The organism is Bacillus canaveralius (assembly GCF_002860125.1).
In the GTDB taxonomy this organism is placed as follows: domain Bacteria; phylum Bacillota; class Bacilli; order Bacillales; family Cytobacillaceae; genus Bacillus_BJ; species Bacillus_BJ canaveralius.
Window position 1 is genome coordinate 1 of sequence record NZ_PGVA01000009.1, and the last position, 57,671, is coordinate 57,671.

General features: G+C 44.7%; 49 protein-coding genes, 1 tRNA gene and 2 other annotated features (1 of these 52 running past the window's edge). Of the genes, 5 read left to right on the forward strand and 45 right to left on the reverse strand.

Features of this window, described 5'->3' with window-relative positions:
* The 9 genes from pilM to CU635_RS05025 all read right to left on the reverse strand — a co-directional run.
* A partial coding sequence (pilM, locus tag CU635_RS04985) for a type IV pilus biogenesis protein PilM (RefSeq protein WP_180960019.1) occupies window positions 1-627 on the reverse strand: 627 nt, incomplete at its 3' end.
* Window positions 628-639: 12 nt separating this feature from the next.
* On the reverse strand, window positions 640-1,383 hold the full coding sequence (locus CU635_RS04990; RefSeq protein ID WP_101576134.1) for a prepilin peptidase: 744 nt from the start codon (window positions 1,381-1,383) through the stop codon (window positions 640-642).
* Between the two features lie 4 nt (window positions 1,384-1,387).
* Window positions 1,388-1,795, reverse strand: coding sequence for a type II secretion system protein (locus CU635_RS04995; RefSeq protein ID WP_101576083.1), 408 nt, complete (start codon window positions 1,793-1,795; stop codon window positions 1,388-1,390).
* Between the two features lie 66 nt (window positions 1,796-1,861).
* Complete coding sequence (gene iscB, locus CU635_RS05000) at window positions 1,862-3,109, reverse strand: RNA-guided endonuclease IscB (protein ID WP_101576084.1); 1,248 nt, start codon at window positions 3,107-3,109, stop codon at window positions 1,862-1,864.
* 351 nt (window positions 3,110-3,460) lie between these two features.
* Complete coding sequence (locus CU635_RS05005) at window positions 3,461-4,666, reverse strand: type II secretion system F family protein (RefSeq protein WP_101576085.1); 1,206 nt, start codon at window positions 4,664-4,666, stop codon at window positions 3,461-3,463.
* Window position 4,667: 1 nt separating this feature from the next.
* A complete protein-coding gene (locus CU635_RS05010; protein ID WP_101576086.1) occupies window positions 4,668-5,708 on the reverse strand; it encodes a type IV pilus twitching motility protein PilT in 1,041 nt (346 codons plus the stop codon).
* Between the two features lie 13 nt (window positions 5,709-5,721).
* Entirely contained in the window at window positions 5,722-7,389 is a 1,668-nt protein-coding gene (locus tag CU635_RS05015) for a GspE/PulE family protein (RefSeq protein WP_180956589.1), read from the reverse strand.
* 54 nt (window positions 7,390-7,443) lie between these two features.
* On the reverse strand, window positions 7,444-8,811 hold the full coding sequence (locus CU635_RS05020) for a G5 domain-containing protein (RefSeq protein ID WP_101576087.1): 1,368 nt from the start codon (window positions 8,809-8,811) through the stop codon (window positions 7,444-7,446).
* Entirely contained in the window at window positions 8,808-9,413 is a 606-nt protein-coding gene (locus CU635_RS05025) for a hypothetical protein (RefSeq protein ID WP_101576088.1), read from the reverse strand. Before CU635_RS05025 ends, CU635_RS05020 begins: the two co-directional genes overlap by 4 nt.
* 154 nt (window positions 9,414-9,567) lie before the next feature.
* Here CU635_RS05025 and CU635_RS05030 point away from each other — a divergent pair, with 154 nt between their 5' ends.
* The 3 genes from CU635_RS05030 to CU635_RS05040 are packed head-to-tail and all read left to right on the forward strand — an operon-like array spanning window position 9,568 to window position 12,603.
* Window positions 9,568-10,059, forward strand: coding sequence for a PulJ/GspJ family protein (locus tag CU635_RS05030; protein WP_101576089.1), 492 nt, complete (start codon window positions 9,568-9,570; stop codon window positions 10,057-10,059).
* On the forward strand, window positions 10,043-10,624 hold the full coding sequence (locus CU635_RS05035; protein ID WP_101576090.1) for a PilW family protein: 582 nt from the start codon (window positions 10,043-10,045) through the stop codon (window positions 10,622-10,624). The genes CU635_RS05030 and CU635_RS05035 overlap by 17 nt, the downstream gene beginning before the upstream one ends.
* An 11-nt stretch (window positions 10,625-10,635) precedes the next feature.
* Window positions 10,636-12,603, forward strand: a complete 1,968-nt coding sequence (locus CU635_RS05040; protein ID WP_101576091.1) for a hypothetical protein — start codon at window positions 10,636-10,638, stop codon at window positions 12,601-12,603.
* Between the two features lie 39 nt (window positions 12,604-12,642).
* Here the strand turns inward: CU635_RS05040 and CU635_RS05045 are convergent, their stop codons facing one another.
* The 4 genes from CU635_RS05045 to CU635_RS05060 all read right to left on the reverse strand — a co-directional run bounded on the left by CU635_RS05045 (window position 12,643) and on the right by CU635_RS05060 (window position 21,516).
* Window positions 12,643-15,483 (reverse strand): vWA domain-containing protein, encoded by a 2,841-nt coding sequence (locus tag CU635_RS05045; RefSeq protein ID WP_101576092.1) that lies wholly within the window; start codon window positions 15,481-15,483, stop codon window positions 12,643-12,645.
* Window positions 15,484-15,675: 192 nt separating this feature from the next.
* The gene (locus CU635_RS05050; RefSeq protein ID WP_101576093.1) at window positions 15,676-17,394 is read right to left on the reverse strand and encodes a sensor domain-containing diguanylate cyclase; all 1,719 of its coding nucleotides are present in this window, start codon (window positions 17,392-17,394) and stop codon (window positions 15,676-15,678) included.
* Window positions 17,395-17,484: 90 nt separating this feature from the next.
* A complete protein-coding gene (locus CU635_RS05055) occupies window positions 17,485-18,792 on the reverse strand; it encodes a bifunctional folylpolyglutamate synthase/dihydrofolate synthase (protein WP_101576094.1) in 1,308 nt (435 codons plus the stop codon).
* An 81-nt stretch (window positions 18,793-18,873) separates the two neighbouring features.
* Window positions 18,874-21,516, reverse strand: a complete 2,643-nt coding sequence (locus CU635_RS05060; protein ID WP_101576095.1) for a valine--tRNA ligase — start codon at window positions 21,514-21,516, stop codon at window positions 18,874-18,876.
* Between the two features lie 61 nt (window positions 21,517-21,577).
* Window positions 21,578-21,810 (reverse strand) — a binding site (T-box leader).
* 176 nt (window positions 21,811-21,986) lie between these two features.
* Between CU635_RS05060 and CU635_RS05065 the strand changes: the two genes are divergently transcribed.
* The gene (locus CU635_RS05065; protein WP_101576096.1) at window positions 21,987-22,178 is read left to right on the forward strand and encodes a hypothetical protein; all 192 of its coding nucleotides are present in this window, start codon (window positions 21,987-21,989) and stop codon (window positions 22,176-22,178) included.
* A 9-nt stretch (window positions 22,179-22,187) separates the two neighbouring features.
* Here the strand turns inward: CU635_RS05065 and ysxE are convergent, their stop codons facing one another.
* The 8 genes from ysxE to hemA all read right to left on the reverse strand — a co-directional run bounded on the left by ysxE (window position 22,188) and on the right by hemA (window position 31,199).
* Window positions 22,188-23,249 carry a spore coat protein YsxE gene (gene ysxE, locus CU635_RS05070; RefSeq protein ID WP_101576097.1) on the reverse strand — a complete coding sequence of 354 codons (1,062 nt, stop codon included), beginning with the start codon at window positions 23,247-23,249 and terminating at the stop codon, window positions 22,188-22,190.
* Window positions 23,250-23,446: 197 nt separating this feature from the next.
* Window positions 23,447-24,766: a stage VI sporulation protein D gene (gene spoVID, locus CU635_RS05075; RefSeq protein ID WP_101576098.1), complete on the reverse strand. Its 1,320-nt coding sequence runs from the start codon at window positions 24,764-24,766 to the stop codon at window positions 23,447-23,449.
* A gap of 204 nt (window positions 24,767-24,970) precedes the next feature.
* Window positions 24,971-26,260 (reverse strand): glutamate-1-semialdehyde 2,1-aminomutase, encoded by a 1,290-nt coding sequence (hemL, locus tag CU635_RS05080; protein ID WP_101576099.1) that lies wholly within the window; start codon window positions 26,258-26,260, stop codon window positions 24,971-24,973.
* Between the two features lie 33 nt (window positions 26,261-26,293).
* The gene (gene hemB, locus CU635_RS05085; RefSeq protein ID WP_101576100.1) at window positions 26,294-27,271 is read right to left on the reverse strand and encodes a porphobilinogen synthase; all 978 of its coding nucleotides are present in this window, start codon (window positions 27,269-27,271) and stop codon (window positions 26,294-26,296) included.
* Entirely contained in the window at window positions 27,255-28,055 is an 801-nt protein-coding gene (locus tag CU635_RS05090; protein WP_101576101.1) for a uroporphyrinogen-III synthase, read from the reverse strand. Before CU635_RS05090 ends, hemB begins: the two co-directional genes overlap by 17 nt.
* The gene (gene hemC, locus CU635_RS05095; RefSeq protein ID WP_101576102.1) at window positions 28,052-28,987 is read right to left on the reverse strand and encodes a hydroxymethylbilane synthase; all 936 of its coding nucleotides are present in this window, start codon (window positions 28,985-28,987) and stop codon (window positions 28,052-28,054) included. The genes CU635_RS05090 and hemC overlap by 4 nt, the downstream gene beginning before the upstream one ends.
* Window positions 28,988-29,003: 16 nt before the next feature.
* Window positions 29,004-29,837 carry a cytochrome C assembly family protein gene (locus CU635_RS05100; protein ID WP_101576103.1) on the reverse strand — a complete coding sequence of 278 codons (834 nt, stop codon included), beginning with the start codon at window positions 29,835-29,837 and terminating at the stop codon, window positions 29,004-29,006.
* Window positions 29,838-29,852: 15 nt separating this feature from the next.
* Window positions 29,853-31,199, reverse strand: a complete 1,347-nt coding sequence (gene hemA, locus CU635_RS05105) for a glutamyl-tRNA reductase (RefSeq protein ID WP_101576104.1) — start codon at window positions 31,197-31,199, stop codon at window positions 29,853-29,855.
* 256 nt (window positions 31,200-31,455) lie between these two features.
* Here hemA and CU635_RS05110 point away from each other — a divergent pair, with 256 nt between their 5' ends.
* On the forward strand, window positions 31,456-31,941 hold the full coding sequence (locus CU635_RS05110) for a LiaI-LiaF-like domain-containing protein (protein WP_101576105.1): 486 nt from the start codon (window positions 31,456-31,458) through the stop codon (window positions 31,939-31,941).
* An 89-nt stretch (window positions 31,942-32,030) separates the two neighbouring features.
* Here CU635_RS05110 and CU635_RS05115 read toward each other — a convergent pair whose 3' ends face one another.
* From CU635_RS05115 to rph, 24 genes are all read right to left on the reverse strand, one after another.
* Complete coding sequence (locus CU635_RS05115; protein ID WP_180956591.1) at window positions 32,031-32,753, reverse strand: amino acid ABC transporter ATP-binding protein; 723 nt, start codon at window positions 32,751-32,753, stop codon at window positions 32,031-32,033.
* Between the two features lie 35 nt (window positions 32,754-32,788).
* Window positions 32,789-33,469, reverse strand: a complete 681-nt coding sequence (locus CU635_RS05120; RefSeq protein ID WP_180956590.1) for an amino acid ABC transporter permease — start codon at window positions 33,467-33,469, stop codon at window positions 32,789-32,791.
* 54 nt (window positions 33,470-33,523) lie between these two features.
* Entirely contained in the window at window positions 33,524-34,306 is a 783-nt protein-coding gene (locus CU635_RS05125) for a transporter substrate-binding domain-containing protein (RefSeq protein WP_245917325.1), read from the reverse strand.
* 532 nt (window positions 34,307-34,838) lie between these two features.
* Window positions 34,839-35,420 carry a ribosome biogenesis GTP-binding protein YihA/YsxC gene (yihA, locus tag CU635_RS05130; protein WP_101576108.1) on the reverse strand — a complete coding sequence of 194 codons (582 nt, stop codon included), beginning with the start codon at window positions 35,418-35,420 and terminating at the stop codon, window positions 34,839-34,841.
* Window positions 35,417-37,744: an endopeptidase La gene (lon, locus tag CU635_RS05135; protein ID WP_101576109.1), complete on the reverse strand. Its 2,328-nt coding sequence runs from the start codon at window positions 37,742-37,744 to the stop codon at window positions 35,417-35,419. The genes yihA and lon overlap by 4 nt, the downstream gene beginning before the upstream one ends.
* Window positions 37,745-38,062: 318 nt before the next feature.
* Entirely contained in the window at window positions 38,063-39,730 is a 1,668-nt protein-coding gene (gene lonB, locus CU635_RS05140; RefSeq protein WP_101576110.1) for an ATP-dependent protease LonB, read from the reverse strand.
* A 150-nt stretch (window positions 39,731-39,880) separates the two neighbouring features.
* On the reverse strand, window positions 39,881-41,146 hold the full coding sequence (gene clpX, locus CU635_RS05145) for an ATP-dependent protease ATP-binding subunit ClpX (RefSeq protein ID WP_101576111.1): 1,266 nt from the start codon (window positions 41,144-41,146) through the stop codon (window positions 39,881-39,883).
* A 580-nt stretch (window positions 41,147-41,726) separates the two neighbouring features.
* Entirely contained in the window at window positions 41,727-43,019 is a 1,293-nt protein-coding gene (gene tig, locus CU635_RS05150; RefSeq protein WP_101576112.1) for a trigger factor, read from the reverse strand.
* A 163-nt stretch (window positions 43,020-43,182) separates the two neighbouring features.
* Window positions 43,183-44,211 (reverse strand): tetratricopeptide repeat protein, encoded by a 1,029-nt coding sequence (locus CU635_RS05155; RefSeq protein ID WP_101576113.1) that lies wholly within the window; start codon window positions 44,209-44,211, stop codon window positions 43,183-43,185.
* Window positions 44,212-44,308: 97 nt separating this feature from the next.
* A complete protein-coding gene (gene leuD, locus CU635_RS05160) occupies window positions 44,309-44,884 on the reverse strand; it encodes a 3-isopropylmalate dehydratase small subunit (RefSeq protein WP_101576114.1) in 576 nt (191 codons plus the stop codon).
* Between the two features lie 14 nt (window positions 44,885-44,898).
* On the reverse strand, window positions 44,899-46,311 hold the full coding sequence (gene leuC, locus CU635_RS05165) for a 3-isopropylmalate dehydratase large subunit (RefSeq protein ID WP_101576115.1): 1,413 nt from the start codon (window positions 46,309-46,311) through the stop codon (window positions 44,899-44,901).
* 50 nt (window positions 46,312-46,361) lie between these two features.
* On the reverse strand, window positions 46,362-47,474 hold the full coding sequence (leuB, locus tag CU635_RS05170; RefSeq protein ID WP_101576116.1) for a 3-isopropylmalate dehydrogenase: 1,113 nt from the start codon (window positions 47,472-47,474) through the stop codon (window positions 46,362-46,364).
* Between the two features lie 23 nt (window positions 47,475-47,497).
* The gene (locus tag CU635_RS05175; protein WP_101576117.1) at window positions 47,498-49,045 is read right to left on the reverse strand and encodes a 2-isopropylmalate synthase; all 1,548 of its coding nucleotides are present in this window, start codon (window positions 49,043-49,045) and stop codon (window positions 47,498-47,500) included.
* Window positions 49,032-50,054 carry a ketol-acid reductoisomerase gene (gene ilvC, locus CU635_RS05180; RefSeq protein ID WP_101576118.1) on the reverse strand — a complete coding sequence of 341 codons (1,023 nt, stop codon included), beginning with the start codon at window positions 50,052-50,054 and terminating at the stop codon, window positions 49,032-49,034. The genes CU635_RS05175 and ilvC overlap by 14 nt, the downstream gene beginning before the upstream one ends.
* 38 nt (window positions 50,055-50,092) lie before the next feature.
* The gene (gene ilvN, locus CU635_RS05185; protein ID WP_101576119.1) at window positions 50,093-50,611 is read right to left on the reverse strand and encodes an acetolactate synthase small subunit; all 519 of its coding nucleotides are present in this window, start codon (window positions 50,609-50,611) and stop codon (window positions 50,093-50,095) included.
* A complete protein-coding gene (ilvB, locus tag CU635_RS05190; RefSeq protein WP_101576120.1) occupies window positions 50,608-52,323 on the reverse strand; it encodes an acetolactate synthase large subunit in 1,716 nt (571 codons plus the stop codon). Before ilvB ends, ilvN begins: the two co-directional genes overlap by 4 nt.
* A gap of 111 nt (window positions 52,324-52,434) precedes the next feature.
* Window positions 52,435-52,701 (reverse strand) — a binding site (T-box leader).
* Window positions 52,702-52,706: 5 nt separating this feature from the next.
* On the reverse strand, window positions 52,707-53,612 hold the full coding sequence (ilvE, locus tag CU635_RS05195; RefSeq protein ID WP_101576121.1) for a branched-chain-amino-acid transaminase: 906 nt from the start codon (window positions 53,610-53,612) through the stop codon (window positions 52,707-52,709).
* A gap of 491 nt (window positions 53,613-54,103) precedes the next feature.
* Window positions 54,104-55,243 carry a zinc-dependent alcohol dehydrogenase gene (locus CU635_RS05205; RefSeq protein WP_101576123.1) on the reverse strand — a complete coding sequence of 380 codons (1,140 nt, stop codon included), beginning with the start codon at window positions 55,241-55,243 and terminating at the stop codon, window positions 54,104-54,106.
* An 18-nt stretch (window positions 55,244-55,261) separates the two neighbouring features.
* Complete coding sequence (locus CU635_RS05210) at window positions 55,262-55,621, reverse strand: spore coat protein (RefSeq protein WP_101576124.1); 360 nt, start codon at window positions 55,619-55,621, stop codon at window positions 55,262-55,264.
* Window positions 55,622-55,638: 17 nt separating this feature from the next.
* On the reverse strand, window positions 55,639-55,845 hold the full coding sequence (locus tag CU635_RS05215) for a spore coat protein (RefSeq protein ID WP_101576125.1): 207 nt from the start codon (window positions 55,843-55,845) through the stop codon (window positions 55,639-55,641).
* A gap of 205 nt (window positions 55,846-56,050) precedes the next feature.
* A tRNA-Arg gene (locus tag CU635_RS05220) sits at window positions 56,051-56,124 on the reverse strand.
* Between the two features lie 127 nt (window positions 56,125-56,251).
* Window positions 56,252-56,776, reverse strand: coding sequence for a metallophosphoesterase (locus CU635_RS05225; protein WP_101576126.1), 525 nt, complete (start codon window positions 56,774-56,776; stop codon window positions 56,252-56,254).
* Window positions 56,773-57,384, reverse strand: coding sequence for an XTP/dITP diphosphatase (locus CU635_RS05230; RefSeq protein WP_101576127.1), 612 nt, complete (start codon window positions 57,382-57,384; stop codon window positions 56,773-56,775). Before CU635_RS05230 ends, CU635_RS05225 begins: the two co-directional genes overlap by 4 nt.
* A 3-nt stretch (window positions 57,385-57,387) precedes the next feature.
* Window positions 57,388-57,671 carry the 3' end of a ribonuclease PH gene (gene rph, locus CU635_RS05235; RefSeq protein WP_101576128.1) on the reverse strand. Its footprint extends 484 nt past the window's final position, so 284 of the gene's 768 nt are visible here — the last part of the coding sequence; its start codon lies off the right edge, out of view — the gene reads right to left on this strand; its stop codon occupies window positions 57,388-57,390.

Here is a 57,671-nt window from a genome sequence, read left to right on the forward strand (position 1 = left end):
ATGAATCCGCTTACACGTTTTAGGTGGAAATAAATTCCGCCAACAAATGCTTGACTCAAACATCAGGATGTCATTGTTTGCGATGAAATCGAACTGGTGATACAGCCGGTAAAGAGCAAGGCAGGAAATATCAGCGGCATTAGGCTTCAGCCTTGCACGTTCAAGCAGGTCAACATATTCTTTTACGATTTCTTCAGGGGCCGCAAACAGCAGCAGCTCCTTTTTCTCGCTGTCTTTACCGGAAAGCGGGTAGAAATCAAATACCGCTTCCTCAAATGGGAGGTGAATGCTTGTCCCGAGTTCCATATACAAATAGCCTCTTATTTCATCATCTTTAATATCCGGCGGAATCGACGTTTTTCTAATGACAACAAATGGATCAGGAACGAGAAAACGGACCTGCTTCCTTGAAATTTTCCAATTGGCAACACACTCTTCCATTATCGTTTCAAGCGTTTCAGGATCAATAATCTTCCCGTCCTTGACAATTCCGGGCGGCAAAAACCGCGCTCCCGTTCTCGCTGGAACAGGCGGATTTGCTTGTTTTAATTCGACGAAACGGATGATATGGTCTTTTATCGTCAGGTTGACTGTCCGTGCTTTGCCAAAATGAAAATTCAGTGCCATTGTAAAAACTCCCTAAATAAAAGAATGAATATACCAGTACAGCAATTCTTCACCAAATAAATAAGCTGTCAGGGCGCCAAGCCCGATAAACGGGCCAAACGGGATCGGCTTCTCCTTTTCCAGCTTTCCGGCCATCATTCCGATCAGGCCGAAAACCGCACCAAATAATGTCGCCAAAAAGAACGCCAGGAGCACAACCTTTGTGCCTGTTGCAAAGCCGAGCACCGCAAACAGCTTAACGTCCCCGAAGCCCATTCCACCTTTGCTGACAACCGTAATCAGCAGCAACAAGCCAAAGCCAACTGCCGCTCCCAGAAACGAATCCCACCATGGATCGAGCGGCAAAAAGACCCGTTCCAATAAAAAAATCACTGCAAATACGAGCAGGACTTTATCGGGAATAATCATATACTTTATATCCGTAATAAACACGATCACAACGAGGGAAATGAGTGACCATGCAACAAAAAGCTCGGCCGTCCAGCCCGTCAGCAGCGGCGCTGACACAAACAAAAGCCCTGTTACCAGTTCAACAAATGGATACAGGGGAGAAACAGGAGCTCTGCAGCTCCTGCATTTCCCTCCCTGCAGCAAATATGAGATGACCGGTATCAGTTCGAACCATGACAGCGTCTGCCCGCAATAAGGGCAATGCGACCGCGGCTTTACGATTGACTTATTTAACGGCACCCGCAAGCCGACGACATTGAAGAAGGAGCCAAGGAGGATGCCAAGAGTAAAAACATATAATTGCATCATTTTAGTATTCTAATAATTCCTTTTCTGTCGCCGTAGCGTTTTTATCTCCAACTAACCTGACTGAATTATGATTTTTTAGCTCATAAGAATATTTTCCCGAGGACTGATCTTTTTTCACAGTAACCGTATAAGTATCATTTTTCACATTATCCAAATAATTGTCCAATTCCGTTTTTGTTAATGTCGTTGTTGCTGCAGAAGGATTATTGGAAGTAACATATAATTTCGCTGCATTTACAATCGAAATTCCTTCAGCAACTTTGGCATCATTTTCTGCTTTATTAATAATCCCGCCAATACTTGGCACAGCAATTCCGGCAACAATTCCGAGGATTACGATCACAGCCAAAAGTTCGACTAAAGTGAACCCTTTTTCACTTTTTGCACTTGCTTTGATTCTTTGCCACATCTCCATCTTCCTCTCTTTAGTTTATCACAGTTCGGCAAGGAGACCCCGTCTATAAAGCGGTAGTGTTTAGGCGGGGAGGAATTGCCCTTCTCTCCTTTGAATAAGCCATGTACTCGCTCTTTCAAGCGGTTTGAGTTTCTTATAGCATGCACTCCGGTGGATAACCGTCCCGTCTAACTGACGAAGGTCAAAGTAGCCTGATGTACGTCTTCCAAAAATGAAACAGGCGGAACCTACGAATTCTACTTTGTCAAAAAGCTGGAACCCTTTGACCCATCGCTCTGCCTTGTTTGATTTCCGCTTACCGCCTTTTAAGATGGTCGCTTTGTGAAGCTGGCGGTTATTCTTCCGAACTTGTTTAATGAAGTATGTGTGGTGCGACGGTATGGCAAGCGGGTTCCCGCTGATACATCGTGCGTCCACTAGATGCGATTTCCCCAGTCCACTTCTAATCCGGGTGTTCTTCGTGATGTAGCCATATGTAATATTCGCACCCTCGAATACTTTCTTTAAACCGTTAAAGATGAACCAACGCATCACAGTCATTTGAGAGGTATCCCGAAGGGTGGCACTCTTACGAGTGAATAAGTGCTCCAATCCATTCTGATGAATATAATGATGGCATGTTTCGCATAGGGTGATGAGGTTGTCCGGACTGTCCCCGCCTGTTTTCCGGCTTTCAATATGATGCACATTCAGGATTTTGTCCCTGGATTTCCCCTTGCAGTGCTGGCATGTGTGCTTGTCACGGAACAATACATATTCCCGGACGTTCCAAAAGCCGAGCTGTTCCCCTTGCTGATACTCTTCTCCTTGGATGCCGGGATTCTTGATTTTTTGGCTGTCAAACTGTGCCACTTCAACTGTTATACTCTTGACAGGCAGGATTCTTCGAACCTTTTCGATGATCCGGATATGGGAATCCACCTTGTGCTGAATGGATGGAGCCAGCCAACCGTCAGGTTTCTTTCGGTTCAAAAATTTAGCCTTCCGATACCGGGTCTTGCGGTTCCGTCTTGCCCTGCGGAACTCCCGCCGGGTGGAGAGCAGGTCTTGGATGTCGGTTCGCAGCTGAACTTCCGCTTCAAATAACACTCCCTTTTCAGTTGTTGCCGATAACCCGATGTGTTTGGTTCCTGCATCAACGCCCAAAGAGACAGGTTGTCTGTATCCACTGGAACCATAGAGTAATTGAATCGTGAAAGGAGTCAGCTTCACGACTTTGGCTTTCTTTTCTGTTAACAATATTCTTGCTTTTCTTGGCTTGCACGGCATCAAAGGCTTGCCGTGCCTGTTAATCACGTACACTAGCATGGTTAGCGTACCTCCTACAATCAATGTATGGAGTCAGTTATCCTTCGCCAATGTTGGAAAGGCTTGTCATGCTTGCAACACCGCCCACAACCCTTTAGGGCTTTTAATCACAAGCGACAGGGCTTACAGCTAGGATTCGCACCATAAGGTGTCATGACCTCTCCAACGTAGTCACACAAATTTTATGACTTAGGCTAGTCAACATGGCCTGCATAGTTTTGCAAGCCCCTTCCAATTCGTGAGAATTGGTGGGGGTTATTGATTTGCCCCGATTCTTTTGACCTTGCTAACTCAAGTATACTAGAAAAATAGAACAATTAAAGTAATAAATGTTAATATTCTGTCAAAATTTCATTCAACCTGCTGGAATATCTCAAACATCGGTACGATGATCGCAATGACGATAGTGCCAACGAGGGCTGCGAGGATGACGATCATCAACGGTTCGATCAGTGATTTGAGCCGGTCAGTGCTGCTTTCGACTTCCTTTTCATAGAAATCGGCAACCTTGGCAAGCATCGAATCAAGCGCCCCCGTCTCTTCACCGATTGCGATCATTTGCGATACGAGAGGAGGGAACACCCAGTGGGCGCGCATCGGCTCTGTCAGCGACTTTCCCTGTTCAAGGCTGTTGCGCGATTTCCGAATTACTCTTGCGATCACTTCATTTCCGACTATATTCTCGACCATTGACAGCGCCTGCAGGATTGGCACCGAGCTCGCAAATAACGAACTTAACGTCCTCGTCATCCTTGCGAGGGCTGCCTTTTGCAAAATTTTGCCGAACAGCGGCATCTTCAGCACAAAAAAGTCCAAATAGTATTTCGCCTCTTTATTGTTCCTCATCATCACAACAGTCGTAAAAGCGACAATGAACAAGAGAATGACAAGCCACCAAAATCGCTGTATCCATTCACTAGAGTTTAAAACAAACTGCGTAATAGCCGGCAATTCACCGCCAAAATCGGCAAACATGTCAACAAAGGTCGGGACAACGCTGACAAGCAAAAAAATCACAACCGCAATCGCAATAATTCCAACTGTTATCGGATAGGCAAGCGCCGAAATGATTTTTTGCTTTGTAAAGTGCTGTTTCTCAAAGTGAACCGCAAGCCTTTCAAGCGTATCATCAAGATTTCCGCCTGCTTCTCCGGCTTTAATCATGTTGACAAACATACTTGTAAATATTCTTTTATGCCTGCCGACCGCTTCTGACAACGGGTTACCTTCGCGCAAATCCTGTTCTGCGGCGATTAATGCTTTTTTCAGCGCTTTGCTTTCCGTTTGCTGTGAAAGGATTGCCGTTGCCTCAACGACAGGCACCCCCGCTCTTAGTAGCGTTGAAAACTGCCGCAGGTAAATAACAAAGTCCTGGAGCTTGACGGGATTGCTGATCGTCAGTTCCTTCGTCCAGACCGTCTCCGGAATTTCCGCAATTTCGAGGGTCCTGATCCCGTTTTCCTTAAGCTGGAGAAGGGCTTCCCTTCGCGATCCGGCTGTGACAACGCCAGACTTTTTCCCTTTGCGGTCGCGGCCGCTGTATTTAAAACGAGGCATGTTAGTTCACCTTTTCCTGAATATAAGGGATTGTCGCTTCTCTCGAAACCCGGCCTGACTGAACAAGCTCATGAATACTTGATTCAAGTGTGTTCATGCCATGAGCCTTTGAAGTTTGCATGACATTATTGATTTGGTGGATTTTTTCATTGCGGATCAGATTGCTGATCGCCGGATTATTGATTAAAATTTCAGTCGCAGCCTTCCTGCCTTGTTTATCCGCAGTCGGAAACAGCCGCTGCGATATGATCGAGACAAGCACAGTAGCAAGCTGGATGCGGATTTGCGGCTGCTGGGCCGGCGGAAAAACATCGATAATCCGGTTTATTGTTGCTGAGGCACTTGAAGTATGGAGCGTACCCAAAACTAAATGGCCGGTTTCTGCAGCGGTTATCGCCGTTTGGATCGTTTCAAGGTCGCGCATCTCTCCGACAAGAATAACGTCAGGATCCTGGCGGAGTGCTGCCCGCAGACCATTGGCAAAGTTGTTCGTATCAAAGCCGACCTCGCGCTGATCGATAATGCATCCACCATGCTTGTGCAAATATTCGATCGGGTCCTCAAGCGTGATGACATGCTTGCGCATTGTTTGATTCATGTAATGGATCATTGCTGCAAGCGTCGTCGACTTTCCGCTTCCGGTCGGCCCCGTGACAAGGACCAATCCATGCGGTTTTCCAGCGATTCCTTTCAGTACCCCGGGCAATTCCAGCTCATCCAAGGAAGGAATCGCTGTTGGGACAATCCGAACCGCCATCGCTACGCACGATCTTTGCAAATAGGCATTGACCCTGAATCTGGACACTCCGGGAATACCGTATGAAAAATCCAGCTCACCTTTTTCTTTAAACTGATTCCACATATTTTCAGGAATCAATTCTTTGGCCATCCCTTCCGTATCTGCGGGCATGAGGGAGTCCTTCCCATACCGCTTCAATTCTCCATTGATTCTCATTACCGGAGGGACGCCAACCGTAATATGAATATCCGAGGCTTTTAATTCAAAGCCGGCTCTAAGCAAAGTATCGACTCTATTTTTCATCGCATTCGCACTCCTAATCAGGAATTGCCATTCGCAAAACTTCCTCTGTTGTTGTGATGCCCTGCTTGACTTTTAAAAGGCCGTCATCGATTAAAAAAATCGTTTTTGCTTTGATGGCCAGTTCACGCATTTTTGAAAACGATTCACCGTTCATAACAACCTTTCGCATCTCATCATTGACAACTAGTACTTCATGAATGGCGATTCTTCCTTTATATCCGCTCATATTGCAGGAAGAGCAGCCCTTTCCTCTCCATACCTGATCAATGCTGAGGCCGCGTTTTGCAAAGATCTCCACTTCGCGCTGGCTTGGCTCGTGCACTTCAGCACAGTCCCTGCAAACCTTCCTGATCAAACGCTGCGCAACGATGCCGCTGATTGAGGATGCAACAAGAAAGGGCTCAACGCCCATATCGAGAAGCCTTGTGATCGAACCAATTGAATCATTTGTATGCAATGTGCTGAGTACAAGGTGGCCGGTTAAGGAAGCCCTGACCGCCACTTCGGCCGTTTCTTTATCACGAATTTCCCCAACCATAATAATGTTCGGGTCCTGGCGCAAGATAGCGCGCAGCCCTTTCGCAAACGTCATGCCAATATTCGGGTTTACCTGGATTTGATTAATGCCCTCGAGCTGGTACTCAACCGGATCTTCAACCGTGATAATGTTAACTTCTTCGTGATTGAGGCGATTTAAGGCGGCATAAAGGGTCGACGATTTCCCGGACCCAGTTGGGCCGGTAATGAGAATAATCCCGGTCGGTTTTTCAATCATCCCGGTAAATCTCGCCAGGTTGATTTTATTAAAGCCAAGCTTCTCGATATCATTTAAGGTACTGCCCAAATCGAGGAGGCGCAGGACAATTTTTTCGCCATACACGGTTGGCAGGGTTGAAATCCGCACATCAACCGGATGGAAATCGAGGTTGATTTTCATTCGCCCGTCCTGGGGAATGCGGTGCTCTGTAATATCCAATTTGGACAGGATTTTAATCCTTGCTGTCAGAACGCTTTGCATATGCTTTGGCAAGACCCGCTCCGTCCTTAGCACTCCATCAACCCTGTAACGAACAGCTACTTTTGTTTCCTGCGGATCGATATGGATATCGCTGGCTTTAAGCGTTGCTGCGTTGGCCAATATTTGGTTGACGAGCCGGGCAACCGGGGAGTCCTGATCTACCAATTTCTCCTCTTCAACATTCGCCTCGGTGGATGAATTGTTGAGCAGCTCCTCAAAGCCTTCATCCATGTCATAGTACTTATTGATCGAACGGAGAATATCATCCTTTGATGCAATTGCCGTATCAATCTGGAAGCCGGTTGACAGCCGCAAGTCATCAATCGTATAAAAATCCATCGGGTCTGCCATCGCAATAAAAAGCTTTTCCCCGTCTTTTTTCAACGGAATAATTAAGTTGCGAATCGCCATTTCTTTCGGAACAATGCTAAATAGCTTTGGATCAAACGGATAACGATATAAACTGACATGGGGAATGCCGAGTTGAAATTCAAGCACTTCGATCAACTGCTGTTCGGTAATATACCCGCGCTCCAGCAAGGCATCGCCAAGCTTTTGACCCATGCTTTTTTCACCGAGTGCGGTTTGTAGCTGAGCTTCGGAAAGCAGGCCCGATTCTACCAGCAAGTCACCGAGCCGTTTTCGTGTCTGCTTAATCGTCATTCTTCCTTCACCTCCCTTATTCTTTACGATGCTGCCTGCCACATATGAACTTGTTTATTTTGTCGGTTGGGTCGGCTGTCCCGATAAATCGCTTTCCGTTCCGCTGTTTTGCGGCGCTGCGGGCTTAACAGCTTGTCCGCTTCCATCCCCTGCTGCAGAAGACTCGGCCGCGCCTTGACCACTGTTAGCGGGAACACCAGGCGCTTCTCCCAAATTACTTTCCGGCAAGCTTTCCGTATCGCCCGCTAGCGACTCCTCAGATTCCGCAACAATTAAACTTCGCAGCATCACTTTGTGAACCGGCGCATAAAAGTCTTCCGCTACCAGCTCTTCCTTGACGATTTTTCCATTTGGGCCAGAAACGGTCCGATACACCTTGACAACGGTTCCATCCTTTCCTTCAATGAGCGTTTCCGTTTCTCCAAACGAAAGCTGGGCGCTGTATTGAACAATCGTTTTCGGCTTAAAAGTTTGCTTGTCTTCTATTTTCACCGTGTAATCATCTGAAAATTGGGACCCTTTTAATGACACGTATAAAGATGTTCCGATCATTTTAAACTGTAACTGGTAAACAAGGTCATTTGGGTTGTTAAAAACGAAATCCATATTCCTTTCCAAATCGATTTTCGCTTCATAGCCTGCCTCTGCATGTGCCGGAAGCTCCCTGCCGATATGGCGCTCACTAATTAAAAAATTCGTCGGCAGAACGGTTTTGTATATCGCAGTCGCGACCAGGCTTAATGCCTCTGCATTCCATTCTGAGGAGTTGCTTCCGTTCACCGTTTTTAAAATCGAAACGGATGAGTTTGCCGCAATTTCAATCGTCGAAAATTGTTCCGTCCACAACCGCATTTGTTCGAGCTGCGACTCGCCTGAGATCATTGCTTCTGAAATGACTTCACTTGTTCCAGTTTCGGGCAAATAGCTGTTAAGCTTAAAACTGTGGCCGCCTCCTTCAAGCATGGCAGCAAGTAATAGTAAATCGGCTTCTAGCCTGGATATATCAAGCGTCCCGGTATCCATTTCGTTAACACCAAGCGTTAACAATAATTCTGCTAACGATCCTTCATCTATTTGCACAATGAGATTGCTTCTTTTTCCCGATTGTGCCAGATTAACAGATTCCTCAAGCTCGAAATCGAACATCTTTAAATCTGCCTCAGCCGCTTTTTCCCGATAATGAAGGCTAATTTTTGTGTTTTCTTCCCACTGTGTCTGCGCTAACGACAGTTTCTTGATTGCTTCCTGGCTTGTGACTCCTGAAAGTTGAACTCCGGCAATCTCCGTATGTGCTCCGAATCGCTCAGGCCCGGAGAACACCATATCGACAGCGTTCGCTCCATAATGGGAAAAGCTGAAAATATAAGCGGTACAAAAAAGAAGGGTAAAAAACAACTTGGCTGTTGCTGAGTTCCGCTTCATTGGCTTTCCCCTTTGATCAAGTCGTTTTCTTTTTTATCAAAAAGCAACTCTTCCATTTCCGCCATATAGGAAACGGCTGGAATTTCTTTGCTAACATCTATTGCATCCAGTTTCGCTTCTCTGACGTTAAGAAATTCATGATCGCCTTCCAGTTCTTCTCTGCTCGCACCCGCCTCTTTAAAAGCAGGAATGCTGCTCCAATCCGCAATTTTATCATGATCCTCTTTTACCCTCTGTTCCAGGGGTTCAGTGCCTGGTAAAGCTGGGATGCCTGGATCATTCGTTTCTTGCTTGTATTGTTCTCTTGTATGTACGCGTTCGGAAAAAGGTTGTTTCCCTTTGTCATGAGCGGCGGCGCTCTTAAAAATCAATGATTGCAACTTGTTGGCCCCTATATAAGCGAATATCCCGATCATGCTTGCTAAACCGAGTGCTGTTTGCCACAGTTCAAATGCGTTGTTCAAAAATAAACCAAGCAGAGCCAGCAAAAACGCTGCTAAGATCACCGTCATTTTACCCTTGTGTGATAATCCGAGCGGCAAAAAATAAATGATTGGCATCAAGATAATCAGAGATACGAGCGCTAATAGAAAATTGGTCATCGATTCACCCCTTTTTATGCGTACAAGGACTCTATTAAATTTTTCCTATAATTCACTTAATTCTTGTTAAAACTGCTTAAATCGACTATTTCAGACAAATATATCCTTTAAATATTGTATAATAATAAAAGATATTTTGAAAGAAGGGGAATGGATGAACTTTAAAAAAATCGTGATAGATTCAAAAGGTTTCACCTTAATAGAAGTTCTTGCATCCTTAACGATTCTTGGCATTATTTTAATAGGTTCCATGCAGTTTTTTAGCCAGGCATACGGCTATACGACTTTAAACCAAAAAAAGACCGCTGCGATCAATGTAGCGCGCAATGCACTGATGTTTATCGAAAACGAGAACTTTATTGAAATAAGAAAAAGCTTTGAAGACAACCGCGACGAAACGTTTACTATTCTCATTTGCGACGATACATATGAAAAATTTACAGAGGCACAAAGTCCCAGACCCGGGTGTAAACCAATCATGGTCAACAATATCGAATATGATGTAACCGTTTCTCATTCAGACGAACAAAAGAGCGATTATGAAAGGCGTTTTATTCCGATTACCGTCCGCGTTGAATGGGCTGCAGGAGGCAACGCGAAGGAAACTGAAATTGAAGGAGTTATCAAAAGTGAAGATATCCGATGAAAGAGGGTTCACTTTATACGAATTGCTTGCCGTATTAGCGATTTCTTTCATTATTTTGCCTGTCATTTATGGAGTCTTTTCATCGGGAATTAAGCTGTACAACAAGATTCAAGTTGAAAGCCAGCTACGGGATGATGCCGATTACACGGCAACGATGGTGATGAATAGCTTTTATTCGTTTCCGTTTGATTATGTGAAAGACTGCGGCGACAACTGTATTGAGCTTGTTGATGGGACATATACAGAGATCGCAAAAGCCGGAAGCAGGGAAAATGTATTTCACTCGGTCGATCAACAGGCAAAATACAATGACAGTTTACCAGCTCCAGAGAATCCGATAATGATAAAACTTATTGAAAAGGCTGGCAGGCAAATAATTGAGGTAAACGGAAGCCCGATTGAATCGACCGCAGATTTCAGTAAATCCTCGATCTCTTTTTCATGCAAAGAATATATCGACTCAGCCGAAACTGCATGCGAAAAAGGAGTTATTAGCCTCGATTTGATCTTGGATCATGACAGACTCAGCAAACCACTAAATTTACAAAGTGAGTTTGGATTTTAAGGGGGAAAAACATGGCAAAGAACGAAGCCGGTAATACACTGATCACAGTCTTGCTTGTTTCCCTCGTTTTTACGATTCTAGGATTATCGATTGTTGCCGCTTCGATTGGCGGGTCAAAGCGGGTTGAAACGCGGGAAAGCGACCTGAATTTAACGTATGGTTCTGTCAAGGTCATCGAAAAGATGGTGGCCGATGTAGCCGCTTCGACAGATATGATAGAGTTGGACAGAGATCATATTGGAGATATCGATAACGAACTGCAGAAAGAATTGCTAAAGCTCATAAAAAAGTACGAAGATGAACCATTTATTGACTGTTTAACGATCATTGATGTCAGCCGGTCACCTGCAAATAATCTTAATCCTTCCTGTCCAGCCATGGCAGCACTCGATAGTCATTTTGCAATTGAAACAGATAAAGACTTTACGAGGGCATATGAAATGATCCTAACTACGAAAAATCCCGCAGAAACCGAAGGAGAAGTGGCAAGAACGCTAAGAAAACGAATTATTCTTTCACCGCTGCCAAGCTTTCTGAAATACGCCGTCGGTTCTGATGCAGACGGGAAAGACAAGGGATTGTTTTTGAACGGCTCTGCCAATATAGTTGGAAATGTCTATGCAAACGAGCTATTGATTGATAAAGAAGCGAACTACCAAAATCGGGATCAAACATGGTCGAGGCAATCAACGCCGCTAACATCTATAAATGGAGATTTTTACAGCAGTACGGCAAATCTTTTGCCACTCATCAAACCAGAAAATTTCTACAAAAAAGCGGAGCCCGAGCTCAAGCATGACAGCCAGTTTGTCAATATTCATTTTGACCATACCTTCACCGACAGGACAAATGAGATGCTGAAAAACAGTTCGCTGCAGGCGAGGCGTACCGCTGAGGGCTCAGCCTTTACAGACGATTTACGGGCTGTTATCAAAAATTTTCAGATATTGACTACAAATATAGCTGACGACGGCAAGGTCGAAAAGGTTGAGAAACAATCCAATCCGCTTTCATTGCTGGGAGAGTCGATTGAACCTCTTGAAGAAAGCTATCGCATCGAAGCGCGGGAGAAACCGCTGGTATTTAAAGAAGACATAAAGATGAGCGGAGATGTCGTTGTTATCAGCGCAAACGCTCCGGTCACATTCGAAGGAAAACTCGTCGTTTCCGGTGATCTTTACTTAGTCAGCTACAAAGATCTTATCCTGCTCGATGATGTCTATGTTGCAGGCGATATTCACATCATTAATCTTGACGGCAGGCTCGCAGCCGAGAAAATGATCGTTTCGTCCGATTCAATCACGATTGAATCATCTGCGGAAAACAGCAAGGATATAGATGCTAAAGGAGTAACATTGAACGGGGACATGATTTCCGGAAAAGATCTTTGTGTAAAGGCGGTCGATACGGCGATCCAATTTAACAACAATATCGTTGTCAATAACGCAATAAGGATCAGCGGAGATGAAACTGATAAAGGCGGGGAAGATGACGAAGTAGTGTTTGATTCGGTTATTTATGGCGGCGACACGGCCCATTTATCGAACGTCAATATTTTAGGTGCTGAAGATAATAAAAAACATCTCATCCTTTTCGTGAAAAACGAGCTGTTGATTACAAGGATGAATGAGTTTAATAATTTTAAAAATACCCGCGAAAGCGCGCCTCCTTATTTGCCCGGTGAAGACAAGGATATCCAGCCTCTTAAAGCCTTTTTTTACACTGACAACAAGGCAGAGCTTTATGGGGTGGGATCTCTTTTCTATATCAATGGCGGCATTTTCGCCAGAGAAAAGCTCGAAATAAATGCTGTCCGTGGAAAAGTGAAATCGATTGAACGGTTAAGATTCACCGACCAGGACGGTCACTTGTCGAGATTTATCGTCGACTATAATCAGGATGTTCTATTAGAACGGATTGATGCATTGCCGATTGTCGAGAAGCTGCAAATTTTCTCCGACGAGCTGATAATTGACTAATTTAACAGCAAAAAGCTGACTCTCATTGAGCCAGCTTTTTTACCAGCGTCCCGCTCCCGCCGGGCCGCCATTTCCGTAGTCGCCAGCGGCCGTCACTTCAAATAATGCTGAAGCATCGGGCTTTTTACCGGTCCGCTGTGCTTCTGCCCGCGCCATTACGTTTGAGTAACCGATCTCTTTGCCGACTAAATACCATGTCCCATTTTCAAGAACCGCCGTCACTTTATTACCCATTTCGGATGTTACGAGCTCAATGCTTTTCGCGGTCGCATTGTCTGGATTAAAGATAAGCAAATCGGTCACAGCGATTTTTTCATTTAAGCCGATTTTAAAGACCGCTTTCCTGAACTTCAGCTCTTCAAGGGCAATATACGGGTCCTTGACTGTAATCGGCACCATCAAAGTAATACCGGAACCGTCCTTCGTACGAATCACAAGCATAGTCCTGCCTTCCGATCGTCCAATAAGGCGGTGATCCCCGGAAAAGTCTGCAATCGAACGATCCGCTATCTCGGTCTTCAGCTCCTGATTGTATGCGTCTGCTGGCTCAATATTGATGTTGAAGGCGATTGTTTTACCCGTTTCAATTTCGATAGGATTTGGATCGACATTGATCGCATTAATCCGTTTTTGAATAGTGATTGTTTTTATCACTTGATAACCTGGTATCGCCAGGCCGCCTTCTGCCTTTACTTTTACCGAGTTCAGTCCAGGAGCTGTAATCGGTATTGTATCCTGTGGAGAAAATTCAGTCCAGGCTGTACTGCTGTTCTTATTTTCAATGGAATAATAATACTTGGAGCCTTTGCCGGCAACTAAATGCACTAAATTCATATTCAGATTTTCATAGCTGGTCATTCCGTCTTCATAGATTCTGCCTGAATCGATTCCTGTCAATCGATAGTCCGGGGTCAAATACATATTCACCTTTTCGTTGTCAAAATAAGTTATTTCAACGATCCTGTTTGTTTCACCGGGCTTAAAAATCATGTCCTTGATTGGTTTATTTTTTAATCCGTAGTCGTTCGGAAACTCGGTTATACCAAGTCTTCTCCCATTTTGCGACAGGTCTGTCTTTGTAACAATCCCCGCCACATCGCCATCATAAGCATTGGCAGGGAACTCATGAAGCCTGACCTTCATATTAATTATCTGATTGGAGGCGGTAATTGTAGTCCTCTGCTCCCCAAATCGGCTATCGGTATACTGCAGGTGGGCAAGCGGCATCTTTACATTGCTGACAGCCCAGTCTGCCTTTAGATCCAGTACTGCCAGCAATTTCCCTGGTCTAAAAGAGCCGTTGCTGTAGCTGATATTGTCTGGAAGGCTGATTCGGGCCGCCAGTCTCCCCTCAAATGTAGAGATCTCGACTCCTTCTGACGGAATCACTGATATGCCATCAGGGAGCGGCTGAATCAATTTGATATTGTTTAACGATCCGCTAACAGTACGATCTACCAAACCGGTCGGCTCCAAAGAATACTCAACCTTAAACTCGTTCATTTTGTCTGTTGATCCCGATACCTTGACTAGATGATCCGGAGGATTGACCGCGCCGGTTATATCCATCATTCCTTTGAAACTAGGGGGTGCATCAGCTTTGACTTCTATCGAAACTGCAGGATGCGGAACGACAACGACTTCCCCTGAAAGATTGGTATATTTAAGTTTTATATTATCGAACGTATAGGTTCCTATTTCCGAAAAGCCCAGTGGCAATGAAAGGTCGATCGGCTGGGGCGTGCCCTGATTGACCGGGTAATTAAAATTGAATCTCAAGCTTGCCAGATTTCCTTCAACCCGGGCATTGGAACCTTCCGGGACGCTGACTTTGCCGGTAAACTTGCCAATGTCAACAAGCACCTCCCCGCTGATTGCAGGAGTGTCAATATCCGCCGATATATCCTGAAATACAGGTGCGATCGTTTCCTGCGAAGCTTGTCTTGCTGTCACTCCTGTAATTGACGAAAGCTTGCGTAAATAGCCAATATCCACCTCTGAATGATTTCCAAAGCCGATTGAAAAAAGTTTAATATTTTGTTTAGCCAGGTTTTGCGCCGCATTGAGGCCATGCCTTCTTATCGCGTTGACAGCTTTACCCTTCCCCGGCCTCAAATCATAGTCAATTCCCTTCGCTTCAAAAAAAGCTTTATAACCAGTGTATGGTTTCTGGCCGTACAGTTCATAGTTTATGGTTACTTCCTCAGTAATCCTGTTGTCGGTTTCCCAGCAAAACCAGTCAAAAATGTAACACTTTTTTTCATTATACGTCACCGTTTCCCGCGAACTCGAAACAGTCGGTTCCCCGTCTGTCATAAAAATAATGTACTTATTGTTGCTGCTGCCACTGAGCATTTCCATGGCACTTTCAAATGACTGGGTGTAGTTCGTTCCGCCATCTGCCGTTAAACTTTGCGCCGTCTCATTGATAAGTTCAAGGCTTTCATGCGGATTATTTGGAGAAAAATAAACAATTTTGCCCAATTCAACAGCACTGCTGAAAGGAATGAATCCAAAACGGTCATTCGGTCCCGCTTGCTCTTTAAAAAAGCGGACTGCTTCATCCATTGCATTTTTTGCACTTTGGAACTTGGCGGGATTGCGGCCGGCTTCATTCATTGAACCGGATTTATCAAAAATAAACACGACATCAATCGGATCCCGGTTCGCGTTTGTTGTACTGCCTTTAGGGATTAAGTGCACATCCAGGCTGCCGTTTGCATTGCTGGATTGCGGTTTAACAATTTCAGCCTGTGAAGAAATAACTTGATAGTCAATAGACGGACTGTTGTCAACGTTTGCAGCTGCAGGGTTTGAAAGATTTGAAATAAATATTAAGATCATTGCCATAACAATCGTGAAAATGTTAGCGTTCCTCATTTAATTCTCCTCTTCCAATTCCGTCTTTTTTCCTATCGATCTTTTCTATTATTATACCAATTTACCTATCTGTGCCAATAAAAAGTCATATACTTTTTGTAATAATTTCTGTACAGGAATCTACTTGTTTGTGATTTTATAAACAAAAAAGACACCACAGTCCGGACAGCTGTGGCGTTCTCGACAAAGTTTTCATTTCACATATTCTGCGACGCGGTTACGGCCAGCTCTTTTCGCTCCGACGTATAAAGCTCTGTCGGCATGGCGGATGAGGGAAAGGGGGTCTTCCGCTTCCTGAGGCGCGGTGGCAACGCCAATCGAAGCAGTGATTCTCACCATCATTTTTTTGCGGTCACTGTCAATATTCTGCTTTACAATAAACGGCCGATTGGCAATCATTTGCCTGACCAGTTCAGCAAGTTCAAGAACTTCCTCTTTTTCTTTGTCCGGCAATAAAATGACAAATTCCTCACCACCGTATCGGGCAACAGTTCCTTGCTGCCCTACTAAACTAGTTAACCTTGCGGCAAGCTCAATCAAAATTTCATTACCGCTCTGGTGCCCGTATGTATCATTGACCATTTTAAAATGATCAATATCGAGAATGATCAAGGAGAGGATATTCCGTTTGAACTCATGCAGCTTTTCAAATTCGTCCCGGAGAAGTTGATCAAAATATCGGTAGTTATATAGCTTCGTGAGGGCGCAGCGCTCACTTTGCTCCTTTGTTTCTTCAAAATGCTTGGCGTTTTCGACGGCAATCCCAAGATGGGAACATAAAATATCGGTAATCATCAGCTGGGCTTTTTCAAAAGCCCGCTTTCGCTGTGACGCAAGAACTAAAATTCCGGTTACCTTGTTGTTCCGAACGATCGGAACGCTCAGTACACTCTCGGCCTGCTGTGGCAAATAACCTTGCGAGTACTTTTTCCATTCTTTTCTTGAGTTGAACAAAGCGGTTTTTCTTGTTGACCAAACATGTCCGCTAATTCCTTCGTTTTTCTTTAATGGTCTGATATTTTTGGATTCCATGTTCCCATTTTCAAATCTTCTTATCAGTCGCAGTTCATCTTCATCGACTACTTCAAGGATATAAGCATAATCGACGGGCAGCATCCCGGTCAGTCTCTTTATGAATAAATCGAGAACTTCTTCGACATGGAGCTGTTCGGCAAGCTGATGGCCGATCTCGGTTGCTTTTTGCAAGTAATCGTTAATTTTTTCACTTGAATAATAGAGATTTAAAATAATCGATAAACTGGCAAAAGGAACACCGACAAACAACAATGCAAGCATACCCATTTGCTGATAGAGAACATAAAGGAGCAAGCCGATCGGAAAAGTGATTAACGAAGTTACCGCTTCCCAGATGAAGTCCTTTCCAAAGAACGAATGGTCCCGTCCATAAAGCAAATACAAAATAAACGTTAACACAACCTGGTTCAAGGTAAAATAACTACCCGCATAGATGACGGTCAGCAACAGCGACTTCGGCTCGTTTACAAGGTCAGCTCCTTGCAAGCCGCCAATTTCGTAGTATATAAGGCCGGCTAAAAAAGAGACGAGGAAAAACATCAGTGAGTTCAGTGGCAAGCGGAAGAGCTCGTCCTTCCTGATCCGGATCCGCATCAATAAAACGACCACTGCCGCTTGCATCATCGCCATTTCTGCAAACAGTCCGAACGTCAAAAAAACGGCAAGCGATACCCATTGAATCAAAAAGATCGGCGTATTGTTTATAATCATCGGCATGGCCGCAACTGCCGCCGTTAACAGTAAAAATCCTGCCAATTCCCATTGCAGGCCTGAAATGCGCGGAGGATAAAATTGATGTGTAAACCAGATGCCAAACGGAACTATAAACAACCAGGAGAGCCAAATTGCCCGTTTTTGCGTCAATGTCAATTGCATTATTTTATCCTCCCTTCATTTAGCTCAGGAAAAAAGTCACATTTTTATAAATATTTTATCAAATTTTGAATATTATATCATACTTCTTTCTCATTTTTTTAAAAGTTTTTTTAAATATGGCTTTATTTGCGATAAAAAATAAAGAGATCCGGTCAGTATTAGCATCTCCCCATCTTTCAGGGAAGGAATCGTTTTTTCTAAAAATGCTTGCCAATCACGAGCGATTTCCCTTTTCGGGGACAGGCTGCTATTATACAAATCTTCAGCAGTTGCCGCCCTGGGAAAATTAAAGCTGGTAAAAACGATCCGGTCAGCAGCCGTGTCAATATGATCAAGCATTCTGTCCAGTTTTTTATCTTTCAGGGCTGCAAACAAGATTATTTTGTTTCGGCTGCTATAGCGGCTTTTCAATTCTCGTACAAGAGCGGCCACTCCTTCCTCATTATGGGCCCCATCCATGACGATTAACGGATTTTCTGAAATGATTTCAAAGCGGCCCGGCCAGCTTGCTTTTTTCAATCCGGCCCGGACGGCGGATTCATCAATTTCAAATGAAAAAGAATGATTCAGAATTTGAGCAGACATAATCGCCAGTGCCGCGTTTTCAGTTTGATGCTTGCCGATCATGTGGATCTCAACATTCTCGAGATTCTTAAATAATGTATGAACCGTAAACTGTTCGCCTTTTGCGATTGACGTGTGGAAGGTTATCGCAAATTCGGCTCCGAGCTGATAAAGCGGTGCTTTCATTTGCTTCGCAGCCTGTTTGATCACTTTTAGCGGGCCATCCTGGGAAACAGCGGTAATCACTGCAGTGCCTTTTTTGATAATTCCGGCTTTTTCTGCGGCAATTTGTTCACGTGTATCGCCAAGGATGCTTGTATGGTCAAGGCCGATGCTTGTAATAACGGAAAGCATCGGGTGGATTATATTGGTCGAATCGAACCTGCCGCCGAGACCGACTTCATAAATGACAACATCAACCACGTTAATTTTCGCAAAAAAATACATCGACATTGCCGTGATTACTTCAAATTCTGTCGGTCCGCCCAAGTCGGATTGTTCAAGCTCTTCCGCTAAAGGAAAAATCGCATTGGCCGCATCGAGCAAATCCTCGTTGCTGATTGGCGTGCCATTGACACTGATCCGCTCATTAAAATGCTCAAAGTATGGTGAAGTGAAGGCACCTACTTTAAAGCCGGCTTCCTGTAAAATCGAGCGGAGATAAGCGACTGTAGAACCTTTTCCGTTCGTTCCGCCGATGTGGATCGTTTTCAGCCTTCTTTCGGGATGATCGAGCTTCTCCATCATCCACTCCATTCTTGTTAGTCCCGGCTTAATACCGAGCCTGAGACGGCCGTGAATCCAGATTAACGCTTCGTCATATGTATGAAACATATTTAGCACCTCTTGTAGTAAAAGCGTAAAGACGAATCCTCCTGCAGATTCGCCTTCAGCTCTATATTTTCCTGGAAAAAGTTATTCTCCTGATAATTCTTTAATACGGGATTGGACTGCTTCCCTTTTTTCGAGATAATCTTTTTCTTTCGCGCGTTCTTCGTCAATTACTTTTTGCGGAGCCTTTTTGACGAATCCGTCATTGCCAAGCTTCTTTTGAACCCGTTCAACTTCCTGGGTCAGTCGGGAGAGTTCTTTTTCAAGGCGCGCGATTTCTTCGTCAATGTTGATGAGCCCTTCAAGCGGAAGAATGATTTCCAGGCCGGAAACAACAGCTGTCATCGCCTTGTCCGGTGTTTCAATCTCCAGGCCCGCCAGCAGCTCTTCCGGATTGCAGAATCGTTCAATATAGGCGCGGTTTCTTTCGATAATTTCCAGAGTTTCCTCATTCTTCGCCTTTAATATCATCTTAACCTTTTTGCTCATCGGTGTGTTGACCTCAGCGCGAATGTTTCGGACCGCACGGATGACTTCAACAAGCAGCTTCATTTCTGCGGCAGCGTGCTGGTCAGTGAATTCTTCCCTTGCCCGAGGCCATTCGGCTGTTGTAATTGATTCGCCGCGATGCGGAAGGTTTTGCCAGATTTCCTCTGTAATGAACGGCATAAATGGATGGAGCAGTCGCATCGTTTGATCCAGTACAAACGCGAGGATCGATCGTGTTGTTTTCTTCGCTGCCTCGTCTTCCCCGTACAATGGAAGCTTTGCCATTTCGATATACCAATCACAGAAATCATCCCAAATAAAGTTATAAAGCACACGTCCGACTTCGCCAAATTCATAGCGGTCAGACAAGCGGGTTACCGTTTCAATCGTTTCATTTAACCTTGTGAGGATCCATTTATCCGCGACCGACTTTTCACCGCTCAAATCAATTTCGAGAGCAGTAAGGCCGTTCATGTTCATTAAAGCAAAGCGGGAAGCGTTCCAGATTTTGTTGGCAAAGTTCCAGGTCGCTTCAACCTTCTCAATACTGAAACGCAAGTCCTGGCCCGGTGAACTTCCTGTGGCCAGGAAGTAGCGGAGCGAATCGGCCCCATATTGGTCAATGACATCCATCGGGTCAACACCGTTACCGAGCGATTTACTCATTTTCCGGCCCTCGGCATCGCGCACCAGTCCATGGATCAGTACATCTTTAAATGGGCGCTCACCTGTAAATTCCAGGGCCTGAAAAATCATCCGTGACACCCAGAAGAAAATAATATCGTAGCCGGTCACTAATGCTGCAGTTGGATAGTAACGCTTGAAATCGGCGGCATCTGCATCAGGCCAGCCCATCGTCGAAAACGGCCATAATGCCGAGCTGAACCATGTATCAAGGACGTCCTGATCCTGCTCCCAATTTTCAATATCTGCAGGCGGCTCATGATCAACGTGGACTTCGCCTGTTTCTTTATGGTACCAGGCCGGAATCCGGTGTCCCCACCAGAGCTGGCGTGAAATACACCAATCACGGATGTTCTCCATCCAGTGCAGGTATGTCTTTTCAAACCGGTCCGGAACAATATGAACTTTATTCTCCTTGCTTTGCAGGGCAACCGCTGCATCTGCAAGAGGCTGCATTTTAACAAACCACTGTGTGGACAAATACGGCTCGACAACAGCGCCGCTCCGTTCTGAATGGCCGACAGAATGCAAATGTTCTTCAATTTTAAAGAGAACGCCCTGCTCCTGAAGGTCCTTCACGATTTGCTTCCGGCATTCAAAACGGTCCATCCCTTCATATTTGCCGGCTCGTTCATTCATCGTGCCGTCCTCGTTCATGACAAGCACCCGTTCAAGTCCGTGACGATTGCCGATTTCAAAGTCATTGGGGTCATGGGCAGGAGTAATTTTAACCGCACCCGAACCAAATTCCATATCAACATAATCATCGCCGACAATCGGGATCTCCCGGCCGACAATCGGCAGCATGACGGTTTTTCCAATTAAGTGCTGATAGCGCTCATCTTCCGGGTGGACTGCAACAGCTGTATCGCCGAGCATCGTTTCCGGACGGGTGGTCGCAATTTCGATATGACCGGATCCGTCAGCAAGCGGGTATTGCATATGATAAAACGCACCTTGAACATCTTTGTAAATAACCTCTATATCGGATAGGGCTGTTTTGGTCGACGGGTCCCAGTTAATGATATATTCGCCCCGGTAAATCAATCCTTTCTTATATAGAGATACAAATACTTCCCGAACCGCTTTTGATAAGCCTTCATCCAATGTGAACCGCTCGCGGCTGTAATCCAGCCCGAGACCGAGCTTGGACCATTGCTGGCGGATATGCTCGGCATACTCCTCTTTCCAGCGCCATGTCTCCGCAACGAAAGTTTCACGTCCCAAATCATAGCGGCTCTTTCCTTCGTTTCGCAGCTTTTCCTCAACTTTCGCCTGGGTCGCAATCCCTGCGTGGTCCATTCCAGGCAGCCATAGGACATCATAGCCCTGCATTCGTTTCATTCTCGTTAAGATATCTTGAAGCGTTGTATCCCAGGCATGGCCCAAGTGCAGCTTCCCTGTTACATTTGGCGGGGGTATAACAATTGTGTAGGGCTGTTTTGCCTCATCATCCTTTGCTTCGAAATACTTACCCTTAAGCCACCATTCATAACGGCCCTGTTCAGTCGACTTTGGATCGTATTTTGTCGGCATCGTTAATTCCTGATCCATAAATCTCATCCTTTCTGCAAGTGCAATTTTTTCAAAGAAAACAAAAAAACTCCATTCGTCTTAAAAGGACGAATGGAGTAACTTTCGCGGTACCACCTTTTTTCCAAACAGCAAAAAGCTGGTTGGCTCTCACTGAATAACGGATTCGCTCCGTCTGCCGCTACTCGAATTTCATTTTTTCACGGAAGAAGCTCAAGGGCGACGTTCTGATGTGCAAGCTGGGAGCCTCCCAGCGAATGGCTCTCCTCTCTTAAAGCTGCAATTCATCATACTCTTCCCTGTCTTTGCTTATCTTTTATACAATTTATAATAGTTATAGTACGAAAAAAGGGGGATTACGTCAATATTATTGACCATCTTTTTTAGTCCATATACTCTTTAGCAAAAAAATTAAATCGCTGGCACTTTATGATGAGTGTTCACATAAAATAATTGTACTAAAAATGTGCGAAATAAAGGGGTGAAATTGATTGAGAAGGAAGTATAGCCCTTATACATTACCGCCCTGGCTAAGAAACTTCAGAAATATTTGTGCGCAGTTTATCATTCCGTTATCCGTCTTTCAGGGGATTCGGACGTTCCTTATTCCAACGACCTTTGATGTCTTGTTATTGGCTGTTCTTATTTTATTGGCCCTCGCTTTTCATTATGATTTAATCTAAACGGAGCCCTTAGGAATTGTTTTCCTGGGCTCCTTCTTTCTCCTGGCTTCCTTCTTTTTCCTGCTTTTTTTGCCTCTCTATTTCATCGATTTTCATGACGAGAAATTCTGTATTTTTCAAGTGCCAAAAATGGCGCTGCAATTGTTGCACAAGCTTTCGTTCTTGTTTTCGCGTCGTTTTTTGAAAGTAATCTACAGCTGTCCGAATGATTTGTCCAGGATAGGCCAGATAGCTCAAAAAAAGCATCATCTCATCCTCTTTGAAAGGGAAATATTTAAAATAGCTGTATACCCAGTCAATGCAATCATTGCATTGTCGCGGGTACGTTTTTAAAGTGCGCGATAGAAACGGCAGCAAATCATGGGCCGGCGACGCGGGGCGCGACTGTTCAAAATTAATAAAATAGCCATAGCCACGGTTATCAAATAAAAAGTGTTCAATTGAAACTTTACCGTGAACGAGAACGATCCTTGCTTTTTCAGCGTCCTTCGTTTTCTCATGCCATTCTTCAAGCTTTCGCTGCGAAAAAAGTAAAGCCTGGCTAATTTCATGATAATACAAGCAGAACATCAACTCGAACGGGGACATATACAGTTTTTTTTCGCATTGATCAATAAATTCGAACAGAAATCCTTTATCTTTTTCCCATTGCTGCACAGTCGTTTCGTAGTGTTCGTTCCGCTCGTCGCTTGTTATTTTGATATCCTTTGCAGATAAAGTGTGCAGCCTGGCCAACTCCCGAAACAGCTGCTGATGCTTCTGGAACTGATTTTCCCTTTCTTCGTTCGGAAGCCAGGGCATTAAATAATAGAGCATATTTTTATGCAAAACCGCGTAACGGCCATCTGTTGCAGGGTAGATCGGCACAATCCGGTTGTAGCCTTTTTGGTACAAAAAATGTATATGCCTGACGAAATCAGTCCTGTTCGAGAGAGCAATTTTCTTCAAGGCAAAAGTGCCTTTGTCTGAATAAATTTTTTGAATGCTGCCGAAATCTTCAACAAAATACGGTTTGACCGCATAGCTATTTAAAATTGGCGAAATAGATCTCAACCGGTCATCATCGCTCATTATGATCACTCTCTTTCGAACCGTCAACGCCAAATTGAATGAAACATTTAGAAAAACTCAAGCCTTGGATGACAGCTCGAGGCACAACGAGAAGGATACAATTAAAAGGAAAAAGGAAAGCGGCGGCAAAAAGCTTTTTTACCGTCCGCTCCAGCCGTATAAAATTGCGACAGACATGCAGTGCCTGCTTGCTTTGTTTAACGCTTGCCTGCCATTGCAACGGGAATGTATAAAACCTGGCCTTCGTAAACATCCTGAGTTGCTTCTAAATGGTTAACCCTCTGCAGCGTGGCGGTTGACACATCATAACGCTCGGCAAGTGTGTCGATTGTATCACCATGCTGTACGATACATATCTTCAATTTGGTGTGCTCTTCTTCTTCTTTTCTTGCAAAAAACTCGGTTAAAGACATGCTTTTCTTTTTTGAACCCTTTTTCTTTTTCACTTGGATTTCCTCTGAAGATTCGTCCTCTGATTCTTCAGCCTGTTCTTCCTGTTTCGGCGGAGTTTCTTGGGCCTCTTCCGGCTCCTCCTCCACTTGCTCTTCGGTACTGGTGTATTCGGAAAGCTCTTCTGTTGATGGAGCTACATATTCACTCCGCTGCGCAGAAAAAGATATTTCCGGAGTTTTTTCGACTGGAAGGCTCTGCTCGACTTTTTCAACCGTTGGCTGCTCCGCTTCATGGACAGTGCCTGTCTCTGGCTGCTTTCTTGCTTCAGCCTCAAAAGGCTCATATAAATCTGCCTCTTCTTTCGCGACACCGTTTTTTGCATTCTCTGCTGGATCGGAAACTAACCGTAAGACTGGTTGCCGCGTTTCTTCAGTGGGTTCGGACTGTAACATTGGTTGCCGCGTTTCTTCAGCGGGTTCGGACTGCAAGACTGGTTCAAGGTTTTCTTCACCATGTTCGGACTGCTGCGTCGCTTCAAGTTGCTCTTGTTCGACTCCTGGCTGCAATTTCGCTTCCTGCCCTGCTAACGCAGGCTGACTCTGTTCCCCGTAAGCATCCGTGAAAAAAGGAGAAGATACTGGTCTCAACACTTCATACTCCGTGTCGATTTCTTCCTCAACCGGGCTTGTTTGCTGCTCACCGTAGAGCCCGGAAATGGTTAAATCGGCTGTCAGCTTCATGCAGCTTCTTTCCGGGAATAAATAATCAAATGAATCCACTTGAATATCAATATCAAACACACTTTGAATCCGGTTATTGGGAATAGTAATGTCTACCGGAAAACGGTGAATAAATTCACAAATCCCTTCGTCCCGCTCTTCGACACCGTGGACAAATTTAGCTCCAGTTATCTCTTTGCCATTGTCTGCCGCCGCTTCTTCATGCTTTTTATATTCTCCTGACAATTCCAATGAACCTCGAATCGTCACATATTGTTCGTTTTCCTGGATCGTAATATTCGGATCAAGCGAAACCGAAACAAGCTCTGCGACTTCCTGTCCTTTTTGGAACCATAACGACTCTTCCAAAGAAAATCGCAAAAACGACTGATTCCCTTGAGACAAAGCAATTCCTCCTTTCGTCCTCCTTCGAAATATCAACAATGTCATTATCACCTTATGAATCGAACAAATTTTTTATGATAAGATTTGGCGGGTTCAACATACAAAAACGCCCGGATTGCTGTCCAATCCAAGGCGTTTTTATTAGTTTCCTGATTCTGTTTCGCATCCTGTAAAACATCCGCAGTTTAGTTCACCGTGCTGACTTTACCCCTTCAGCTTGGAAAAAGCCTGCTCTGCAGCACTGATTGTTTTCGCTATATCTTCATCGCTATGTGCGGTTGATAAGAAAAGGCCTTCAAATTGCGATGGCGGTAAAAACACTCCTTGATCCGCCATTTCCCGGTAATAAGCTGCAAAATAGTCCAGGTTCGAGGTTTTCGCTTTTTCATAATTGGTGACTTCCTCATTGGTAAAAAAGAATCCAATCATCGAACCGGCCCGGTTTACCGTATGGGGGACGCCATATTTTTCGGCGGCTGCTTTAAAGCCCTCCTCAAGCTGGTCCGCTTTCCTTTCAAACTCCTGATACGATTCAGGTGTCAACTGGCTTAGCGTTTCGAGGCCTGCTGTCATTGCCAGCGGGTTTCCTGATAAAGTTCCAGCCTGGTAAATAGGTCCGCTCGGAGCGATTCTTTCCATAATTTCTACCTTGCCACCGTAAGCGCCAACCGGCAGTCCCCCGCCGATCACTTTTCCGAGGCAGGTTAAGTCAGGTGTGACACCGTAATAACCCTGGGCACAATGATAGCTGACACGGAAGCCTGTCATAACTTCATCAAAGATTAGTAACGTGCCATATTGCGTCGTAATTTCGCGGATTCCTTCGAGAAAGCCCGGCTGCGGCGGAACAACGCCCATATTGCCGGCAACCGGCTCGACAATCACAGCAGCGATATCTTCGCCAAATTGCTTAAATGCCGCCGTTAAACCGTCAAGATCATTATAAGGTACCGTGATCGTGTTCCGGGCAATCCCTTCAGGAACACCGGGGCTGTCCGGAAGCCCGAGAGTGGCGACACCGGAACCGGCCTTTATTAGCAAAGAATCACCATGGCCATGGTAACAGCCTTCGAATTTAACAATCTTATTCCGTCCTGTATAGCCGCGGGCTAAACGTAACGCACTCATCGTCGCCTCGGTGCCCGAAGACACCATGCGCACCATTTCAATCGACGGGACACGATCAATGACCAGCTTTGCCAGCTCATTTTCAATCAGTGTCGGGGCGCCAAAGCTTGTTCCCTGCTCGGCAACCTTTTTAATCGATTCAATCACCCGGTCATTCGAATGGCCAAGAATTAACGGGCCCCATGAAAGGACATAATCGATATATTCATTGCCATCAATATCGTAAATTTTCGAGCCTTTCCCGCCTGCCATAAAAATCGGCTCCATGTTCACCGATTTAAACGCGCGGACCGGGCTGTTGACTCCCCCCGGCATAAGCTTCCTGGCTTCTTTAAAAGCCTCAGCAGATTTTTGATAAGAACGCATCGCTATCCCTCTTTTCATTAGGTTGGAAGTGGTTTACTGTTCTCTTAGCCAGCGTGCCGCATCCTTTGCGTGATACGTAATAATCAGATCGGCTCCGGCACGCTTCATGCCTGTTAACATTTCCATGACAATATTTTTTTCGTCGATCCAGCCATTTTGCGCAGCCGCTTTGACCATTGAATATTCTCCGCTGACATTATAAATAACCATTGGGAGATTTATATTGTTTTTTACATCCCTTAGTATATCTAAATACGGCATGCCGGGCTTAACGATCAGAAAGTCAGCACCTTCCATTAAATCGGATTCCGCTTCCCTTAAGGCTTCAAGCCTGTTGGCCGGATCCATCTGGTACGATTTCCTGTCACCGAACTGCGGAGTGCTTTCAGCAGCCTCACGGAACGGGCCATAGAAAGCAGACGCATATTTGACGGCGTAAGACATGATCGGCACATCCTCAAAGCCTGCTTCGTCCAGCCCTGCGCGTATTGCCGCAACAAAGCCATCCATCATATTGGATGGGGCAATGATGTCGGCGCCGGCCTTTGCCTGGCTGACTGCGGTTTGGACGAGCAACTCGAGCGATGGATCGTTCAAAACCTTTCCGTTCTCAATCACTCCGCAATGGCCATGGCTCGTGTATTCGCATAGACATGTGTCAGCAACCACGACGATATTCGGGAAGCTTTTTTTAATTAAGCGGGTCGCTTCCTGGACAATTCCATGGTCATGAAAGGCTCCCTGCCCGCACTCATCTTTTTCCGCCGGAATTCCAAACAAGAGGACAGATTTAATGCCGAGTGAAACGACTTCGTTCATTTCTTCTTCAAGCCTGTCCAATGATAAATTAAAGACACCTGGCATTGAAGAAATTTCTTTTCTTATATTGTCACCTTCTGCGATAAATAGCGGGTAAATCAAATCTTCCAAACGCAAAAAGTTTTCACGGACGAGTTCGCGCATCGCAGCTGTTTGCCGCAAGCGGCGATGACGGTTAAATTGTAGACTCATTATTATTACCTCCTGATGTTAAATATGTAGCCAAATTGTTTACCATTCCTTGAACCGTATAGGTGTCAGGCATTACATGTACTATAAGGCCATAAAACTCGGCCCTTGCCTTCGTCACCGGCCCGATACAGGCAACCAGACAATCATTAACACTATCCTTCAGGCCTTCAGCTGCTGCCGTTTCAAAGAAGTGGTCGACGATCGAAGGGCTTGTAAAAGTCAAAATATCAAGCTGCTTCCCTTTAATCATGTCAGTGAGCCGGCTGCGGCTGGCCGGAGGTAAAAAGGTTTCATAAATGATTAGCTCATCGACAGCCGCCCCTGCTTTCCGAAGCGATTCTGCAATGTACCCGCGGGCAAGATTCCCCTTCGGCAGCAAAATCTTCTCGCCGCCTTCCAACAATGGCAAAAACTCTTTTACAAAGGCTTCCGCTACATACTCGGATGGTGTAAATCCGGTTACCAGCCCTTTTTTAAGAAGCCGCTGCCTCGTTTTTTCGCCAATCGCCGCAATTTTAGGAAAGGAATCGCTTTGAAAGTGCGGCAAAAAAGAAAAAAATGTCTCGACCGTTACACTGCTCGTAAAAATAATCCAATTATAAGTATGCAAGTTTTCGCATGCTTTTACTATTGCTGCGGATTTTTCTGCAGCCTTAAAATCAATAAGAGGGATTTCCACCGGAATCCCTCCATACCTTCTGACAAGATCCGAAAATGAACTTGCCTGTTTTTTTGATCTTGGGATTAAAACGGTTTTTCCTTGCAAAGGCAGGGCAGCAGTCATTGTTGGTCAAGCTCCCTTTTTACCTGGTCGATTAAATTTTTGGCGCCTTTTTCGATTAGCTTTTCTGCCGCCAATACTCCAAGCCTTTCAGGGTCTTGTCCCCTCACCTGCTCTTTATAAATCGTTTTGCCATCAGGTGAAGCGACAAGCGCCGTTAAAACAATCGCACCGTCTTCAGCACTAGTGGCATAGCCGGCAATCGGAACCTGGCAGCCGCCCTCCATCATATTGAGATAAGCCCGTTCAGCACGAACCGTTCTTGCAGTGTCCGTACTCGTGAACTTATCAAACAGGGCACGCAGTTCTGAATCCGACTCCCGGCATTCAATTGAAAGTGCACCCTGGCCGACAGCCGGGACGCAAACCTCGGGATCTAAAAATTCGGTGACTACGTCTGTTGCCCAGCCCATTCTTGATAAACCGGCAGCAGCCAGAATAATCGCATCGTATTCTTCCGTTTCAAGCTTGCCAAGACGGGTATCGATATTGCCGCGGATCCATTTAATCTCAAGGTCAGGCCGCACTGCGAGGAGCTGTGCGCTTCTGCGCAGGCTGCTCGTTCCGATTACCGCCCCTGGTCTCAGTTCGGCGAGAGGAAGACGGCTTTTCGAGATCAGCGCATCCCGGGCGTCTTCACGTTCTGGGATACAGCCGATTGTCAGGCCGTCAGGAAGGACAGCCGGCATATCTTTCATGCTATGAACTGCCATATCAATGTCCCCGTCGATCATTGCCTGCTCGATCTCCTTGACGAAAAGACCTTTCCCGCCTACTTTGGAAAGCGTCACATCTAAAATCCGGTCACCCTTTGTGACAATTTCCTTCACTTCAAAATCGAACGCGGGATCAAACTTCTTTAATTGATCAATCACCCAATTCGTTTGTGTTAATGCCAGCTTGCTCCGTCTTGAACCGACTATTATTTTTCTCATGACTGCCTCCTAAAAATCACGTATTCCAAAAATGAAAAGAAGATAATTGCCCGAAAAGGAAAAAATTAATTAAGACGATTAAAAATGACGCGACATTCCAGAGTGCAAGCGATTTGCCAAACTTCCCTTTCGCGACGCGCTGGTACAGATAGATGCTGTAAGCGGCCAGGACAATGAAAGAGCCTATTACCTTCGCGTCAAACCAATGCATATCCGGCACTTTAATATAGGCCCACTGCACTCCAAGAATAAGGCCCAGTATCAGCATTGGTACGCCAATGACGTTTAAAACGTAAGACATATGCTCCAATCTTGATAAATCGGTAATCCGCATCAAGCGTTTGCCCCATTTTTTCCGTTTCAGCAAATCGTATTGAATCAAATACAGAAGCGAGAATACAAACGAAAGGGAGAACGCGCCGTACGACAAAATCGCCATCGTAATATGGATTAACAGCAGTTCGGAAACGAGCTGCCGGGCGATTATTTCTGATTCATACTGGATCGGCATAAATGTATGAATCGCCATAATCATAAATCCCAATATATTGGCGAAAAAAACGATAAAATCAACCCGCAATAGACGGTTGATTGCCAATGACAAGGTGATCAGCACCCATGCATAGAAATAAAGGCCTTCAAAAATCGTCAGAACCGGAAACCGGCCCGTTTTCAGCATATATAAAAACAGAAATGAAGTTTGCAAAACCCATACAAATGCAAGTAACCAGAAGGCTGCTTTATTCGCCTTCCGGTTATGGTGAAGAAAATCGATAAAATATAAAAGCACGCTTAAGGCATACAGAACAATCGTCAGTTCGTGCAGCCGAGTCATATAAATGTCAAACATAATCAGCACCCTCTCTTATGATTGAAAGGAAGCCTCCGTTGAATGAACGTTAACCTTTTCTTTATCGGCCGCTTTCATTTCTTGCTGCCCTGCAACAAGCTGTTCAATGTTGAAAATCTTGACAAATAAGTCAAGGGCCTGATCGGCATCAGGCTGTGAGGCCAGTTCCTTCGCCTGCAAAATCGGATCCTTTAAAAGCTGGTTGATAATGCTCTTCGTATGCTTATTTAGTACCTTTATATCCCGCTCTGACAAATTAGGAAGCTTTCTTTCGAGGCTCTGCATCGTATCAGCCTGGATCGTGAGCGCTTTTTCGCGAAGCGCCGAAATAACAGGAACAACTCCAAGCATCTTCAGCCACTGTTTGAATTCAACGATTTCCGCCTCAATCATCATCATAATCTTTTCCGCTGCCTTTTGCCGCTCTTTCAGGTTGGATTCAACTATGCCTTCAAGATCGTCAATATCGTAAAGGAAAACACCTTCCAGCTCTGCAAGCGCTGGGTCCAAATCGCGCGGCACGGCAATGTCAACCATGAATAAAGGCTTGCCTTTGCGCATTTTTTCAACCTGGAGCATTTGTTCCTTTGTGACGACAAAGCCATTTGCTCCAGTCGAACTGATTAAAATATCCGCATCTATGAGGGCACATTGCAACTCTTGGAGCGTTTTTGCCTGGCCGGAAAAGCGGTTGGCCAAATTGGCCGCTTTTTCAAAAGTGCGGTTAATGACCGTCACTTTGCTGGCTCCGTTCGCATGAAGGTTTTGAATGGCAAGTTCACCCATTTTGCCTGCCCCAAGCACAAGAACATGCTTATTCTCGAGAGAGCCGAAAATCTTCTTGGCAAGTTCTACGGCTGCATAGCTGACTGAAACAGCATTTGCACCGATATCGGTTTCAGCGTGGCCGCGTTTGGCGACAGTGACAGATTGTTTAAAAAGCTGGTTAAACACCGTTCCAATCGTGTTTTCTGCCTGCGCGAGCAGAAAGCTGGAACGCACCTGTCCCAGTATTTGTGTCTCGCCAAGAATCATTGAGTTTAAGCCGCATGAAACTTTGAACAAATGCTCGACCGCTCCGTCTTGTTCATAAATAAATAAGAACGGTGAAAATTCATTTTGTTCGATTCCAAACCACTGTGACAAAAATTCTTTTATATAATAGCGGCCAGTATGTAACTGGTCGACAACTGCATATATTTCCGTACGGTTGCACGTGGAAATAATCACGTTTTCGAGAATGCTCTTTTTCTCTTTTAGAGCTTTCATCGCCTCACCCAAGTCCGGCTCGTTAAACGTTAATCGTTCCCTAATTTCGACAGGGGCCGTTTTATAGTTAAGACCGACAACTAAAATATGCATTTGTTATTTCCACCCCCAAACAAAATTGCATAGAAAAACTAATATTATTATAACATGTCCACTTCCGATGTTCCCGTTAAAAATGTGAACAGAAACCGAAATAAATATGGTAACATAGAAAAGCAGAATAGGCTTATTCATGCCTGGTTATTGTTGTTTTTATCATACTAAAGTCATGAATCGACAAATACTTCCTTCTGTACATTATCAAAAAAAGCTTATATATTCAAGCAATCGTTACTGGAGTGGTAAAAGAATGAAAAATCAGCGTATTTTCCCTGGAGTCATATTAATTGGTTTTGGCCTCTATTTCTACTTGCAGCAATCCCAATTCACATTATTCCAGGAATTTTATACTTGGCCGACCCTGCTGATGATCGTCGGCATTGCCTTTTTGGGACAAGGGTATGGAGCAAGAGACTATGAGGCGATTCTTCCCGGTGTTATTTTAGTCGGTTTTGGTCTTCATTTTCATGTCGTCAACCGTCTCGAAATCTGGCCGGATCATATCGGGACCTTTATTTTGGTGATCGCACTCGGCTTTTTGCTGCGCTACCAAAAGGTCGGCAACGGACTGTTTCAAGGGTTGTTATTTTTGGCGCTTGCCGCCTTGTTAATGTTTTACGACAAGATCGCGAACTGGTTCGGACTGCTTGAAAACAGCGTGTCGCTTGCCTGGAAATTCTGGCCTGCCGTTCTCGTCCTGATCGGTGTGTATATGCTATTTTTTAAGAAAAAGTAGACTAGGTGGAAGTACCTATTAGACACCGCCATTCTGGAAAAAATAAAAGGAATACAGGGATTATATGAATACTTCCCTGACTTCCTTTTTTATAACACCGAATTTAGAAAATCTTTTGTCCGCTGCTCTTTAGGATTGTCAAAAAGTTGCAACGGAGGCCCTTCCTCAACAATTTTTCCGTCGTCCATATAGACGGCCCAGTCGGCTACTTCGCGGGCAAACCCCATCTCATGGGTCACGACGACCATCGTCATTCCGTCTTCTGCAAGCTCCTTCATCGTTGCCAATACTTCTCCGACAAGCTCAGGATCAAGTGCCGAAGTTGGTTCATCAAACAGCATAATATCCGGTTTCATCGCTAACGCCCGGGCGATCGCAACACGCTGTTTCTGCCCGCCGGATAGCTTTCCGGGATATACATTCTCTTTATCGCTGAGTCCTACCTTTTTTAAAAGCTCCCGCGCTTCTTTTCTAGCTTGTTCCTTCGCTACTTTTTTTACATGGATTGGGGCTTCAATAATATTTTCGATAACGGTTTTATGGGGAAACAAATAAAAATGTTGAAAAACCATTCCGACCCTTTCCCTTACGTGATTAAGATTATGAGTGTCTGCTTCAATACGCTCACCTTCAATGATGATATTGCCGCTGTCTTTCAACTCCAAAAAGTTAAGGCAGCGAAGGAAGGTGCTCTTTCCCGATCCGCTTGCCCCGATCAGGCAGACAACATCGCTTTCTTTCACAGTCATATCGATATCTTTCAACACGTGAAGATCTCCGAATGACTTGTTCAGCTTTTGAACTTCGATCATGGCTCGTTTACTCAAATTTGCGAGCCTCCTTCCTATTAATCACTTATCGACAATCGCGTTTCAATTACTTTTACAATAATTGAGAATAATAATACGAGAATCAGATAGTATACAGCGACGATTAACAAATATGTCATATAATCGTATTGATTTGAACCATAGGTGGTTGCGACATTAAAGAGCTCGTACATTCCGATAAATGACGCAAGTGAAGAATCCTTTAATGCGATTATAAACTGATTGCCAAGCGGCGGCATCGCTCTCCTAATCGCCTGCGGCAAAATAATTCTCCGCATCGTCTGCCCTGCTGTCATACCGAGTGAACGGCCGGCCTCCCGCTGTCCTTGATCTATTGATTGGATTGTACCCCTGAATATTTCTGCAATATAAGCACCGTTGTGGAAAGCCAGTCCCAATACGACTGACGTAAACTGGGAGATATCGAGAGCAGTCAATCCGAAATAGAAGATAAAAATTTGGACAACGAGCGGAGTTCCCCGCACCAGGAAAATGTAAAGATCGGCGATCCATTCAAGGACTTTTATTTTTGAGATTTTTAAAAAGGCAAAAAATAGGCCGATAAAGATGGCGATGAACACAGATACTGCTGTTAACTGAAAGGTGAGCACCATCCCTCGTAAGAACACATCGTACGTATCAATAAATTTTGTAAAAAACTCCAATAGTCCTCCTCCTTCAAAAAAACAACTTATCATATCGTTAAAACAGAAAGGGACGAATGCGCAGTAGTTACGACTCGTCCCAACTGATTACTGTTCTTCTGGATCTACTGTAATATCCTCGCCAATGTATTTCTCACTGATTTCTTTCAGCTTACCGTTTTTTCGAAGCGTTTCTAACGCTTCGTTTATTTTTTTAAGCAATTCCTCATTTTCTTTTGCCACCGCAATCGCCTGCTCACTGCGCCCAAGCAGTTCTTTCCCTTCAATCGCCATTCCGGAACCGATCGCTTCCTTACCGGTGACAAAATCGGTTATAACAGCATCATGCTTTCCTTTGCTCAACGATTCAAGCGCCGTTACATCACTATCATAAAAAATGATATTATCGGTCACTTTTTCGGCTGTACTGGCATATGTCGAGCCTTTCGCTACGGCAACTTCCTTGTCTTTCAAATCATCGAGGCTTTCAATCGATTCGCCAGGGCGAACGAAGATTTGCGGTCCTGAATAATAATACGGGGTTGAAAAGTTAACAGCTTTTAAACGATCCTTATTAATCGTGTGGCTTGCCACAGCTGCGTCAAAACGGCCTGACTTTACGCCTTCAACAATTCCGCCAAACTTGAACTTTTTTTGAACCGGTTCAAGTCCGAGCTCTTTCGCTACTGCTTCACCTACTTCAATGTCAAAACCGGTCATTTTTCCATCTGCACCGGTTACGCTAAATGGATTGAATTCACCGGAAGAAGCAAATGTGAATTTACCTTCTTCTGCTAAGTTCATTCCATTTGATTCAGCTTCCTCAGAGCCGCATGCCCCAAGAATAAAAACCGAGAAGAATATAATGGCTGAGCTAAGTAACTTTTTCACTTGAATGATTCCCCCTCTTTTTCTCTACTTTTTTGTAACACTATTAACCTTAACATCCAGCAGCAATTTTCACAAAATTCATATTATACGATAATTCGAGAAAATCAGTGATTACACCGGGTCACTATTAACCATCTGCTCCTAGTCGCTTTTTTCGGCCCTATCCTCCCATATCCCCCAAAATGCTCATGATCAAACCATAGTTTTAAGAAACTTTCCTTTCGCATAGTTATTTTTTCCTTATTAATATTATTAAAGAGCAAGATTTATGACAGCTGGCACGAAATAACATGAAATTCTACCTGGGTGAATTTCGTTAAGCAATTCTTTAATTCCAAAAACGAACAGTTATTTAATATTAAGATATTATTATTCGTTTCCTACGGCATTCTCTTGTTTATTTTAGACAACTTCATTCGTTTTTCGGTGTACCTTAGCACATTGTGAAATTTCCTCCGATTACGTACATTTATATATATATCTATCTAAACACGAAAAAGCCTGACGGCACAGAGCTGTCAGGCTTTTTTGTTCACATATAACTCGCAATGATCGACCAGGCTTTTTCTTTGCCCTCGCCTGTTTCCGAGGAAAAGAGGACAATATGGTCATGCTCATCAAGATCAAGTGTTTCTTTTGTAATTCGCAAATGCTTTTGCCATTTGCTTTTTGAAATTTTATCCGCTTTTGTCGCAATGATGATGCACGGGATATCATAATGCTTCAAAAAGTTATACATCATGATATCGTCTTCTGTTGGCGGATGCCGCAGATCAACAATCAGGAGAACGGCTTTGAGCTGTTCCCTGTTTGTTAAGTATGTTTCGATCATTCTTCCCCATGCTTCACGCTCCCGCTTGGAAACTTTGGCGTATCCGTATCCGGGAACGTCAACAAAATGAAGCACGTCGTTAATTAAATAGAAGTTTAAAGTTTGTGTTTTCCCGGGTTTTGACGAGATCCTTGCCAAACCCCTGCGATTGAGCATTTTATTGATAAACGATGATTTTCCTACATTCGAGCGGCCAGCCAGGGCAAACTCGGGCAAATCCTCCGGTGGATATTGATCAGGCTTTACGGCACTGATGACAATTTCCGAGCTGACTACTTTCATGTGGTTTCACCGCTTATTAAAGCATGGCTTAACACTTCATCAACATGGGAAACCAACACAAAATCCAACTGTTCACGAACGCTTTCCGGTATATCATCGATATCTTTTTCATTGTCTTTTGGAAGAATAATTTTTGTTAAGCCGGCGCGGTGCGCACTTAACGTTTTTTCTTTGACCCCGCCAATCGGCAGGACGCGCCCTCTCAAGGTAATTTCACCTGTCATGCCGACTTCTCTTCGGATCGCCCTGCCCGACAATGCTGAGACGAGTGCGGTGGCAATCGTAATTCCTGCTGATGGGCCGTCCTTTGGAACTGCTCCTTCAGGCACATGGATATGAATATCATGCTTTTCGTGAAAATCTTTGTCGATCCCCAGCTCTTCAGCTTTGGAACGGACATAGCTGAAAGCAGCCTGGGCAGATTCCTTCATGACATCACCCAATTTTCCCGTCAGCACAAGCTTCCCTTTTCCGGGTGCAAGTGATACCTCAATTTGCAGTGTATCCCCGCCGACAGTCGTATAGGCAAGGCCGGTTGCAACACCGATTTGATCTTCCAGTTCAGCTTGTCCATAACGGAACTTCGGTTTGCCTAAAAATTCCTCCACACCTCTGTCTGTGAGGACGACACGTTTCTTTTCACCTGAGACAATGATCTTCGCCGTTTTCCTGCAGATTGTTGCAAGCTGGCGCTCGAGCCCCCGTACTCCAGCTTCTCGTGTATAATAGCGGACCACCTTTTGAATGGCATCCTCGCGAAGCTGCAGCTGTGCTTTTGATAGACCGTGGTCTTTTAGTTGCTTGGGAAGGAGGTGGTCCTTGGCAATATTAATTTTTTCAAGCTCTGTATAGCCGGCAATTGTGATAATCTCCATCCGGTCACGCAAAGGTCCTGGAATCGTCGCCAGGTTATTGGCGGTGGCAATAAACATAACCTTTGATAAATCGTATTGTTCTTCAATATAGTGGTCACTGAAATTATGGTTTTGTTCAGGATCCAGTACTTCGAGCATCGCCGCTGACGGGTCGCCACGAAAATCGTTAGACATTTTATCAATTTCATCAAGGAGAAAAACAGGATTGATCGTGCCGGACTTTTTCATTCCCTGGATGATGCGGCCCGGCATTGCGCCAACATATGTGCGGCGATGGCCGCGAATCTCGGACTCATCACGGACTCCGCCAAGAGAGACCCGGACAAAATTGCGGTTTAATGATCTCGCTATCGAGCGGGCAAGGCTGGTTTTTCCGACGCCTGGAGGGCCGGCCAGACACAATATCGGCCCTTTTAAGGAATGGGTCAGCTGCTGGACGGCCAAATATTCAAGCACACGTTCTTTTACTGTCTCAAGACCATAATGGTCCTGATTCAAGATGCGTTCAGCTTTATGGATGTCCAAGTCATCTTCCGTTGATTTCGACCATGGAATAGACACGAGCCATTCGATGTAATTACGGATCACGGCACTTTCGGCAGAGGTCGTCGGCACCTTTTCATATCTGTCCAGTTCTTTATACGCTGTTTCTTTGACATGCTCAGGCATGCCTGCAAGTTCAATTTTCTCGGTTAACTCGGCTATTTCACCGGTTTTGCCTTCTTTATCGCCGAGTTCCTTTTGGATCGCTTTCATTTGCTCGCGCAAATAGTATTCTTTTTGTGTTCTTTCCATCGACTTTTTGACACGCTGGCCAATTTTCTTCTCTAAGTTTAACACTTCTTTTTCGTTGTGAATGATTTCGATGACCCGGTTGATCCGTTCTTTCACATCGATTGTTTCGAGAATATCCTGCTTTTCTTTTAGCTTAAGCGGAAGGTGGGAAGAAATAATATCTGCCATTCGGCCGGGCTCCTCGATATCCGAAACAGAGGAATAAGTTTCTGCAGATATTTTTTTCGACATCTTTATGTATTGCTCAAAATATTCGAGCATCGTTCTCATTAATGCCTGATCTTCCACATCTTTTGATTCCCTGTCTTCATATACCTTTAACGAAACCGTAAAATGATCCTCTTCATCCTTAAAGGAACTGATTTCAGCGCGGTTTAAGCCTTCAACTAAAACCCGGATTGTCCCGTTGGGCAGCTTCAGCATCTGCTTTACTTTCGTTAATGTTCCCATACGAAAAAGGTCATCTTCCGCAGGTTCATCTATCGATATATCTTTTTGTGTTGTCAGAAAAATTAAATGGTCATCTACCATTGCTTTTTCGAGTGCCTGTACTGATTTGTCCCGGCCTACATCCAAATGAAGGACCATGGTCGGATATACAAGCAAACCCCGAAGCGGCAGGAGGGGGACGATGATCTCTTTCTTTTTCGCCATAATCTTGCACCTCCAAAATGCAAATCGTTTTATCCGTTTAAAATATTTCAGGATAATCTTTGTACAATTCTAACCCATTTACGAAGCAGTGTCTATTAACAAGGCATGGGAAGGCCGCAATTGCCAATTATGCAAGCAGCTCCGGCAGCACTGCACTTTGGTCAATCATCTAAGCGGGACTCATTTTCAAAATTCGCTTTTCTTATTATCCAGTTTTTATTACAAAAATATGTCTGCTATTAATACCTTTACCTCATTCATTAAAAGAAAAACTTCGATCTGCGATATTCCTAAAGCAAACCGAAGCGGAAAAAGCGGTTAAATGCTTTCTTTTTTGGCAATGTCGATTGATGCCGGTGTTACCAGATCTTTTTTATGTTCATGCACAAGCGCAAGTTTGAATACTTCGTCAAGATGGCTGACAGGCATGATGTTGATCCCGTCTATCTCGTTTAAAATCGCCTGCATATTCTCTTCGGGAATGATCACCATTGTGGCACCTGCTTTTTTGGCTGCGATCACTTTTGGGTATACGCCACCGACAGGCTTGACATTCCCGTGGATGCTTATTTCACCCGTCATCGCTACCGTATGGTTAATCGGAATTTTATAGATCGCTGAGTATATACCTGTTGCCATTGCGATTCCCGCGGATGGACCGTCTATTGGTATACCGCCCGGGAAATTAACGTGAATATCAAATTCATCTGCAGGTACATGCATTGATCGCAGCACCGTGATCACGTTTTCAATTGAACCTTTAGCCATGCTCTTGCGACGAATTGATTTTCCCCTGTCACCAATGCTTTCCTCTTCGACAATTCCGGTAATATTGATGGAACCTTTTTCTTTGGCAGGAATAACGGTTACTTCAATTTCCAGCAACGCACCATTGTTGGCACCGTACACAGCAAGCCCGCTCACCAAACCGATGGTAGAGGCAGGACTGATTTTCCTTTCCATTCTCGGGCTAAGCTGGCTTGTATTAATGACCCATTCAATATCTTCATCCTTTATAAAAGTTCTTTCCTCTGTAATCGCAAGACCTGCTGCGGTTTGTATTAAATTGACAGCTTCGCGTCCGTTGCGGGCATAGCTGGACAAAATGGCCAAACCGGTGTCCGTAATCGAGAGCTTAACTTTATCGGCTGCGTTTTTTCCTATTTTCAAAATCTCTTCTTGATTTAGTTCCCTGAAAAAGACTTCCATACAGCGGGAGCGAATCGCAGGAGCGATCTCGTTCGGAGTCCGGGTCGTCGCCCCGACGAGCCGAAAGTCAGCGGGAAAGCCATTTTTAAAAATATCGTGTATATGGGTGGGAATTTGGACATTTTCTTCATTATAGTAGGCACTCTCAAGGAATACTTTGCGGTCTTCCAGTACTTTCAGGAGCTTGTTCATTTGGATTGGGTGAAGCTCTCCAATTTCGTCTATAAATAAAACGCCGCCATGGGCGTTGGTTACGGCGCCCTGCTTGGGCTGGGGAATACCTGCTTGTCCCATCGCACCGGCTCCCTGGTAAATCGGATCGTGGACCGAGCCAATCAGCGGATCGGCAATGCCCCTCTCATCAAAGCGTGCAGTCGTTGCGTCAAGCTCAATAAATACTGAGGCCGGTTTAAACGGAGACTTGTCATTTTTCTTTGCCTCTTCCAGAACAAGCCGTGCTGCAGCTGTTTTTCCAACACCGGGCGGACCGTAAATAATCACATGCTGTGGATTGGGGCCGCAAAGTGCTGCTTTTAATGCTTTAATCCCATCCTCCTGTCCGACGATATCGCCAAAGGTGGTAGGGCGGACTCTTTCTGATAAAGGCTCGGTCAGTGAAATGGCTCTCATTTTTCGGAGTTGCTCCATCTCCTTCTTCGATTCCCGGTCGATTGATACTTTTTGCGTTCTCTGGTTTCGCAATAAATTCCAAAAGTAAAGCCCGATCACGATACCGAAAAACAGCTGTATAAAAAGGGCAATGCCCGTCCAACTCATAGTGTTCCCTCCTGCTTGGTTATTCTCTTTAATATAAGCTAGTATCTCCTTCACCTATATGGAATAAACAAGGAATAATAAGAAAAAACATAGGCAAAATGTGAATAAAAATAGCCAAACCCTTTTAAGAGTTTGGCCTGGATTCATATGTTATGCGGAAGTTTTCCGTTCTTTTTCGACGACGGTGCCATCGCTAAGGATAAGCTTCGGCAGGCTGTTTTCTACAACTGTTTCAGCGGTGATGATACACTTTTCAATATCATCACGGGACGGCAGGTCAAACATCACATCGAGCATGATTCCTTCGATGATCGAGCGGAGTCCGCGCGCCCCTGTTTTTCTTTCAATTGCTTTTTTCGATATTTCCTTCAAAGCACCTTCTTCAAATTCCAATTCGACGTCATCAAGCTCAAGCATCTTTTGATACTGCTTGACAAGCGCATTTTTAGGTTTGGTCAGAATTTCAATTAGCGCATCTTCATCAAGTTGTTCAAGGCTTGCGATCACCGGCAGACGCCCGATAAATTCCGGGATAAGGCCGAAGCGCAATAAATCCTCGGGAAGAACCTTGGATAACAGTTCTTTTTGCTCGACTTCAGGCTGTTTTGCATTGGATCCAAAACCAATTACCTTTTGGCCGAGCCGGCGTTTAATAATCGGTTCGATACCGTCAAAAGCACCGCCGCAAATAAATAAAATATTGGTTGTATCAATTTGGATAAACTCCTGGTGTGGATGCTTGCGGCCACCTTGTGGCGGAACGCTTGCTACTGTACCTTCGAGTATTTTTAACAGGGCTTGCTGGACTCCTTCACCGGAAACATCCCTTGTTATCGAGGGATTTTCCGATTTACGGGCAATTTTATCAATTTCATCGATATAAATAATACCCTTTTCGGCTTTTTCTACATCATAGTCAGCAGCCTGAATCAGCTTGAGAAGAATATTTTCGACATCTTCGCCAACATAACCTGCTTCAGTTAACGATGTAGCATCCGCAATCGCAAAAGGAACATTGAGGAGCCGTGCCAATGTTTGCGCAAGCAATGTTTTACCGCTTCCCGTCGGACCGATCATCGCGATATTGCTTTTAGAAAGCTCTACATCATCAATTTTGCTGTTTGAATTAATACGTTTGTAGTGATTATAAACGGCTACAGACAGCGACTTTTTCGCCTGGTCCTGGCCAATGACATATTCGTCGAGAATGTCGCGAATTTCTTTTGGTTTCGGAACATCCTTGAACTCAACTTCCTCCTCAGTACCGAGTTCTTCTTCAACGATTTCAGTGCAAAGCTCGATGCATTCGTCACATATATATACACCAGGGCCCGCAACTAATTTACGAACTTGATCCTGTGTTTTACCACAGAAAGAACATTTTAACTGCCCTTTTTCATCATTAAACTTAAACATGCCTTCACCCCTCGTAAAACTTTTGAACAATATATAAAGCTGCAATTCTTGAGCTAACGGACAGAAACATTTTCAACTTATCGCCTGTGCCCTGAAAATCAGGCGGCCGTTGAAAAAAGCCAACAAATGAGGCACCTGATGCCCGGCCTCGCATGGGAACTCGTAACAATTATGTATTGCATTGTAACACATTTTTGTACCAGACAGGAAATGATAACACTTGGAGTTGAAAGTCGCCCCTGGTTATTGCCGTTTAACTAAGCTTAACCATAAATGTGGAGATTAAATCGGATGTTTTAAAACAAAAAATCACCAGTTTGTCTCTTCTGGCTTTCCTTTAGGCGCAATCAAGGTTTGAAAGGAAAATGATGATTTTATATTAAAACTCTTTTCTTCGTTATATGTATTGATATTTACAAATATGTACACAGAACTATGTTTGTTAAACCGCCGCTCCTCCTTTTTTGTGTATAAAACAAGGCACGATTTCTCGCGCCTTGCCGGTTACTTAATTTTACCACGGTAGAGAAATTAAGTCACTGTTTCAACACCTGGTTATCTATTCCATTTTGAATGATTATTATTCGGTTGCTTTCGTTTTGCTGTTTTCAATAAGGAAATCAACCGCTTTTCTCACTTGTAAATCTGCTTTAATCCCTTCAAGGCTGCCTAAAGCTTTTTCAATGTTTTCAACAGGCATGTTGTACATTTCAGCCATTTTTGTCAGCTCTTCAGTTACTTCTTCATCGCTAACTTCGAGATTTTCTGCTTTCGCAATCGCTTCAAGAGTTAGGTTTGCACGAACGCGCTTCTCTGCTTCTTCGCTCATTTGGCCGCGAAGTGCGTCTTCATCCTGGCCAGAGAATTGGTAATACAGTTCAAGATTCATCCCCTGCATTTGGATGCGCTGTTCAAACTCATTAAGCATTCTGTCTACTTCGTTATCAATCATGACTGCAGGAATCTCGATTTCAGCATTTTCTGCCGCTTTATCGACAACTGTATCACGGACAACATGTTCTGCTTCATGCTTCTTGCTGTCTTCAAGACGGTTTTTAATTTTTTCTTTTAAAGCGTCCAAAGATTCTACTTCATCATCTACATCTTTAGCAAATTCATCGTCCAAAGGAGGAAGTTCTTTTGTTTTGATTTCATGAACTTTCACTTTGAAAGTGGCAGGCTTGCCAGCTAATTCAGCAGCATGGTATTCTTCGGGGAAGCTTACTTCCACTTCTTTTTCTTCACCTGCTGCCACTCCGATGAGCTGCTCTTCAAATCCGGGAATGAATGATCCGGAGCCAATCTCAAGTGAGTAGTTCTCAGATGTTCCGCCTTCGAAAGCTTCTCCGTCAACAAAGCCTTTAAAATCGATGACTAATGTATCACCGTTTTCCGCAGTGCCTTCTTCTCTGACAGCAAGCTCTGCATGGCGCTCCTGTAAAGACTTCAGCTCATTTTCTACATCCTCATCTGTAACATTTGTGTCGACAGCTTCTACTTCGATGCCTTTATATTCACCCAATTTAACTTCTGGTTTCACAGTAATATTGGCCTTGAAAATAACATTCTTGCCTTTTTCAATTTGCTCAACATCGATTTCCGGACGGTCAACAGGTTCAATTCCTGCTTCTTCTACTGCGTTTGAGTATGCTTCCGGAAGAAGAAAGTCAACTGCATCCTGATATAATGATTCCACGCCAAAACGCTTTTCGAACATTCCGCGCGGCATCTTTCCTTTACGGAAGCCAGGAACATTTACTTGCTTTACTACTTTTTTAAATGCAAAGTCTAAACCTTCGTTTAACCTCTCTGCATCTACTTCAAACGTGAGAACCCCTTGGTTCCCTTCTAACTTTTCCCATTTTGCAGACATACTGTTTTTTCCCTCCAACAATCTATTATCATTTCGTTCATCGAATTTGATATGAATATGTCTTGTCGTGCAAGTCATAATCCATTTTTCATGTAATAGATAAAAATTCACATAATACAACCACTACATTATAACATACGTTGCTTTTCTTTCAACAGCGAAGCTATATAATCGGATATGAAATTTCTTCTACCATTAAAATAAATTCGAGAGCTGCTTCCATCTCATCCCGTTCTGCACCATACTCAGCCGCGATATCCTCTTTCCGTCTATCGACACCATGATATTGTAAAGAAATAAAATGGTAGGCAGCCGCCCAAATGCGCGGGTCTTCCGGTTTGAATTCAAATGGATATAACAGAAAACTGTGGCGTTCAAGCAAGCTTTTAATATTTTCAAAAAGAACCGGATCGTCATTCTCCAGCTTCTCCCGCAGCAACTCTGAAATATTGATGAGGCCCTGCTGGTTTTGCACGGACCCGAGTTCTGCCGGATTGAAGTTCTCGCTTCTGCCCAACTTTTTAACGAACACTTCTTTTTCGTATTCGTGTTCGGTCAGAAGATTTAATAGCATCGTTTTTAAAAAGGGATGGCCTTCCTCAGCACTTAAGTAAGCGGTAATCTCTCCTGCATACGGGCGGATATTCCGGTTTGCCAGCTTTGCAATGAGCAGCATCTGTTCTTTCGGATTCTGGCAGGAAAAAAGGTTCAACTCATCGATCATACTCTCATCATTCAGTGCTGCTTCTGTTGCTTGATCCGCTCTTCCCTCACTCATGCGGCGGCTGAAATGAAGCATTTTTGAAAAATGTTCGAGCTTGTCCTTCGGAATTTGCCGCTCCTGAAGCAGCACTTCAATTGTAGCTGTAATTTCCCCATATTCATTCAGCTGAACAAGGATCATCAAATATAAATCAACAATTTGAATATAGTCACCAATGCCTTGATTCAGCATCTCTTTCGCCAATTCCTTTGCTTTTGCAAGCTGGCCGGACTCGAAATAGGCAAGCACCAAACCGATATAAACATCGCTGTTTGAAGGATCGAGACTTTTTGCTTCCGTGAAAAAGCCAATTGCATCATGAAACTTTTTTTGCTGCAGGTGGTCGAGTCCTTTTTCAATTAAGCGTTTTTCAAGGTCGGGAAAAAGAATGATATTTTCATCTGTCCTCGACCGATTGCCTTTTTTCATTATGTAAACCGCCTTACTGTAAAAGTTAAAGTAAGTTTAGCATGAACAGTAAGAAAAACAAAAAGATTCACAGGAGAAGACTGTGAACCTCTAAAAGTTATTTTTCGTAAGCAAGAATCTTATCTTCATACTGCAGAGTGATTTCGATTTCGTCCCAGCCATGAAGAAGGAGCTTTTTCCAGTAAGGATGAATTGTAAACGAAGCTTCAAAGCCGGCCTGATCATGAATTTTTTCTTCCTCAAGATTGACGGTAAGAAAATACAGCTCACTCTTGGCTTTGCTCAGCAAGTAGCCGACTTCTTCGTCCGCTAATGAAACTGGAACAATCCCGTTCTTTAAGCAGTTTTGATAAAATATATCAGCAAACGAAGGGGCAATGACCACTTTAAAACCATAATCAGAAAGCGCCCATGGTGCATGCTCCCGAGAAGATCCACAGCCGAAATTTTCATTTGCGATGAGAATTTCCGCGCCTGCATTTTCCGGCCGGTTTAATTCAAATTCCTTGTTTAAGCTGCCGTCAGCATTGTATCGCCAGTCATAGAACAGAAATTGGCCGAAGCCCGTTTTCTCAATCCGCTTTAAAAATTGCTTCGGAATAATCTGATCTGTATCGACATTGGCCCGGTCCATTGCGGCTGCTTTCCCTCTAAAATTCGATAATTCCGCCACCTGAGACTCCTCCTTTATACCGTTTCCGCTGCAGACAAACTTCTAATATCGACGAATCGTCCATGGATGGCTGCAGCGGCAGCCATTGCCGGGCTGACAAGATGTGTTCTTGCCCCCGCTCCCTGGCGCCCTTCAAAATTACGATTCGATGTTGAGGCACAATGATAGCCTGACGGAACAATGTCTGCATTCATGCTCAAACACATGCTGCAACCCGATTCTCTCCATTCAAAACCGGCTTCAATAAAGATTTGCGCGAGCCCCTCTTCTTCTGCCTGCTTTTTAACCTGCTGTGAACCAGGCACCACCAATGCCCTTACGCCAGTGTGAACCTGTTTGCCCCGCGCGATTTCAGCAGCGGCCCGAAGGTCTTCAATCCGTGAATTTGTACATGAGCCGATAAACACATACTGAATGTTGATTTCATCCATTCTCTTGCCTTCTTGCAAGCCCATATAGTCCAGAGCTCTCTGCAAAGATCTTTTTTCCATTTCACTGTCAAAATCGGCAGCGAACGGGATATGGCCGGAGATCGGGGCCGTCATTGAAGGGTTGGTACCCCAGCTGACCATCGGTGTGATTTCTTCCCCTTTAATATGCAAGACTTGATCATATTCAGCATCAGCATCGGATGCCAGTGTCAGCCATTCCTGCACCTTAATCTCAAATTCTTCTCCCTTTGGAGCATACTTTCTCCCCTTCAAATAGGAAAATGTCGTGTGATCAGGACTGACAAGGCCGGCCTTCGCCCCACCCTCAATCGACATATTGCAAACGGTCATCCGCTCTTCCATTGACATGTTTTCAATGACTTCGCCGCAATATTCAATCACATATCCTGTTCCAAATTTAATTCCGTATTCTGCAAGAATAAATAAGATAACGTCCTTGGCAGTGACGCCGACTGCCAGCTTTCCTGAAATTTCAAGCTTCAGCGTTTTCGGTTTTGTCTGCCATAATGTCTGGGTTGCCAAAACATGCTCCACTTCACTTGTTCCGATCCCAAAAGCCAGGGCACCGAAGGCACCATGGGTCGAAGTATGGCTGTCACCGCAGACAACCGTCATCCCTGGTTGGGTCAATCCGAGCTCAGGGCCGATAACATGGACAATTCCCTGCTCCGGGCTTGATAAATCGGCAATCGGTACTTCAAATTCTTCACAGTTCTGTTGCAGTGCGTTAATTTGATTAAGGGCAATTTGATCATCAATTTGAAAACGGCCCATCGTCGGAATATTATGGTCCATCGTCGCAAACGTCCGGTCCGGCCGCCTCACCGTTCGTTTTTTCATTCTCAGGCCGGAAAAAGCTTGCGGGGAGGTTACTTCGTGCACTAAATGGAGGTCAATATATAATAAATCCGGCTTCCCGTCTTCCCGGTGGACAACATGCTTTTCCCATACCTTGTCGATTATTGATTTCCCCATCCTGTCATCCCTTTCTTTATAAGCGTCTTTTAATAGAAGACACGCGCTGTTTAAGCGTACGCGCCCATAATATTCAAGATTGCTTCATCATCATGAAGAGCAGCTTTTATTTCTCCGGCCATTTCCGTAGTCGTCGACGCTGTTTTACCAAAAGCAGCAATATCCCGTGTCCGGAAGCCGGCCTCCAGAACCTGGACGACCGCATTTTCAACAGCGACAGCCTCTTCTTCCAATCCAAACGATAAACGGAGCATCATTGCTGCCGATAAAATCATCCCGACTGGATTGGCAATATTTTTCCCTTCAATATCCGGTGCAGACCCATGGATCGGCTCATATAAGTAAGGTCCTGATAACGACAAGCTTGCTGATGGCAGCATGCCAAGCGATCCGGTTAACACCGAGGCTTCGTCGCTTAAAATATCGCCAAACATATTTTCTGTTACCACGACATCAAATTGTTTCGGATTCTTGATCATCTGCATCGCTGCATTATCGACAAGCATGTTTGTTAGCTCAACATCCGGATACTTCCTGGCAGTTTCTTCAGCAACTTCGCGCCACATCCGGCTTGATTCAAGCACGTTTGCTTTGTCTACCGAAGTTACCTTCTTGTTGCGTTTGCTTGCCAGTTCGAATGCGGTCTCGATCACCCTTTCCACTTCTTGACGCTGATAAAAGAGCGTATCAACTGCAGCCTCTTCACCGTTTTGTCTCGTACGCTCGCTCGGTTTTCCAAAATAGAGGCCGCCTGTCAATTCCCTGACCATCAGCAGATCAACACCTTCGATCACCTCGATGCGCAAAGGGGAGGAATCGGCAAGGCTTGCATAAAAATTTGTCGGCCGTAAATTTGCATATAAATCAAGGTCTTTGCGAAGCTTCAACAATCCTCTTTCCGGACGGAGATCAACAGGGAGGCGGTCCCATTTTGGCCCCCCGACTGCACCAAGCAGCACCGCGTCGCTTTCGCGGCAAAGCTGAACAGTCTCCTCAGCAAGAGGTGTGCCGGAATCATCAATCGCTTCGCCGCCAATTTTCCCGTAAGAAAAATAGAATTGATGTCCGAATCGTTCTCCGATCGCCTGTAAAACCTCAATTGCTCCTTTAGTGACTTCTTTGCCGATTCCATCGCCAGGAAGCACCGCGATTCTTTTCTTCATCTATTATCCCTCCGTCTTTTGATTTAAGATGATTGCTGCTGCACTAACTTTAATTGCAGTTCCTCTGTATAAAGAACCCGGTTGACCGCATTCAAATACGCTTTCGCAGACGCTTCAAGAACATCCTGCGCAAGACCTCTTCCGCTTGTTTCATGACCGGCATAGCGCATTTTCACATATACCTGTGCGAGCGCGTCCCGCCCGGCTCCCACCGACTGAATCCGATAATCAAGCAGGTTAATATTTCCTTCCATGCTCTTTTCAAGCGTGTTATACAAAGCTTCGATGCTTCCTGCGCCGGTTCCCGCTTCCTGGATCAGTTCATTGTTGCATCCTGATAACGTCACAGTTGCCGTCGGAACCTGGTTTGTTCCATATTGGATTTGAATCGAGATCAAGTCGTAAAAGCGCTGTTCTTTGGAAAGCTTCTCTTCAAGAACAATGGCCGCTAAATCATCATCGGTCATTTCCTTTTTACGGTCAGCTAAATCTTTGAAAACTTGAAATAACGACTTCACTTCATCATCGTGAACGGTTAAACCGAGTTCATCAAGACGGGTTTTAAAGGCATGCCGTCCTGAATGCTTTCCAAGCACCATCGAATTCGTCTGGAAGCCAACAAGCTCAGGAGAGATGATCTCGTATGTCGTTTTCTCTTTTAAGACCCCATCCTGGTGAATTCCCGATTCATGGGCAAAGGCATTTTTGCCAACAACGGCTTTATTTGCCGGTACAGGCATACCCGTTAATTTGCTGACCAAACTGCTTGTGCGGCTGATTTCCTTTAAATTTATATTTGTTATTGCCTGATAATAATCATTTCTTATCTGCAATGCTACAGCGAATTCCTCAAGCGCCGCATTGCCCGCTCGCTCACCAATCCCGTTGATTGTTCCTTCAACCTGGGTAGCCCCATGCTCAACCGCTGCCAGCGAGTTGGCGATCGCCATCCCGAGATCATCATGGCAGTGCGCCGATAATGAAACTTTATGAATGGACGGAACATGTTCTCTTAAGTATTGAAAAATGGCGCCGTATTCCTTTGGCGAAATATAGCCGACTGTATCCGGGATATTAATCACATGGGCACCGGCCTGAATCACTTCTTCGACAATTTCGGCGAGATACGGGAGCTCGGTGCGGCACGCATCTTCAGCAGACCATTGGACGATCGGAAACTTGGATACGGCATATTTAACCGTTGCAACTGCTGTTTCTTTAACCTCGTCCGCCGTTAGCTTTAACTTGTATTGACGGTGAATCGGTGATGTCGCAATAAACACATGAAGCCTCGGCTCTGCTCCGCCTTTTAGCGCTTCCCAGGCAGCGTCTATATCCGACTTAACCGAACGGGCCAGCCCCGTTACTGATGCGTTTTTGATAAGCCCGGCAATTTGCTGTACAGAACTGAAGTCTCCTTTTGAAGCGGCAGGGAAGCCGGCTTCAATAATGTCGACATTCAACCGCTCTAGTTGCCTTGCGATTTCGAGCTTTTCCGACATATTCAAGTTGACTCCGGCTGATTGCTCCCCGTCCCGTAGCGTCGTGTCAAAAATGTTAATTTTGCGCACTTACGACCACTTCTTTCTGTTTTTTGCGATTGACGAATGGCATCATTTTTCTTAGCTCCCTGCCAACCTCTTCAATTTGATGCTCTTTTTCATTTCGGTTAACCGCATTAAAGACCGGACGGTTTGCCTGATTCTCGAGAATCCAGCCTTTAGCAAACTTTCCTTCCTGGATGTCTTTCAAAACAGCCTTCATCTCTTCCTTCACCTGGCCGTTTACAATACGCGGACCGCTGACAAAATCACCCCATTGGGCCGTATCGGAAATCGAATAGCGCATTCCTTCAAGACCGCCTTCATACATAAGGTCAACGATTAACTTCAGCTCATGCAGACACTCAAAATAGGCAAGTTCAGGCTGGTAACCGGCTTCGACGAGCGTTTCAAAGCCCGCTTTTACAAGTGAAGTGAGCCCTCCGCATAAAACGGCTTGTTCACCGAACAAATCGGTTTCGGTTTCTTCTTTAAACGTGGTTTCCAATCCACCAGCACGGAGCGATCCGATCGCCTTCGCATAGGCAAGCGCCAATTCCCTTGCCTCGCCGCTCACATCCTGGTAAATGGCAAACAACGCAGGAACACCGGCAGCTTCCTCGTACGTTCTTCTGACAAGGTGACCAGGTCCTTTTGGAGCGACAAGCAGCACATCGCTTGACGCAGGCGGGACGATCTGGTTGAAATGGATGTTGAACCCGTGTGCGAACATTAACGCCTGCCCATTTAAGTTCGGCGCAATTTCTTTATTATAGACTGAAGGCTGCTGCTCATCCGGAAGCAGGATCATCACTACGTCCGCTGCAGCAGTCGCTTCCGCTACAGAATAAACTTGAAAACCGTCCTCGACTGCCTTATCCCATGATTTCCCTTTTCTTAGACCGACAACTACATCAACTCCGCTGTCCCTCATGTTCTGGGAATGGGCATGGCCCTGTGATCCGTAGCCGATAACTGCGACCTTTTTTCCATTTAAATAAGAACTGTTTGCATCACCGTTATAATACATTTTTGCCATTTTTCATCTTCCTTCCTAATTGTAAAAATAGTAGTTTTTTAGACGATTGAGTAAGTTTTATTGGATTGTGACGAGCGCTGGGTACCCCTCGCAAAAGCAGTAGTCCCCGTTCTTGCCAGTTCCTTGATTCCATATGGTTTGATCAGTTCAATAAACGCTTCGATTTTATCTGACTCGCCGGTTATTTGAATCACGACGCTGTCCTTGCTGACATCAATCACTGAAGCCCGAAACGGTTCAATCAGCGAGTAAATCTCCGTTCTTGTGTTCGCCGTTACGAGAACTTTAATGAGTGCCAGTTCCCGGGCAACGATATCCTGGTCGGTAATATCAGCTACTTTTATCACGTCGATTTGTTTGTTCAGCTGTTTGGCGATTTGTTCAACAACCCTGTCGTTGTCCACATGTACAGCGCAGGTGATTCTCGATATCCCTTCCTGTTCCGAATGCCCGACCGAAATACTTTCGATGTTGTAATTCCGCTTCGAAAAAAGGTTCGTAATTCGATTTAACACGCCTGGCCGGTTCAGAACAGTTAATGAGATTATCCTTTTCATTGTTTAACACCTACCATCTCATTAATTCCTTTCCCCGGTGCAATCATCGGATATACATTTTCATCCGGCTCAACCCTGAAATCGAGTAAAACGGGTTCCCTGTCATGTAAAACTTGATTTAAGATCACATCGGCTTCTTCCGGGGAAGTAATCTCATAACCTTTTATTCCATAAGCTTCTGCCAGTTTTACGAACGATGGCTGCATCGAGAACTTGCTGTGCGAAAAGCGGGACTCGTAAAAGATTTCCTGCCATTGTCTTACCATGCCGAGCGCCCGGTTGTTGAGAATCACGATTTTTACCGGAAGCTCCATTTCAGCAATAACAGCCAGTTCCTGGGTCGACATTTGAAAGCCGCCATCGCCGAGAATCGCCAGCACACATGCACCCTGATCGGCCAGCTGTGCGCCGATGCTGGCCGGAAGCCCGAAGCCCATCGTGCCTAGCCCCCCTGAAGTCACCCATCGATCAGGGTTCTTAAACGGATAGTATTGGGCCGCCCACATTTGATGCTGGCCCACATCGGTCACGACAATCGCTTCGCCGTTTGTCTTTTCATACAGCATCTCGATTACTTTTTGCGGTTTTAAGCCCGAACCAGTTTCATAATGAAAAGGATGCTTTTGTTTCCATGAATCGAGGGTGTCCAGCCACTCCTTATGTTCAGGTTGTTTTCCTTCCTGTCCGACCATTTGCTCTAAAGCTTGTTTAGCATCGGCTACAACCGGAATTTGTGTCGGGATATTTTTACCAATTTCAGCAGGATCGATATCGATATGGGCTACGGTTGCTTTTGGGGCAAAGTGCCGTAAATTCCCGGTCAGCCTGTCATCAAACCTCGCACCAATGTTGATCAGGAGGTCGCATTCGTATAAAGCCATGTTTGCCGTATAACAGCCATGCATCCCAGCCATGCCGAGAGATAGTCGATGGTCGGCCGGAAATCCGCCGAGCCCGAGCAGTGTATGAACAACGGGAAGCTGCTGTTGCTCGGCGTATCGCATTAATTCATCGGATGCGCCTGCGTGTAAGACACCTGCTCCAGCCAGAATGACGGGACGTTTCGCCCTGCTGACGACCTCAGTCAATTTTCTGATTTGCAAAAAGTTCGGCTGCAAATTCGGCTGATAGCCAGGCAGCTCAATTTCCTGTTCTTCCGGAGGCACGGCCGCCATTGCCGCCATATCCTTCGGAACATCGATCAATACCGGACCTGGCCGGCCGCTGCTTGCAATGTAGAAGGCTTCTTTGACGATACGAGGAATATCTTCAATGTTGCGGACCTGGTAATTGTACTTCGTAATCGGGGTTGTAATCCCAAGAATATCCGCTTCCTGGAAAGCATCTGTCCCAATTACTCCTGTCGCCACCTGGCCCGTGAATACGACTAGCGGGAGCGAATCCATCAGGGCGTCAGCAAGCCCTGTCACAATGTTTGTCGCTCCAGGGCCCGAAGTGGCAATCACGACTCCAGGTTTCCCGGTAATTCTTGCATATCCTTCTGCCGCATGAATTCCGCCTTGTTCATGCCTTGGCAGCACATGCATGATTTTTGAATCATAGAGCTTGTCGTAAATCGGCAAAACAGCTCCGCCGGGATAGCCGAAAATGACTTCAACGTTTTCTTTTTCCAATGATTCAAGCAATAGCTCTGCACCGCTAATCGCTTTCTGTTCAGCCTTTTTTTCCTTAAAGGCAGCTTCCTGCAACATTGATTGTTGACCTCCTCCAACTTGTAAAGTAACCTTCAAACGCTGATCAGCGTCCATTTTTTTCAAAAAGAAAAAGCCTTCCCACCCCAAAAGTTGCCTAAATTGTTTAGACAAAGGGATGAAAAGGCTTTGTTAACCTGTTCCACGGTACCACCCTTGTTCACGCAGAAACGCTTGCGTGCACTCGTGAACAGCGATCTTTCCGCTGTTCGATTTTGTAACGGGTGCTTTTGCACCCGATCGGCTCTACTTGAAATGACCGTTCAAGCCGATGCTCGGAGGTGAGTTCACTATATGCTGGTCTCGCCGGTTCTCAGCTTATCCGGCTCTCTGTAGATTCCGCTGCATATGGCTACTTATCCTCTTCTGCGCTTTTTCGATATTTAACTGACATGTGATGCTGTATTTTGCGAATAGACTTTTACGCCTTCAGAAACAACTCTTTCCCTGAACTTTTCAAGAAGCTTTTTCGTATGGACACCAGGGGCACCATCGCCAATCACTCTGCCATCAACCTTGACGACCGCGATCACTTCTGCTGCCGTTCCAGTCAGGAACACTTCATCAGCTGTGTATACATCATGCCGTGTGAACGGTTCTTCTTTCATTTCATAACCAAGTTCAACAGCAATGTCCATCACGGCGTTTCTTGTAATTCCTTCAAGCGCCCCGATATAGCCGGGCGGTGTATAGAACTTGTTGTCCTTGATAATAAAAACATTATCTGCTGAACCTTCAGCCACATAACCCTGGTCATTCAGCATCAGCGCTTCACTAACATTGGCCAGATGGGCTTCGATTCTGACAAGCACATTGTTTAAGTAGTTTAACGATTTTACTTTCGGGCTTAACACATCAGGACGATTTCTTCGTGTTGCCACAGTGACAATTTCAAGCCCTGTTTCATAAAGCTCTTTCGGAAAAATCGCGAGCGGCTCGACGATAACAACGACATTGGCCTGTTTACATTTGAAAGGATCAAGCCCGAGGTCGCCGACTCCCCTTGAAACAACAACTCTTATATAGGCGTTTTCATAGTGATTCTTCTCAACGGTTTGGACAATTACCTTCGTAAACTCTTCCGCTGTAAATGGAATTTCCAGCATAATCGATTTAGCTGATCGGTACAGGCGGTCCATATGTTCCTTCATTCGAAAAATATTGCCGCTGTAAACACGAATCCCTTCAAAAATGCCATCGCCGTATAAAAAACCATGATCATAAACGGATACTTTTGCGTTTTCTTTCGTTACGTATTCTCCGTTTAAAAAAATCCATTGTTCGGACACAAAAGCGCACCTCCATACTGTAATCAACAAACGCTTTAAATCGGTAAACTTTTTGTTTAAAAAAGCTGTAGACCGGAAATGCTCTCCGTTCATAAACCATTTTTAATTTGCTGAAAAATTCTGTGTTTTTTTTATTTGAGGATTATCTTACGCCGATTTCAAGCGCTCGTCAAGACCATTTACATGAATTATTAGATAATTTAGATTTATCTGATTTTATGTATCCGCTTACATTGTTGATAGATTCACATTTTCAGGACTCAAAAATTTTTTTATTTTTTTCATTTTTTTTGGTTAATAGGAACGTTAGAATTCGGGGGAAATTGCTAAGTTATATAATATGGAAGAAACGTGCAATTTATGTTAGATTTTCTAACGCAAAAGAAACCGTTTTCAAAAAATCGTGGCAAACTCACCTTCAGTCTATCAACAAAATAAAACCCGGTTCTGAACATGCGATTCGGAACCGGGTTTTATTGCGATAACCAAGCTTAATGCGGCTTCAAAACAACCTTGATACACCCTTCAGTTCTTGTGTCAAAGACTTCATATCCGTGCTTGGCTTGATCGAGAGGAAGAACATGTGTAACAACGTCTCCGGGATCAACCTTTCCTTCAGCAATCAAATTGTATAGAACAGGCATATATGGAATAACCGGCGCCTGTCCGGTTCTGATGTCGATGTTGCGCTGGAATATATCACCAAGCGGGAAACCGTTATACCGGCCGCCATAAGCACCTGTTATTTGAATGGTTCCTGCCTTGCGCACTGCCTGCGTCGCCATAATCACACCATTAAGTGCTCCGCCCTGAAGCTTTAAACCAGTTGCCAGAAATTCCATCGGTGTCATCTTCCCGCTCATTCCTGAACAGTCGATGACGACATCTGCTCCGCCCTGGGTAATCTCCTTCAAATGGGTGCCAATGTTTTCTTCTTTTTCAAAATTTATGACTTCTACTTTATTGGTTCTTTTTGCATGCTCCAAACGATAGTCGAGAAAGTCAACAGCGATAACCCTTTTCGCACCTTTAAGCCAGGCGAATTTTTGCGTAAGCAAGCCAACCGGGCCGCAACCGAGAACAATCACGGTATCACCGGCTTTAACACCGGCATGATCAACACTCCAGTAAGCTGTCGACGCGGCATCGGCGAGCAACACTAATTTTTCATCGTCGACCTCGGAGTCCTCCGGTATTTTGAAAGGAGTGAAATTTCCATATGGTACCCGCATGTACTCAGCCTGTCCTCCGTCATAGCCGCCCATTGTTTCAGAATAGCCGAAATAGGCTCCCATGTCTCCGTGAGGGTTCGAGTTATCGCATTGGCTTGTGATATCGTGTTTACAATACCAGCATTCACCGCAGCTAACGTTAAACGGGATAATGACCCGGTCCCCTTTTTTCAGTCTGGTTACCTCTGGACCCACTTCTTCGACCACTCCCATCGGTTCATGTCCAAAGATAAAGTCTGTAGGCATATTCGGTACCAAGCCGTGAATTAAATGCAAATCAGAGCCACAAATCGCTGATGCTGTAATTTTTACGATTATATCGTCTGCTTTCATAATAGCGGGATCATCGACATCTTGGACGCTGACATTTTTAATGCCTTGATACGTAACGGCTTTCATTGTTCATTTCTCCTCCATTCATTTATTCGGCGTAGCAAACATTCCGAGCCGGTCTGTATCATTCGGGAAGAGCGTCATGCCAGCAATTTGGACCGCGGTCTCAGCAGATATCAGATCCAATGGAATTTGTTCATTTATATCATAAGGATGGAGCCACCCTTTATTCATCATCAATTCGGATATCTCACCGTGCAGATCAATCGCTGCTTCCATTTGCTTGTGTAAAGTTGTTCTCAGTTCCGGGCTTGCCGTTTCTGTGATCGCATACCCATAATTCCTCACTCCATTTTTAACGGCCAGCAAAAAATCCAGTGCAATCGCTGAATCAGCAAGATTGGGCATTCCTTCAGCGTTGCGCGGATCTAAGTAATCTTTCATTCTTTCTCACCACCAATTTAGTTTAATTTTGCTTGCTGGTAAAAATTGAGCAGTTCATTGACATCTTGAATCGATTGTTGCACGTCTTTTTCCAACAGCTGCTTTAGATCATTATCAAAGCAGACACCTTGCATCAATTTCGATCTAAGCAAGCACACCGTTTTAAAGTTGAGGATTTCATGTGTTTCCATCGTTTCATGCCACGCCAGTTCTTGTGATTCCATCTGGTCACCTCCTGTTTTTTGTATAACAAAGGTATTTTTCTCCCAGTTACCCCAGTTTATTCGCATGAATCATTAAAGAAGTTTATTGAGAAAAAAGCCTTCTGTAGTTGTTTTGATCAACAGGAGGCGAAGCAATAAAAAAAGCGTGCAATATCAACGGTTTTTTGGAATAAACCGCAATATTGCACGCTTTCTCTTAACATAGCGTCCCAGGAGAGATTCGAACTCCCGACCGACGCCTTAGAAGGGCGTTGCTCTATCCAGCTGAGCTACTGGGACATGATATTCTTTTTTAAAGACAAACTTTATTATATTAGCCAAATAATAAAATGTCAATACGATTAACAATATTTCTCGTCATTCTTATGGGAGAAAAAAGAACTTTCTCTCCCATATTATAGAATAGTTACTTGAGTTTTGGAAGAGCAAATGACTGTTCCAGCCCGGTAAGCTCGCCTTTATCAATATCAAAAGTACGCAAAATCAACTCTTTTTCAGATAGTTCGAGGATAACATATGTTTTTTCGAGACGCTGTCTCGGCAGCAGTATGCTTCCCGGATTGATGAAAAGTATACCATCAATCATTTCCGCACCAAGAACATGGGAATGCCCGAAGCAAACGATATCGGCGTTTAATTCCCTGGCCCGATAATGCAGGTTCATAAGTGTTGATTTTACGGAATAAAGATGTCCATGTGTCACGAAAAGTCTTTGTCCGTCGATTTCTTCGACGAGCTCATCAGGAAGCTTTTGACCATAATCACAATTTCCCCTTACGACGGAGAAACCGGACAATGCACTGTGATCAGCAGCAAGCTCCGAATCGCCGCAATGGAGCATCACGTCAACTTCGCTGCGATGCTTTTCCTTAAGCCTCTCCAATACTTCGGATGAGCCGTGACTGTCACTCACAATTAACGCTCTCTTCATGCCCGCTCATCCTCTACCGAAAATGTTGCAAGCATTTCGCCCAACTTTTGCAGGGCTCTGGCGCGGTGGCTGATCTGATTCTTTTCTTCAGGTTCGAGCTCCGCCATTGCCTTGTTTTTTTCTTTTACAAAAAAGATCGGGTCATACCCAAAGCCGTTCGTCCCGGTTCGTTCAAAAAGGATCAACCCGTCACATGTACCTGAAACCGTTTCGGTCGGGTGCCCCGGTCTCGCAACTGCAAGCGCGCAGTAAAATCTGGCGGTCCGGCCTTCTTCTTTAATCCCTGATAATTCGGCTAAAACTTTGTCAATATTGGCATCGTCATTTTTTTCCTCACCCGCATACCTTGCCGAAAAAATACCCGGCTTTCCACCAAGGGCATCGACAATCAGCCCTGAATCATCAGCAATCACCATTTTCCCCAATGCCTTTGCTACAGACTCGGCCTTTAACACGGCATTTTCAGCAAAAGTTGCCCCCGTTTCCTCGATCTCCGCGATTTCCGGGTAGTCATGAAGTGTCCTTACGACATACCCATGGGGGCCAAATAAATTTTCAAACTCTTTCGCCTTGCCACGATTTTTTGTTGCAATGATTACTTCTTTCATAATTTATTTCTCCTCTTTTTCCACGCTGCTGCCCTTGATAAGCGCTGCTATCTCATCACCAAGAGCTTCCTTTTGATATTCAAACAACTCCAGTAACCCTTCCTGGGCTACCTTAATCAGTTCCTGAAGCTGGTCATATGAAAAAGTCGATTCCTCACCTGTTCCTTGCAGCTCAACAAATTCGCCATTGCCAGTCATGACTATATTCATATCTACTTCCGCATTTGAATCCTCGGCATAATTCAAATCAAGAACGGCCTGTTTATCGCTTAAAATACCAACACTTG

What these genes read in the sequence shown, in the direction of transcription:
- CU635_RS04990 (WP_101576134.1), bottom strand. Translation starts at nt 1,383, where the DNA reads ATGCAATTATATGTTTTTACTCTTGGCATCCTCCTTGGCTCCTTCTTC.
- CU635_RS04995 (WP_101576083.1), bottom strand. Translation starts at nt 1,795, where the DNA reads ATGTGGCAAAGAATCAAAGCAAGTGCAAAAAGTGAAAAAGGGTTCACT.
- iscB (WP_101576084.1), bottom strand. Translation starts at nt 3,109, where the DNA reads ATGCTAGTGTACGTGATTAACAGGCACGGCAAGCCTTTGATGCCGTGC.
- CU635_RS05005 (WP_101576085.1), bottom strand. Translation starts at nt 4,666, where the DNA reads ATGCCTCGTTTTAAATACAGCGGCCGCGACCGCAAAGGGAAAAAGTCT.
- CU635_RS05010 (WP_101576086.1), bottom strand. Translation starts at nt 5,708, where the DNA reads ATGAAAAATAGAGTCGATACTTTGCTTAGAGCCGGCTTTGAATTAAAA.
- CU635_RS05015 (WP_180956589.1), bottom strand. Translation starts at nt 7,389, where the DNA reads ATGACGATTAAGCAGACACGAAAACGGCTCGGTGACTTGCTGGTAGAA.
- CU635_RS05020 (WP_101576087.1), bottom strand. Translation starts at nt 8,811, where the DNA reads ATGAAGCGGAACTCAGCAACAGCCAAGTTGTTTTTTACCCTTCTTTTT.
- CU635_RS05025 (WP_101576088.1), bottom strand. Translation starts at nt 9,413, where the DNA reads ATGACCAATTTTCTATTAGCGCTCGTATCTCTGATTATCTTGATGCCA.
- CU635_RS05030 (WP_101576089.1), top strand. Translation starts at nt 9,568, where the DNA reads ATGAACTTTAAAAAAATCGTGATAGATTCAAAAGGTTTCACCTTAATA.
- CU635_RS05040 (WP_101576091.1), top strand. Translation starts at nt 10,636, where the DNA reads ATGGCAAAGAACGAAGCCGGTAATACACTGATCACAGTCTTGCTTGTT.
- CU635_RS05045 (WP_101576092.1), bottom strand. Translation starts at nt 15,483, where the DNA reads ATGAGGAACGCTAACATTTTCACGATTGTTATGGCAATGATCTTAATA.
- CU635_RS05050 (WP_101576093.1), bottom strand. Translation starts at nt 17,394, where the DNA reads ATGCAATTGACATTGACGCAAAAACGGGCAATTTGGCTCTCCTGGTTG.
- CU635_RS05055 (WP_101576094.1), bottom strand. Translation starts at nt 18,792, where the DNA reads ATGTTTCATACATATGACGAAGCGTTAATCTGGATTCACGGCCGTCTC.
- CU635_RS05060 (WP_101576095.1), bottom strand. Translation starts at nt 21,516, where the DNA reads ATGGATCAGGAATTAACGATGCCGACAAAATACGATCCAAAGTCGACT.
- ysxE (WP_101576097.1), bottom strand. Translation starts at nt 23,249, where the DNA reads ATGAGCGATGATGACCGGTTGAGATCTATTTCGCCAATTTTAAATAGC.
- hemL (WP_101576099.1), bottom strand. Translation starts at nt 26,260, where the DNA reads ATGCGTTCTTATCAAAAATCTGCTGAGGCTTTTAAAGAAGCCAGGAAG.
- hemB (WP_101576100.1), bottom strand. Translation starts at nt 27,271, where the DNA reads ATGAGTCTACAATTTAACCGTCATCGCCGCTTGCGGCAAACAGCTGCG.
- CU635_RS05090 (WP_101576101.1), bottom strand. Translation starts at nt 28,055, where the DNA reads ATGACTGCTGCCCTGCCTTTGCAAGGAAAAACCGTTTTAATCCCAAGA.
- hemC (WP_101576102.1), bottom strand. Translation starts at nt 28,987, where the DNA reads ATGAGAAAAATAATAGTCGGTTCAAGACGGAGCAAGCTGGCATTAACA.
- CU635_RS05100 (WP_101576103.1), bottom strand. Translation starts at nt 29,837, where the DNA reads ATGTTTGACATTTATATGACTCGGCTGCACGAACTGACGATTGTTCTG.
- hemA (WP_101576104.1), bottom strand. Translation starts at nt 31,199, where the DNA reads ATGCATATTTTAGTTGTCGGTCTTAACTATAAAACGGCCCCTGTCGAA.
- CU635_RS05110 (WP_101576105.1), top strand. Translation starts at nt 31,456, where the DNA reads ATGAAAAATCAGCGTATTTTCCCTGGAGTCATATTAATTGGTTTTGGC.
- CU635_RS05115 (WP_180956591.1), bottom strand. Translation starts at nt 32,753, where the DNA reads ATGATCGAAGTTCAAAAGCTGAACAAGTCATTCGGAGATCTTCACGTG.
- CU635_RS05120 (WP_180956590.1), bottom strand. Translation starts at nt 33,469, where the DNA reads ATGATAAGTTGTTTTTTTGAAGGAGGAGGACTATTGGAGTTTTTTACA.
- yihA (WP_101576108.1), bottom strand. Translation starts at nt 35,420, where the DNA reads ATGAAAGTAGTCAGCTCGGAAATTGTCATCAGTGCCGTAAAGCCTGAT.
- lon (WP_101576109.1), bottom strand. Translation starts at nt 37,744, where the DNA reads ATGGCGAAAAAGAAAGAGATCATCGTCCCCCTCCTGCCGCTTCGGGGT.
- lonB (WP_101576110.1), bottom strand. Translation starts at nt 39,730, where the DNA reads ATGAGTTGGACGGGCATTGCCCTTTTTATACAGCTGTTTTTCGGTATC.
- clpX (WP_101576111.1), bottom strand. Translation starts at nt 41,146, where the DNA reads ATGTTTAAGTTTAATGATGAAAAAGGGCAGTTAAAATGTTCTTTCTGT.
- tig (WP_101576112.1), bottom strand. Translation starts at nt 43,019, where the DNA reads ATGTCTGCAAAATGGGAAAAGTTAGAAGGGAACCAAGGGGTTCTCACG.
- CU635_RS05155 (WP_101576113.1), bottom strand. Translation starts at nt 44,211, where the DNA reads ATGAAAAAAGGCAATCGGTCGAGGACAGATGAAAATATCATTCTTTTT.
- leuC (WP_101576115.1), bottom strand. Translation starts at nt 46,311, where the DNA reads ATGGGGAAATCAATAATCGACAAGGTATGGGAAAAGCATGTTGTCCAC.
- leuB (WP_101576116.1), bottom strand. Translation starts at nt 47,474, where the DNA reads ATGAAGAAAAGAATCGCGGTGCTTCCTGGCGATGGAATCGGCAAAGAA.
- ilvC (WP_101576118.1), bottom strand. Translation starts at nt 50,054, where the DNA reads ATGGCAAAAATGTATTATAACGGTGATGCAAACAGTTCTTATTTAAAT.
- ilvN (WP_101576119.1), bottom strand. Translation starts at nt 50,611, where the DNA reads ATGAAAAGGATAATCTCATTAACTGTTCTGAACCGGCCAGGCGTGTTA.
- ilvB (WP_101576120.1), bottom strand. Translation starts at nt 52,323, where the DNA reads ATGTTGCAGGAAGCTGCCTTTAAGGAAAAAAAGGCTGAACAGAAAGCG.
- CU635_RS05205 (WP_101576123.1), bottom strand. Translation starts at nt 55,243, where the DNA reads ATGAAAGCCGTTACGTATCAAGGCATTAAAAATGTCAGCGTCCAAGAT.
- CU635_RS05210 (WP_101576124.1), bottom strand. Translation starts at nt 55,621, where the DNA reads ATGAAAGATTACTTAGATCCGCGCAACGCTGAAGGAATGCCCAATCTT.
- CU635_RS05215 (WP_101576125.1), bottom strand. Translation starts at nt 55,845, where the DNA reads ATGGAATCACAAGAACTGGCGTGGCATGAAACGATGGAAACACATGAA.
- CU635_RS05225 (WP_101576126.1), bottom strand. Translation starts at nt 56,776, where the DNA reads ATGAAGAGAGCGTTAATTGTGAGTGACAGTCACGGCTCATCCGAAGTA.
- CU635_RS05230 (WP_101576127.1), bottom strand. Translation starts at nt 57,384, where the DNA reads ATGAAAGAAGTAATCATTGCAACAAAAAATCGTGGCAAGGCGAAAGAG.